This window comes from Pseudomonas sp. LS1212 (assembly GCF_024741815.1).
GTDB lineage: Bacteria > Pseudomonadota > Gammaproteobacteria > Pseudomonadales > Pseudomonadaceae > Aquipseudomonas.
Genome location: NZ_CP102951.1, coordinates 1,358,442 through 1,412,599 on the forward strand (window position 1 = coordinate 1,358,442; position 54,158 = coordinate 1,412,599).

The window sequence follows — 54,158 nt, forward strand, 5'->3', positions numbered from 1 at the left end:
GGCATCGCGAATACCGTCCGACCCCAGGCACAGGTTGACCCCGGCGTCGCGCAAGGCGAGGAAGGGCGGCACTGCGCAGTCGGCTGGAGCTGAACTCATCAGCGATATACCAAGGGCTGCAAGTCGTTCGGCCAGCAGCTGGACCTGGGCCCAGGGCGCCATGCCCAGGCAGTAGGCGTGGCTGATCATGACCTTGCCCTGACGCTGGAAGCGTTCCGTGTAGTCGGCGATCAGGGCGATCTGCCAGAGGCCGAGTTCACCTTTGTCATGCAGGTGGATATCGATGCCGCGATCGAATTCGCAAGCCAGGTTGAAGACGAAGTCGAGCTGGGCGATGGGGTCATTGTCGATGCCACAAGGGTCCAGTCCGCCGACATTCTCCACGCCAAGATCCATAGCCTCGCGCATTAGTTGGGCGGTACCTGGGCGGCTGATAAGGCCGGTTTGTGGAAACACGACCAGCTGCAGGTCGATCAGATCACGGTAGCGCTCGCGCAACTGCAGCATGGCCTCGACGTGGCGCAGGCCGAACTCGGGGTCGATATCCACGTGACAGCGCATGCGCAGCGAGCCGCGAGCGATGCAGTTCTCCAGCAGTGCGCCGGCCCGTGCGGCGATCGGTGCGTCGATTTCGCGCAGCACGCGGCGCTCATTGGCGATGTAGTCCTTGAGCGTCGGCCCGGCGCTGTTGCCGCGCCAAGGCTGGCCCCACAGGGTCTTGTCCAGATGGACGTGGCTTTCGACCAGCGCCGGTGTCAGCAGCTGGTTGCGGCCATCGATATCACCCGCAGCCAATGGTGCCGCAATGGCAGGCCTGCGCTCGGCAATTCGACCGGCCTGGATGCGTAAATCCTCGGCTGCGCCGCCATAAGGGCGAACATTGCGCAGCCAGCGTGAGTCATTCATGGCAAACCTCGAAGTCATGGAAGCGGCCGCCCGCAGCGGCCGTGAGTCGAATCAGCCCTTGAGCCGTGACCAGATGCGGTCCTGCAGTTCACGCGCCTTGTTGCTGCATTCCTTTTCCGGACGCAGGCGCGAGGCAAACTCTTCAGGCATGTTGATGGCGTCCATGACCTTCCATTTGGCGTCGAGCAGGTTGTCGCTCTCGATGCCGTTGGCATAGGCAATGGCGTTGGAGACGGCGGCGGCGTTTTCCGGTTTCATCATCCAGTCGATAAAGACCTTGGCATTGTCTGGATGCGGCGCGCTTTTCGGTACGGCGAAGTTATCCTGGAACATGGCCAGCCCTTCGCGCGGGTAGACGTACTTGATGGTGCTCTTCTGCAGCGTGGCGCGAGCGGTAGAGCCGTTCCAGTTCTGCATCATGATGACTTCGCCGCTGGCCATGCGGTCCACGGTGTTGTCCGAGCTGTACATCTTCAGGTGCGGCTTCTGTTTCTGCAGCAGCTCGAGGATACGCTTGGCGTCCTGCGGGTTCTCGCTGCACTCGTCGACGCCCAGGTAATGGCTGGCGGCATTGATCACGCTGCTCGAGGTGTCGAGGGCGGCAAGCTGCCCGCTGACTTCTGGACGTGGTTCGAAGAACTCTTTCCAGGAGTCGTCCAGCTTGCCACCGGGTACGCGTGCGCTGTCATAGGAAAAACCCGTCGAACCCCAGAGGTAGGGCGCAGAGAATTTGCGACCGGGGTCGAAGGACGGATCGCGGAAAGCCGGTTTGACGTTCTGGAAATTAGCGAGTTTTGATGCGTCGATTTGCAGCAGCAGGTTTTGCTCGATAAGGGTCCGCATGATCGACTGCGACGGCACGATTACATCGTAGGCCGCGCCACCGGCCTGCAACTTGGCCAGCAGGGTTTCGTTGCTGTCATAGCCGTCCATGGTGACCTTGATCCCGGTCTCCTTTTCGAACTTGCCGAGCAGCTCGACCGGGTAATAGTCGGTCCAGTTGTAGAAGAACAATTCCTTGGGCTCCTGCGCCTGGGCGCAGAAGGTGGTCAGACAGCTCAGGGTGAGGCCAGCGATACCGTAACGCAGGGCTTTCAACATCATGGTCTTGCACTCCACAGCAATTGAAGGACGAACATTCAGCGGGTCGGCGCCTTGCCGCGCTGTCCCAGCCAGAAGGACAACACGACCAGCACGATGGAAATCACCAGCATCAGGGTCGAGATAGCGTTGATCTCGGGCGTTACTCCGGACTTGATCGCCGAGAAGATGTAGACCGGCAGGGTGGTCGAGCCGGGCCCGGCGACGAAGAAGGTCATGATGAAATCGTCCAGGCTGACCACGAACGCCAGCACGGCACCGGACAGCACCGCCGGCCACAACAGCGGCAAGGTCACCCGGCGAAAGCATTGCCAGGGGTTGGCATACAGGTCGTTGGCAGCTTCCAGCAGGCTCTTGTCCAGATCATTCAACCGCGCGCGGATTGGCAAATAGGCGAACGGAATGCAGAAGCCGATATGGGCAACGATCACTGTCAGCAAGCCAAGCTTGATCCCCAGGGCCATGAACAACAGCAGAGTGGCCACGGCCGTGACGATTTCCGGCAGGATCAGCGGCAGGTTGATACCGCCTTCGACCATTTTCTGCCCGTAGAATGGCCTGTAGGTCGCCAGTGCCGCGAGCAGGGCAATAACGGTGGCGCAGACGGTGGCGATCCCGGCGACGATGATCGAGTTCAGCGCTGCGGTCTGGATCGACGGGTTGGCCAGGATGCGCCCGTACCAGGCGAAGGAGAACTCGGTCCACACCGTAGCCGAACGGTTGGCGTTGAAGCTGTAGGCGATCAGCACGAAGATCGGCAGGTACAGGTAGGCCAGGATCAGCAGGCTGGCTTCGCGAGTCAGCGGTAGTTTTTTCAGGTGCAGGGCAATCATGCGGCAGCTCCCCGGCGGGTGGTCGTGGCAGCCTTGCGGCTATAGAGGGCATACAGCACCAGGGCCAGCATCAGAATGCCGAGCAGCAGGAACGACAACGAACTGCCCAATGGCCAGTTGCGCGCCGTGCCGAACTGCTGCTGGATCAGGTTGCCGATCATCAGCGTCTTGCCCCCGCCGAGGATTGCCGGGGTAATGAAGGCGCCCAGGCTGGGGACGAAGACCAGCAAGGCGCCGGCGATCACGCCTGGCATCGACAGCGGCAGGATGACCCGGCGCAGGGCCTTCCAGCGGTTGGCACCCAGATCGTAAGCGGCCTCGACCAAGCGCCAGTCGAGCTTCTCCAGGGTCGAGTAAATGGGCAGGATCATGAACGGCAGGAAGCTATAGACAAGGCCGACGCTCACCGCGAAATCGTTGTACAGCAGGGTGATGCCGCCTGCCTGGGGCAGCAGGGCGTTGAGGCTTTGGGCGATCCAGCCGTGCTCGCGCAGGATGATCAACCAGGCGTAATTGCGAATCAGCAGATTGGTCCAGAACGGAATAGTGATAAGCAAGACCATCAGGCTGCGTTGGCGCGGTGCCAGGCTGGTCATCCACAGCGCCACCGGGAAGCCGAACAGAAAGCACAGCACCGTGGTGCCGCCGGCCTGGGCGACCGAGCGCAGCAGTGCCTGGGCATAGACCCAGTTGAGTTCGAGTTCACCGTCGAAACCCTCCTGGAAGAACAGCTGCACATAGCTTTGCAACTGCCAGTCGGCCTGCCAGTCGACACCGCCGTACAGGTTGCGGGGCAACAGGCTGATATAGCCCATGATCCCGAGGGGGATAGCGATCAATGCCAGCAGGGTAAGTACGACCGGGCTGAGTAACAGCAAGCGGCTCGTGGCCGCAGACGTGGTACTGACGCTCATCTCAGGCCTCCATCAACAGGCAGGCATGGGGCGGCAGGTGCACGGCAACCGTCTCGCCGACGGCGCGGGCGCCATTGAGGCCCTCGTTGCTCTCGCGCAGCATGACCTTCGCGTCGTTGCCCAGGCGGCACTGGTACAGAGTCGCCGTACCCACGTACAGGACCGCCTCGATCACGCCGCGCAGATGGTGGGGTTGCGTAGGATCGACCAGCTTCGAGCGCTCCGGGCGGAAAGCCAGTTGCACCGGGCCGCGATCGAATCGTGGGGCAGGGTTGCAGGGGATTTCCACGGCAAGGCCGGTAGGCTGGAACAGCCCCTGATTGTCCCGGTCGCGCTTGAGGTTGCCGGGAAGGAAGTTGATATCGCCGATGAAGTGGGCAACGAACTGATGCTGTGGGCGCTCGTAGATGTCGTTCGGGCCGCCGATCTGCAGGATCTTGCCGGCGGACATCACGGCGATGCGGTCGGAGAGGGTCAACGCCTCTTCCTGGTCGTGGGTGACGAAGATGAAGGTGATACCGGCCTCTTTCTGCACGCGCTTGAGTTCGACCTGCATTTCCTTGCGCAGCTTGAGGTCCAGCGCCGACAATGGCTCGTCGAGTAGCAGCACGTCGGGCTTGGGCGCCAGTGCGCGGGCCAGGGCCACGCGTTGTTGCTGGCCGCCGGAGAGCTCGGTGGGTTTGCGCCGCGCCAGGTGTTCCATCTGTACCAGGGCGAGCATTTCCTTGACCCGTGCTGGAATGGCCTTGCGTTCAAGGCCCTGCATCTCCAGGCCGAAGGCTATATTCTCGGCGACAGTCATATGCGGAAACAGCGCATAGCTCTGGAACACAGTGTTGACCCGGCGCTTGAAGGGCGGCAGGTCGTTTACCCGTTGCCCACCGATGCGGATCTCGCCGCTGCTGACATGCTCGAAGCCGGCGATGGTGCGCAGCAAGGTGGTTTTGCCGCAACCGGAGGGGCCCAACAGAGTGAAGAATTCGTTGTGCGCGATATTGACCGACACCTCGTCGAGAGCGGGTGCCACATCAGGGTCGTCGGTATAGCGTTTTGAAACGCATTGCACTTCGACAGAAGCTCTGTGTTCCATAATGGTGCATTCCTCTTATTTTTGTATGCATATTCTGGATGCAATCTAGAAATACCCGGATTATTCTGGCCGCGCAACCTGCTTTTTCGATGGCTGCACGGTAAGCAAGGAGTTTTGAATGACTGAGAAAAAGCTGGAAACCACAGTCGACCGCGTCTACCAAGGGGTTTACGAGGCGATCAGCAAGCGCACCCTGCGCCCTGGCATGAAGTTGGGCGAGACGTCGCTGGCGGAGCTTTTCAACGTCAGCCGCACGTCCGTGCGTGCCGCGCTCAAGCAATTGGAAGCGGACGGGCTGGTTTCGACCGAGCCCAACAAGGGGGCCTGGGTGTCGCTGCCCAGCGATGAAGAGATTCGTTTGTTGTTCGAAACCCGGCGCCTGGTCGAGATCGGCGTCGTCAGTGAATTGTGTCGCCGCCGCGATACGGCAGCTACCCGCGACCTGCGTGACCACTTGTTGCTCGAAGTCGAGGCGGCGAAAAATGGCGACCACGAGCGGCTGATCCACCTGCTCGGGGAATTCCATATCAAACTGGCCGAAACCCTGAACAACCCGATCTTGCTCGACTGGTTCCGCAAGCTGATTTCAAGGGCCTCGCTCTATGCGGCAGCTTTCGATGACGGCCGCCATGATGCTTGCCGCGATAACGAGCACCTGCGCCTGATCGAGTACATCGAAGCCGGTAACCAGGGCGCGGCGATTGAACTGACCTGCCTGCACCTCAATGGTATCGAAAAGGCCATTCTCGACGTCGCTGCCACGCTCAAGGCGACTTACCACCCACTCAAGCACCTGATCGAGGTCTAGGATGCCTGGTTGCAAGCCGGCTCGCCTCGTGTACGGTAGGCAACCAGAACCTGTCTCTGGAGCGCTCATGGACCCCATCACCCAGCTAGCCACTACCCTCGGCGAACGTCTGCTTACCCTCAACGCCCACGTCACCACCGCCGAATCCTGCACCGGCGGCGGCATCGCCGAGGCCATCACGCGCATACCCGGTAGCTCGGGCTGGTTCGAAGCCGGTTACATTACCTATTCCAATACCCAGAAGACTGCTCAGCTGCGCGTGCCGGGCGAGTTGTTCGGCCAGGTTGGCGCGGTCAGCCGCGAGGTGGTCGAAGCCATGGTGCGCGGCGCCCAGGCCAACAGCGGGGCGCACTTCGCCGTGGCCGTCAGTGGCGTCGCCGGGCCCGACGGCGGCTCGCCGGAAAAACCGGTGGGTACTGTCTGGCTGGCGTTTGGCGCAGGCGACAAGGTCACCAGCGAGCGGCGGTTGTTCCCCGGAGGGCGCGACGAGGTGCGCCGACAAACGGTCAGGGCCGCGCTAGAGGGGCTGTTACACCTTGCAGCAGGAGAAATCACGAATCGGGGGTAGGCGTGCGTCAAACCCTGTGGAATAATACTGGCTACTTATACAGGTGTTCAGGCCGTCAGGCCTTATTGATTACGTGAGGACTTCAATGGACGACAACAAGAAGCGTGCCTTGGCTGCGGCCCTGGGTCAGATCGAACGTCAATTCGGTAAAGGCGCGGTCATGCGCATGGGCGATCACGATCGCCAGGCCATTCCGGCCATTTCTACCGGTTCCCTCGGTCTGGACATCGCGCTGGGCATCGGCGGCTTGCCAAAAGGTCGTATCGTCGAGATCTACGGCCCGGAATCCTCGGGTAAAACCACGCTGACCCTGTCCGTGATCGCCCAGGCCCAGAAGGCCGGCGCGACCTGCGCCTTCGTCGATGCCGAGCACGCACTGGATCCTGAATACGCCAGCAAGCTGGGCGTGAACGTCGACGACCTGCTGGTTTCCCAGCCGGATACCGGCGAGCAGGCGCTGGAAATCACCGACATGCTGGTGCGTTCCAATGCTGTTGACGTCATCATCATCGACTCCGTTGCCGCACTCGTGCCCAAGGCCGAGATCGAAGGCGAAATGGGTGACATGCACGTGGGCCTGCAAGCCCGCCTGATGTCCCAGGCGCTGCGTAAAATCACCGGTAACATCAAGAACGCCAACTGCCTGGTGATCTTCATCAACCAGATCCGCATGAAGATCGGCGTGATGTTCGGCAGCCCGGAAACCACCACCGGTGGTAACGCACTGAAGTTCTACGCCTCGGTCCGTCTGGACATCCGCCGCACTGGCGCGGTGAAAGAGGGTGATGAGGTCGTGGGCAGCGAAACCCGCGTCAAGATCGTCAAGAACAAGGTGGCACCACCGTTCCGTCAGGCCGAGTTCCAGATCCTGTACGGCAAGGGCATCTACCTGAACGGTGAAATCATCGACCTGGGCGTTCAACATGGCCTGCTGGAGAAATCCGGTGCCTGGTACAGCTACCAGGGCAGCAAGATCGGTCAGGGCAAGGCCAACTCCGCCAAGTTCCTGCAGGATAATCCGGAAATCGCTGCGACCCTCGAGAAGCAGATCCGTGAAAAACTGCTGACAGGTGGTGCTGAAGCCAATAAGGCTGCCGTAGCCGAAGTGGCTCACGAAGACGACCTGGTCGACGCTGACGCCAACTTCTGATCCTGCCTATGTCCGCCGTGCTCGATACCCCTGTCGCCGTACGGCGCACTGCCATGGACCTGCTCGCGCGTCGCGAGCATGGTCGAGTCGAGCTGACGCGAAAGCTGCGTCAGCGCGGCGCCCCGCCTGAATTGATCGACGAAGCGCTCGACCGGTTGACGGACGAGGGGCTTCTGAGTGAATCCCGTTACCTGGAAAGCTTTATCAGCTATCGCGCCCGCTCGGGTTACGGCCCCATGCGGATCCGTGAAGAGCTGGGGCAACGTGGCTTGCAGCGTAGCGATATCGAACAGGCCCTGCGCGAAAGTGGGCTCAACTGGCAGGCGCAACTCACTGAAACCTGGCAACGCAAGTTTGCCGGGCATTTGCCCGCTGATCAGCGCGAGCGTGCCCAGCAGACGCGCTTCTTGAGTTACCGGGGTTACCCGCTGGAAATGATCGGCCGCTTGTTGAGCGGCCGGGGCGTGGACGATTGATGCTGGTTGGCCTGTCGATTCCAGTCATGTGGAAGGGCAGGCCGGGCAGTGACGCAGGCTTCAGGTTACCTTGAGTGGTTCGCGGGACCGTTGTGCAGTTTGTGTTTGCGACGGAGCCTGAGGTTTTGCCCAGTTTTCCGACAGGTTGATGTAGTCGACCAGTTCGCGCAGCCGGCCCTGGTCGCGGGCATTGAAGGTGAAGGCCAGGCGAGCCAGGTGGCTGAATTGTGGCTCGTCATGTTCTTCGCCGTTGTAGGCGTGCTGGTGGAAGCTGCCGCTCAGGCACAGGTCCTTGAAGGCTTCCTGTATATGCGCCAGTGCCGCCTCGTTAAGCGAATTATGCATGCGGATTACAAACAGGCTCTTCAGCCAGCGGCTCGAATGGTAGTTGCTGTAGAACTGGTTGATCTCCTCCACGGCCGCATCGGCGCCATAGACCAGTTTCAATAATTTCATATCGCTCGGAAGTATGTAGCGGTTGCCTTCCAGTTGTTTGCGAATGAAGTCCAGGGCGTCCTGCCAGAAGCTGCCACCGGGGGCGTCGAGCAGTATCACGGGAACCAGGGGGCTTTTGCCGGTCTGGATCAGCGTCAGTACTTCCAGGCCCTCGTCCAGCGTGCCGAAACCGCCAGGGCAGAGCACCAGGGCGTCGGCTTCCTTGACGAAGAACAGCTTGCGCGTGAAGAAAAAGTGGAACGGCAACAGCTTGTCGGTCCCTTCGACAGTGGCGTTGGCATGTTGCTCGAACGGCAAGGTGATGTTGAACCCCAGGCTGTGATCGAGCCCGGCACCCTCATGGGCTGCCGCCATGATGCCGCCGCCGGCACCGGTAATTACCATCAGGTCCGAGCGCGCCAGCGTTGCACCCAGCTCGCTGGCCAGGGCGTACATGGGATGTTCGACCGGGGTTCGGGCCGAGCCGAAGACGGTGACCTTGCGACGGCCCTTGTACTGCTCCAGTACGCGGAAGGCATGATCGAGTTCGCGCAGCGTCTGCAGGGTTATCTTGGCGTTCCAGCGGTTGCGGTCATCCTGCGCCATGCGCAGGACGGTCAATACCATGTCCCGGTACAGCGGAAGATTGGGGCTGTTGGGGGCGACCAGATTAAGTTGTTCTTCGACCTTGCTGGTGAGGTCGATACCAATGTTCTTGAAGTGGCTGGTCAGGAATTCATTCGGTTCGTAAGGCATTCAACTTCTCCTTCTGCATCAGAACCTTTGGCCCGGTCGAAATATTCGCCAAGGCCGCGACACTGCATGTGTCGCTGACTGCCCCGGCCGCTGCCCGGGCACTGCAGTTGACCCGCAAGGGTCGTAGTGATTCATCCATACAGATACCTGCGTTCATGTCCGAGATGTCATGGCAATCACATCACACAGCATGTTGGGGCAACCCCCCTCACTTGCCCAGGAAGATGAAAGTCAGTTTCTGTAAATCTAGACCCTGCGCAATGATTATGCTGACTTGATCATGTACTCATAACGTTATGACGGCCAATAACTTTTACGAGAGCACACGCGCTTGCGCCACTCGTCAGGCGGGATCGTGTTTTGGCTGGTGTCCGGTTAACCGGGGGGCAGGGCAGAAATGGCCCGCTGCAGGGAGGCAGGCTTAAGAAAGGAATGAGTCTTGAGCCACGCCATGTGCATGCGCGGGTCGCTGAGCTGCGCGCCGATGAAGGGCAGCGGCGCGCCAACGAGCGAGGGGGATTACTTTTTCTTCTTGTTCGCCATGCAATCGGCAGCTTTGAAACGGTGAGTAACGACCGGGCGATTTGTCTTGTACTCGGTGAACTCATAGGCCATCACTGCGCCACGATCCATCAACTGACGGAAGGCCGTATTGCGGCACACACTCGCACCCAGCTGGTAGTACACCGCTTCGGGATTGGAGCGCATTTTCTGTGCGTGGCTCTCGCGCACGCTCAAGTGGTCGATCAATTGATTGCCTTCAACGGTATAACCCTGGTCAAGGATGTCTTCGTTGATTGCTCGTGGCGTGCCCACGCTGCTTTCCTTGGCCACTTTGTCGAGCATCTTGCTGAGTTCGAAGTCTTTCTTGGACGCTGCCTGTGCGCCCAAAGGCAGTGCTAACAGCAAGGTGATGGACGGGACGATAAAGCGCAGCATGAAACTCTCCTGGTTCGGTGACTGGCGATTGGACCTGCGACCTGGCGCTGCGTTCATTCGTGGCGAAATTCGCCAGGCAACAGTACCTGCATGGCTGGCAGCCAGGGCGCTGATTATAGGGGACGGGGAGGCGGGGTTCTATCTGAAAACTGCATCGGGCGGTTGTAGCGGGCGGGGCTCTGGTAAACTGGCAGGTCTTCAGCCTTGCCGAGTCCACGCAGTGACGATTCCTTCTTGCCCTGGTCGGGTCTACCCATGAGCCATGCCGTTTCCCGTTTGCGCGACCAGCGTCTGGCCCGCAGCATCAAGCCCTTCACTGCCCGGGGCGCCAGGGCGCCGCGTTGTCCCGGTTGCCGGGTGATTTTCAGCTATTGCCTGTGTGCGTGGCGGCCGACCGTCCCGGCGCGCTCGGCCATATGCCTGCTGATGTATGACGTCGAACCCCTCAAGCCGAGCAATACTGGCTGGTTGATCGCTGACGTGATCAGCGATACCACGGCATTCGCCTGGTCGCGGACCGAGGTCGACGAGGGGCTGCTTCAATTGCTGGAACAGGGTCATTGGCAACCCTATATCGTCTTCCCCGGTGAGTTCGTCGAGCCCCGGCGAGTGGTGACCAAAGTCGCAGTCCAGGACGGTAAACGGCCGTTGTTCATTTTGCTGGATGCGACCTGGAACGAAGCCCGCAAAATGTTTCGCAAGAGCCCCTACCTTGAGCGGTTCCCGGTACTGAGCCTTGAGCCTGAACAATTGTCGCGCTACAAATTGCGACGCTCCAAGCGCGACGATCACTTCTGTACCGCGGAAGTCGCTGCGCTGTGCCTGGAGTTGGCTGACGACCAGCCTGCCGCCCAGGCGCTGGATGCCTACCTGGATGTCTTCAGCAGCCATTATCTGGGGGCAAAGTTCCAGCTCCCGATCGACGAACAGGACGAAGTGCACACCCGCCTCAAGGCTTTTCTGTGAGGCCTGGGGAGGCCAATGGCCGCCGCGGGGCAGGCTCGAACTTGACCACCCCGTTGCGGGTCGGCATGCTTGGCGCCGATTCGGGCACGAAGAAGGCTTGAACGCTGCTTTTTCAGGGATTTTTTAGTGCCCTATTAGCGCTCGGCACTGCCGCTGACGCCTTGAGTTGCCTCGGCAAGCGCCTACCTCCTTGCGTGCTTGCACAGAACAGGATCATTTGATCGATGGCCACATACGAAATCCTGATAGCTGATGACCACCCCCTCTTTCGCAGTGCGCTGCACCAGGCCGTGACCCTGGGGCTGGGCCCCGACGTACGCCTCGTCGAAGTGGCAAGCATTGCCGAACTCGAAGCCCGCCTGACCGAGAAGGCCGATTGGGACCTGGTCCTGCTGGACCTGAACATGCCGGGTGCTTACGGCTTCTCCGGCCTGGTGCTGTTGCGCGGGCAATACCCGCAGATTCCGGTGGTCATGGTTTCGGCGCAGGAAGAAGCGTCGGTGGTGGTGAAGTCGCGAGAGTTCGGCGCCAGTGGCTTCATTCCCAAATCCAGTTCCCTGGACGTTATTCAGGACGCGGTTCGCAAGGTGCTCGACGGCGATGTCTGGTGGCCGGCGCAAGCCTTTGAAGCCGTCAGTGTCTCGGCGCAAGCCAGAGCTGCCAGCGAAGGCCTGGCCAGCTTGACGCCGCAACAGTTCCGCGTGTTGACCATGGTCTGCGAGGGGTTGCTGAACAAGCAGATCGCTTACGAGCTGAATGTCTCGGAAGCGACCATCAAGGCCCATGTGACGGCGATTTTTCGCAAGCTTGGCGTGCGTACCCGAACCCAGGCGGCATTGCTGCTGCAACAACTCGAATCGATTGCAAGCAGTTAAGGCACTTTGACTTCACGCTTTTTTGACTCGTTTTGAACTAGCTTTCAATTTCCCAATGGTTGCAGTTGCCTATCTATGTCTCCTTTCAAGGGCCAGACCGGCCTAAAACGTGTTCTCAATGCCACCGGCTATTCGATTGACGGGTTGCGCGCCGCTTTTACCGGCGAAGCGGCATTCCGCCAGCTGGTGCTGCTCAGCGTCGTACTGATCCCGGTGACATTCATGCTGAACGTCAGTCGCGCCGAGCGCGCGATTCTGATCGCCGTGTGCCTGTTGTCCTTGATCGTGGAGCTGCTCAATTCGGCGATAGAAGCGGCAATCGACCGGATTTCCCTGGACCGCCATCCGCTCTCGAAAAATGCCAAGGACATGGGCAGCGCCGCACAAGCCGTGGCCATGACGATGATCGCGCTGGTCTGGGCAGTCATATTGCTCTAGAGCGTGTCAGGCAATATTCGGCAGGACGATGTCGTAACTGCGTGAAACGCCGGCGGTAAAGGTGCGGCACAGTTCAAGAAACTCGCGCATGGCAGAGGTTTGGTACTTCTGCTTGTGCCAGATGAAGTAGAACTGGCGAACCAGGTCCAGCTCCGGTGTTTCCAGCGCCACCAGGCTGCCGCGGCGAAACGCGTCGCGCAGGGCCAGGCGTGAGATACAGCCGATGCCAAGGCCAGACTCGACCGCACGCTTGATGGCTTCGGTGTGTTCCAGTTCCAGGCGGATATTCAGGGCATTGCGGTGATGACGCATGGCCTGGTCGAAGGTCAGGCGGGTTCCGGACCCCTGTTCACGCAGGATCCACGCCTCTCGGGTCAACTCCTCCAGGTTGGCATGACCCCGTTGAGCCAGTGGGTGCCGAGGGGCGCAAAACACCACCAGTTCGTCTTCGACCCAAGGCTGGACTTCAAGATCGGGGTGGTTGCAGTCGCCTTCGATCAGACCCAGGTCAATTTCGTAATGGGCGACCTGTTGTACGATATTCGAGGTGTTCTGCACATGGAGTTTGACCTGGCTCTCCGGGTGCAGCTGCATGAAACTGCCGATCAGCAGGGTTGCCAGGTAATTGCCGATGGTCAAGGTCGCGCCAACGGCCAGCGAGCCAAACCCGGACTTGCCATTGAGCAGGTCTTCGATCTCCTTGGCCTGATCGAGCAGGGCCACCGCCTGGGGCAATAGCTGGTGGCCCAGGGCATTGAGGCTCAGGCGCTTGCCGGCGCGGTCGAACAATTGGCAGCTGCATTGCCGCTCGAGTTCGGTGATTGAGGTGCTGGCGGCCGATTGCGAGAGCGCCAGCATTCCAGCCGCCCGGGAGACGCTTTCCTGCTGGGCGACGGCGACGAATACCTGTAGCTGACGTAAAGTAAATCGCATATCTATATAACCGATAACCTATATCTTGATAATTCATTTAACAGATATTGTCGCTGCCTCTAAACTACGGCGCAATCGCGCTCTCGGTTAGCGCTGCGTTTTTCTTCAGGAGCCCCGTACATGAGCAACATGAACCACGAACGTGTACTCAGTGTCCATCACTGGAACGACACCCTGTTCAGCTTCAAGTGCACCCGCGACCCGGGCCTGCGCTTCGAGAACGGTCAGTTCGTGATGATCGGCCTGCAACAGCCCAACGGCCGGCCGCTTATGCGTGCTTATTCGATCGCCAGCCCGAACTGGGAAGAACATCTCGAGTTCTTCAGCATCAAGGTGCCGGATGGTCCCCTGACTTCGCAGTTGCAGTACTTGAAGGAAGGCGACGAGATCATCATCAGCAAGAAACCGACCGGCACCCTGGTGCTGGACGACCTCAAGCCGGGCAAGCACCTGTACCTGCTCAGCACCGGTACGGGGCTTGCGCCATTCATGAGCGTCATCCAGGACCCGGAAACCTACGAGCGCTTTGAAAAAATCATCCTCTGCCACGGTGTCCGTTACGTGAACGAAGTCGCCTATCGCGAGTTCATCACCGAGCACCTGCCACAGAACGAGTTCTTCGGTGAAGCACTGCGTGACAAGCTGATCTACTACCCGACCGTGACCCGCGAGCCATTCGAGAACGAAGGTCGCCTGACCGATCTGATGCGCAGCGGCAAGCTGTTCAGCGATATCGGCCTGCCGCCGATCAATCCGCAGGACGACCGTGCGATGCTGTGCGGTAGCCCGAGCATGCTCGATGAGACCAGCGAAGTATTGAACAGCTTCGGTTTGAAGGTTTCTCCACGCATGCGTGAGCCGGGTGACTACCTGATCGAACGTGCTTTCGTCGAAAAATAAATCGACGACATAAAAAAACCGCCCCTCCAGTTTCTGGTCGGGCGGTTTTTTTTGCCTTCGGCGTCAGTCGCGGGCGGCTACCACTTCCAGCACCCTGATCGTGTCCGGCTGCGGGTAATGCCAGCGTACGTCCACGTCCCAGAACTGCGCGCCATAGTGGCGCTCGGGCGTCGGGGTCTGGTAGGCCGGGCGCGGGTCTTGCGCCAGGCATTGCTCGATCAACTGCACCAGAGGCTCTGCAAGGCGTATGGCGTGCTCGTAAGCCTGTATCCGGGCGGTATCACTCCATTGCACGGGGATCAGCTCTGGCGCCGCGCTGGCGATGTCGTTGCGGGCATCATCGACCCGGTCGGCGTAGGGCACGTACGGTTTTATATCCAGAATCGGCGTTCCGTCCAGCAGGTCGATGCCCGATAGCAGCAACCGGCTGGCCTCGACCTTCTCCAGTTTCACCACGGACTGGCCTATGCCGTTGGGCCTGTGCGTGGCGCGCGTAGCGAATACGCCCATGGACTTGTTGCCACCGAGCCGCGGTGGGCGCACCTTGAGCCGGGGCTTGTCTTCCAGTGCCTGATGGAACAGAAACAGCAACCAGACATGGCTGACCTGTTCGAGCCCTTGCACCGCATCGCCCTGATCGAACGGCGGGACCAGCTCCAGAATGCCGCGCGCAGCCGGCGCCAGCTGTGGCTGGCGCGGAATGGCGAACTTCTCCTTGAAGCAGGAGCGGACAAAGCCGATCGGCGAGACGCTATAGCTCATGGTCGACTCAACCGCGCACCCGCAGGGTCAGGCCCTTGAGAAAGTTGCGCAGCAGCTGGTCGCCGCACGGGCGGTAATTGGTGTGGCCAAACTTGCGAAACAGTGCGCTCAGTTCAGGCTTGGACACCGGGAACTCGGCGGCCTTGAGAATGGCGTGCATATCGTCTTCCTTCAGTTCGAAGGCGACGCGCAGCTTCTTCAAAATGATGTTGTTGGTGACCGGCAGTTCGATCGGCAGCGGCGGACGGCTTTCGTCCTTGCCGCGCTTGAAGACCACCAGGCCATCGAGAAAGTGCGCCATGACTTCGTCCGGGCAGTGCACGAAGCCTTCTTCTTCATCCTTCTTCAGGTAGTTGATGACATCGGCCTTGCTGACTTCCATACCGCCAAGCTTGATGAGGTCGACGACTTTGGCGTCATTGATATCGAGCATGTAGCGCACGCTGCGCAGAACATCGTTGTGAATCATGGTGAATATCCTGATCGATGAGCGCCGCAGTAGGGCGACGCTGAAAATGGGGCAGTACGGCCTAGAACTTTTCCTTGCTCGACAGATAACGCCACTGACCCGACGCAACCTTGCCTATCGAGACGCCACCGACGCGGATGCGGCGCATCGACACCACCGTCAGGCCAACGCTGGCGCACAGCTGTGCCAACAGGCCGGGTGGAGGGTTTTTCAGGGCGAAGCGCAGGCGTGTTTCGTTCTGCCAGCTGGCCTTGACCGCGGGCAGTTCGCGACCCTTCCACTTGACGCCGTGGTTGAGTCGATTGAGGCCATGTTCGACCATGTCACCGCTGACTTCGACCACGTATTCCTGCTCGAGCTTGGCGATATCGTCGGTGAGCTTGCGGATGATCCGCCAGTCCTGGCTGAACACCTGCAGGCCGCTGGCGCCCTGTTGCAGCTCGGCTGCGCAGGATAGCCGCAGGAAATGCCCCTTGAGCGGGCGCTTGCCGTAGCGGTGCTCTTCGGACAGGGTCGCTGCCGTGATGGTTGGCAGCGCACTTTCGCTGTTCAGTTCGGCGGGCTGGTTGAGCAGCAGCGTAATGGGCTCCGGCGGTATCGCCTTGGCCTCGGGGTCGAGTTCGACCTTCTGGGTGCTGACCTTGAACTGCGGTTCGTCGACGATCTCGCCATCTACCGAGACCCAGCCGCCCTCGATGAACAGTTCAGCCTCCCGCCGGGAGCAGCCGACCAGTTCGATAAGGCGTTTTGAGAGACGAATGGGATCAGACATGGGGAAGCCATTGCAAAAGGATGAGCGCCATTGTAACCGCCCGAGGCCGGTTTATCCCGGCAACATTCCGCGAAAAGGCTGGGCACGCGCGTGTTGCGTGAAATCTCGGAGCCGGCCGACCTTTTCCTCGGACCGAACTGTCAGCCCAGCTGAGCCGATTGTGTGCGTCTCAAGCGCAGGTGCAGCAGGGGATAGGGTTGTCCCATGCCGTCATGTTCCGAACGACCGATCACTTCGAAACCTTGTTTGAAGTAGAAGCCCACCGCCTGGTCGTTTTGCTCGTTGACGTCCAGTTCATCGGCGTTCAGGTGTTCCATGGCATAGCGCAGCAGTTGTTTGCCGATGCCCCGGCCGCGATTTCGCGGGTCGACGAAGAGCATTTCGACCTTGCCGGCAGCCACCCCGGCAAACCCGGTGATGCGCTGGTGCTGGTCCTTGCAGCAGATCAGCATCAAGGCGTCCAGGTACTGGTTCTGCACCAGTTCTCTGAGCAGGGTGATATAGCTGTCGGGCAGGAAGCCATGGGTGGCGCGCACCGAGGCTTCCCACACGCGAGTCAATTCGGGGTAATCACTCTGCTTCGGGGTACGAATGACCGAGTGAGTGCGCATGCAACCAGCCTCCTTGTGGGTGATGTTGCCTACTATCGTTCAGTGGCCGCCAAGGTAAAAGATAGTTGCAAAAAAAAGCCCCGCCATAGTGGGCGGGGCTTTCTTCAAGGGTGGACTCAGATGGTCTCGGCCCAAAGGTCGTACTCGTCGGCGTCCGTCACACGGCACCAGACTTTATCGCCTGGCTTGAGGTCCTTGTCGCTTTCGATATAGACGTTGCCATCGATTTCCGGGGCATCGAAGAAGCAGCGACCTACCGCGCCCTGTTCATCGACCTCGTCGATCAGGACTTCGATTTCCTTGCCGATCTTCAGTTGCAGGCGCTGGGCGCTGATTTCCTGCTGGTGAGCCATGAAGCGGTCCCAACGGTCCTGCTTGACCTCGTCCGGTACCACTTCAGCGTCCAGGTCATTGGCCGGCGCGCCTTCCACTGGGGAGTACTGGAAGCAGCCGACGCGATCGAGCTGGGCTTCGGTCAGCCAGTCGAGCAGGTACTGGAAGTCTTCCTCGGTTTCGCCAGGGAAGCCGACGATGAAGGTCGAACGGATGATCAGGTCCGGGCACTGCTCGCGCCACTTCTTGATTCGCGCCAGGGTCTTGTCTTCAAAGGCCGGGCGTTTCATGGCCTTGAGGACTTTCGGGCTGGCGTGCTGGAAAGGAATATCCAGGTACGGGAGGATTTTCCCGGCGGCCATCAATGGGATCACGTCGTCGACGTTCGGGTACGGGTAGACGTAGTGCAGACGCACCCAGACGCCGAGCGTGCTGAGGGCTTCACAGAGTTCCAGCATGCGGGTTTTCACCGGCTGGCCGTTCCAGAAGTCGGTCTTGTACTTGACGTCTACGCCATAGGCGCTGGTGTCCTGGGAGATGACCAGGATCTCTTTGACGCCGGCCTTGACCAGGCGCTCGGCCTCACTGAGTACGTCGCCGACCGGACGGCTGACCAGCTTGCCGCGCATGGACGGGATGATGCAGAAGCTGCAGCTGTGGTTGCAGCCTTCGGAAATCTTCAGGTATGCATAGTGGCGCGGGGTCAGCTTGATCCCTTGTGGCGGAACCAGGTCGATCAGGGGGTTGTGATCGAGCTTGGGTGGCACCACTTCGTGGACGGCATTGACCACCTGCTCGTACTGCTGTGGGCCGGTGACGGCCAGTACGCTGGGGTGCACGTTGCGGATGGCGCTTTCTTCGACGCCCATGCAGCCGGTCACGATGACCTTGCCGTTTTCGGCGATGGCTTCGCCGATCACTTCCAGGGACTCGGCCTTGGCAGTGTCGATAAAGCCGCAGGTATTGACCACCACGACATCGGCGTCCTGGTAGGTGGACACGACTTCATAGCCTTCCATGCGCAGCTGGGTCAGGATGCGCTCGGAGTCGACCAGGGCTTTGGGGCAACCCAGAGAGACGAAGCCAACCTTTGGAGCGGACGGCACAGGAGTGGTGGACATGGCAAACCTCGGTGTAATTGGGCCAGTGTCGCCAGGTTGCGCCACTGTCCTGTTGGGCGCTTGCAGCGCCTCTGATCAAAAAGTGCGCAATTCTAGCGGCGCACGGCGCAGTTGACCAGCCTTATGCAGGGAAATACGACGAGTGCTGCGCTATGCTTCGCGGCATTGAGCTACGCATTGTCTTGTCGTCTGGCGATGAATCCTCGCGTGCGCAGCAGGCGCAAGATCTTGAAATCGCTGGGGAGCCCCTGCGGGACTCCAGCTGGTGCGCCACTGCGACAGCCTGGCGGCAGCGGCTACGCCCAGTCGTTGCAGGGCTTGGTACTTCTGGGGAGTCGGGACGCGCAGACGCAAAAAAGGCCACTTTTTCAAGTGGCCTTTTCTGTTGTTTGGTTGCGGGAGCCGGATTTGAACCGACGACCTTCGGGTTATGAGCCCGACGAGCTACCAGACTGCTCCATCCCGCGTCTGTGGGGGCGGATTCTACAGGCAGGCGCGCTGGTGTCAACCGTTAATCGCACAATCTGCCAAATAAATGTCAGCGTGGCAGAAAATCGACACAAACAAAAAAGGCCACTTTTTCAAGTGGCCTTCTTTGATGTTTGGTTGCGGGAGCCGGATTTGAACCGACGACCTTCGGGTTATGAGCCCGACGAGCTACCAGACTGCTCCATCCCGCGTCTGTGGAGTGAATTCTACAGAAATTCCCGGGCATGTCAACCGCTGATTTACAGAAAACCTTTTTTGTTCAAGCGCTTAGGCGTGGGGAAAAAGGCTGCAGGGCAGGTGGCGTAAGGGTTTTGGCTCTATTGGTGAGGTGTTTTTGATTGATAAAATAAATGCAGATTCATTGATTGGGTGTTCGACATTGAGAAAATAACGCTGCCGGGTGAGATACTGCCGCTTCACTTCGTACGAACTTTCCCACTTCAAGACGCCATGACCCAGCGCAAAATCATCCACGTTGATTGCGATTGCTTTTACGCAGCCATCGAGATGCGTGACGACCCCCGTTTGGCCGGCAAGCCGCTGGCTGTGGGTGGGTCGGCCGATCGGCGCGGGGTCATTGCCACCTGCAACTATGAAGCGCGGGCCTATGGCGTTCGTTCGGCGATGTCTTCGCGGCATGCGTTGAACCTCTGCCCCGACCTGATCATCGTCAAGCCGCGGATGGAGGCTTATAAGGAAGCCTCGCGAGAAATCCATGGGATCCTGCGCGACTACACCGAGCTGATCGAGCCTCTGTCGCTGGATGAGGCCTATCTGGACGTTTCCGACAGCATTCGGTTTTCCGGTAGCGCCACCCGCATTGCCCAGGACATCCGGCGCCGGGTCTCGAACCAATTGCATATCACCGTCTCGGCCGGCGTGGCGCCGAACAAGTTCCTGGCCAAGATTGCCAGCGACTGGCGCAAACCCAATGGGTTGTTCGTGATCACCCCGGCCGAGGTCGAAGACTTTGTCGCCATGCTCCCGGTCGCCAAGTTACATGGCGTCGGCAAAGTGACCGCCGACAAGCTGGGGCGGCTGGGAATTGTTGACTGCCTGACGTTGCGTGACTGGAGCAAGCTGGCATTGGTGCGCGAATTCGGCAGCTTCGGCGAGCGTCTCTGGAACCTGGCACGGGGTATTGATGACCGCGCAGTACAAAACGACAGTCGTCGCCAATCAATCAGTGTCGAGAATACCTACGACACCGATTTGCCTGACCTGGAAAGCTGCCTGGGTAAGCTGCCTGAGTTGCTGGAGACTCTGGCAGGGCGTATGGCGCGCATCGACAGCAGTTACCGGCCCGGCAAGCCGTTCGTCAAAGTGAAGTTTCATGATTTCAGCCAGACGACGCTCGAGCAGACGGGCGCGGGCCGTGATCTGGACAGCTACCAGCAACTATTGACGCAAGCCTTCGCGCGAGGCGGCAAACCGGTGCGGCTACTGGGTATCGGTGTGCGCTTGCTGGACCTGCGCGGGAAGCATGAGCAACTGGAGTTGTTTGCGTTGTAGCGAGGAGGGGATGTGCCAGCGGGCTGGCACATCGGGGGGCAACGGGTTGAGATCAGGATGAGCCCGGGTCGGCTACCAGACGGCCGGCGTCCTTGGTCAGCGACTTGAGAAACTCCTGTTGCAGTTCCGGGTCGTTGCGGGTCAGTTCGATCAGGCTTTGCTCCAGTTCGCTGGCTTCTTCCTCCAGGCCCAGTTCCGACAGGCGCTTGACGCGATGCACCCACTGGTTGACTTCGTCGTCTTCCAGGTCGTCGAAGATCAAGGCGTGGGCTTCCAGCAGTTTGCCGCGCAAGGTGCCGCTGACCAGCAGGCTGGCATCGGCCTTCACATTGTCGTCTTCATCTTCGACGGCCAATCGCAGGGTACCGATGTGATTGAGGTTCTGTTCGGAGAAAGGGCTGTCGAGCAGGTTCAGGCGCAACACCCCATTGCGATCAGTGCTCAGGTCATGGGTCTGCTTGCCGGCCGTGACCAGCACCGGACGCTCGCTCCAGGGCAGGCTGGTGTACTCGCGGCGCTTGTCCTGTTGAACCTCGGTAATACCGGCCAGGTTCTGTTGGGCCCGGCCGTTGGACTGTACGTTCATGGCCGGGTTGAGCCCGGCAAAACCATAACTGATCCAGTCCTTGGTCGCGGAATCGGGAAGGCGCCCGAGCATGATCACGTTGAGCGCGTTCGCGCCAACGCCGGCCACCACTGCTACAGCGCCCAGGGGGATTTCATAGACCTCCCGCCAGGCCTGGTACGGTGTGTAGCGATCATAGCGACGGGTAACTTCGAATTCAGTGACTTCGAACGTCTTCTGTTCATGGATCCGCACGCGACGTTGCGGAAGCTCAAGTACCTTGGGCTCACCGACATCGATCTGCAGGCTGTGATCGAGCAGCTTGCGCTCGATGCGCTCCTCGTGCTCGCTGCGCTGGGACATATGGTTGGCGCAGCCGCTGAGGAACAGGGCGCCGCATACGGCGGCGCCCCCGAGGGTTAAGGTACTTCGCTTGAACATGGTTACTCTTGATTTGGCTATCAGCGACGGATGCGAGCTTGGAGGAAAGACAGCACGTCGGCGACAGGAATGGCCTGGGCCTCACCGATGGTGCGGTTCTTGTATTCAAGGTTGCCTTCGGCCAGGCCGCGATCGCTGACCACGATACGGTGCGGAATGCCGATCAGTTCCATGTCGGCGAACTTGATCCCCGGGCTGGTTTTCTTGTCGCGATCATCGAGCAAGACTTCGAAGCCGGCGGCCGTCAGCTCTTTATAGAGCTTGTCGGTGGCTTCGCGAACCAGCTCGGTCTCATAGCGCAGCGGTACCAGGGCGATCTGGAAGGGCGCCAGGGCGTCGCTCCAGATGATGCCGCCGTCGTCGTAGTTCTGCTCGATCGCAGCGGCCACTACCCGGGAAACACCGATACCGTAGCAACCCATGGTCAGGGTGACGGGCTTGCCGTTCTCGCCCAGGACCTGGCACTTCATGGCTTCGCTGTATTTGGTACCCAGCTGGAAGATATGGCCCACTTCAATGCCGCGCTTGATAACCAGCGTACCTTGGCCGTCCGGGCTAGGGTCGCCTTCGACTACGTTGCGCAGGTCTGCGACGGTCGGGACCGGCAGATCGCGTTCCCAGTTCACGCCGAAGTAGTGCTTGTCGTCGATATTGGCGCCGATGCCAAAGTCGCTCATCAGTTCTACCGAGCGGTCAATGATGCAGGGCAGGGGCAGGTTCAACGGGCCAAGCGAGCCGGCACCGGCGCCAATGGCTGCGCGCAGCTCGGCTTCGGTCGCCATGACCAATGGGTTGGCAACCTGTTCCAGATTGGCCGCCTTGATTTCGTTGAGCTCGTGATCGCCACGGATGATCAGTGCAATCAGCTTGCCTTCTTCGGCCGCGTGCACCACCAGGGTCTTGATGGTTTTCTCGATCGGCAGGTTGAAGCCTTCGACCAGCTGCGCGATGGTCTTGGCGTCTGGCGTATCGACCAGGCGCAGTTCTTCGGTAGGCGCCGGGCGCGAAGTTTCGCGTGGCAGGGCCTCGGCCTTCTCGATGTTGGCGGCGTAGTCGGACGTGTCGCTGAAGGCGATATCGTCTTCACCGGAATCGGCCAGTACATGGAACTCGTGCGAACCGGTGCCACCGATCGAACCCGTGTCGGCTTGTACCGGACGGAAGTTCAGGCCCAGGCGAGTGAATACATTGCAGTATGCCTGGTGCATGCGATCGTAGGTTTCCTGCAGGGAAGCCTGGTCGACGTGGAAGGAGTAGGCGTCCTTCATGATGAACTCGCGGCCGCGCATCAAGCCGAAGCGCGGGCGGATCTCGTCACGGAATTTGGTCTGGATCTGGTACATGTTGATCGGCAACTGCTTGTAGCTGTTGAGCTCGTTGCGGGCCAGATCCGTGATGACTTCTTCATGGGTAGGGCCTGCACAGAAGTCGCGGTCGTGGCGATCCTTCATGCGCAGCAATTCCGGGCCGTATTGTTCCCAGCGACCCGATTCCCGCCACAGTTCGGCTGGCTGAATGCCCGGCATCAGGACTTCCAGGGCACCGGCCGCGTTCATTTCCTCGCGCACGATGGCTTCGACCTTGCGCATCACACGAAGGCCCATCGGCAGCCAGGTGTAAAGACCGGAAGCGAGCTTGCGGATCATGCCGGCCCGCAGCATGAGCTGGTGGCTGATGACGACCGCGTCGGAAGGGGTTTCTTTCTGAGTGGCGAGCAAATATTGACTGGTGCGCATGGTTGGCCGTTGTCGGTTGCTATGACTGAAAATGACCTGGCATTGTACGGTGGTGATCCGGTTGCGTACAGGATTGAGGTCGATTGAGCCGCGATACTGGTTCCCGGCGGTAGGCTGCTTGTGTGTCGTTTGCCTGCCTGTAAATAGAAAAAGCCCGGCAGTGCCGGGCTTTTCAGGGTGTAGCTACCTGCGAGATTCTGAATTACAGAATGTTCAGCGGGTAGTTGACGATCAGACGCAGTTCGTCGATCGATGGCGAACCGTAGTAAACGCCGTCGCCCGAACGGTAGGTTGCTTGACGAAGACGCAGGCTCAGGTCTTTTGCAGGACCTTCCTGGACTACGTACTTGGCTTCGATGTCGCGTTCCCACTCTTTGCCGTCGTCGGTGCCGGCCACGTTGGCATCGGTACCTTTGACGTAGCGGGTCATGAAGCTCAGGCCTGGAACACCGTAGGAAGCCATGTTCAGGTCGTAGCGAGCCTGGTAGGACTTCTCGTCTTCGGCGTTGAAGTCCGAACGAGCAACGGAGTTGGCCAGGAAGATGGTGCCGCCACCGTCTACGCCGTAACCGTAGTCGCCGTCACCGGAAACTTTCTGGTAAGCCAGGGTAACGGTGTGGGCGGTCAGGAAGGTGTAGGCGCCGGAGAAGCTGTAGGCGTTGTTGTCGAGCTTGTCACCGTCGAAAGCGGTGTACAGAGCTGCGCCTTCGCTCTTGGTGTTATAGATGTTGAAGTCGAACACCAGGCCTTGATCGTCAGCCAGCGGCACGCTGAAGTTCACGTTGCCGTACCACTTGCGCCAGAAGTCTTCTGTTTCTGCATAGTACACAGAGGTAGACAGACCGTCGGTGATTGCGTAGGAGCCACCAATGAAGTCAGTAGTGGTCAGGTTCAGGCTGTCGTGGTGGGTCTGGTCCTGAGCGTTGAGCGCGGTGAAGTGACCGGCGTTCAGGTCCAGGCCGTTGATTTCCTTGCTGTTCAAGGAGAAGCCTTCGGCAACTTCAGGCAGCAGGCGGCTGTCGTCGGTCGCGAAAACTGGAACTGCAGTGTACTGGCCGCCCCACTTCAGCACGGTATCGGAGACGCGCATCTTGACCGCGCCAGTGGCTTCGGAGAAGTCGTCTGCCGAGCGACCATCGGAACCGGTAGGGAACATGCCGGTACCGGAGCGGCTCTTGCCGCTGTCGAGCTTGACGCCCAGCAGGCCGATAGCGTCAACACCGAAACCAACTGGACCTTGAGTGAAGCCAGACTCGAACAGAGCGTGGAAGCCCAGGCCGGTTTCTTCCCGGCGGCTTTGCGTGCCAGCCGGGTTGTTACGGAAATCGCGGCTGAAATAGAGCGCACGAGTATTAATGCCGAAGTTGCTGTCTTCAACGAAGCCCTTCGACTCGGACTGGCTGGAAGCTGCTGCCATTTGGGTACTGCCCGCTGCGGCTACTGCCAGGGCGATCATGCTCCACTTCATCACGCGCATCGTGATTTGCTCCTTTGGTTTTTAGGAAGAGTACTGCCGTCCCACCTGTTTTTTTATCTGGGCGGCTCTTTCTTTTTGTGTCGGCGCAAACTTATATCACGCAGACCATGTTGGCGATACTTGCAAAACAAACCTTTCAGCTTCTTTGCGACAATGTCGCAAAATGTGGTGTCCATGTCGCAAATCACAACTTTTGGTTAAAAGTTGTACAACTACAGCGCAGTTTCCAATGGCTTGAGCATAGAAAGGAATGCTCTATGCCCCCCAACACCGAAAACTCCATGGTTACACCGTGCAGCTGTTGTTATTTGTCGCAGAGCTCAACAAGCGTCTTGCCGACCATGTGAGCACTAATGCAACAAGCGTGCACAAAAACGCCGCCGCTTCACAAAATTTTCACTTTTGCCTTCTCGTGGGCTCAATCCCTCATAAAACCGGGGGTCTAAGAACTTTTGGTTTGGTCTTGACGCGGACGTTCGGATCAGGCTGGCGCAGGTTTTCAGGCGCAAACGTTACCGTCCTGGCGCCTGGGTTGGGTAATTGGCGGATATTGAGCGCTCTGAGTTTAGCTGGCGAGCTTCATTTTGGTGCGAAAAGTAGCGCTTGGGTGGTCGTTCGAAGGTTTCGGAGGTGCAAAAGAGTGGCACGCCGCAGGGCCGGTAACGCGTCAAGCGCGGTCATGGCAGCTGAAAGGCAGGTGGGTGGAGCGATGACCGTTAGTGCTTTTCCGGTCACAATGTGGGTGCATGGGTTGTGTTGTTCCATTTTGGGGCGTTGTAAGTAAAAACCGGCTTGCAGCGAGTGCATTCCTGAAAGCGATGTCTGTAGGAAATAACATCGCGCTTGGCCTTTCTTCTTTATTAGATCCTACAACGCAGTGAACGGATTGCCGTTCACGGGTATCCTGCAGGTGACAGTCCGCAGGTATGCCTTCAGGCGCTTTTGCGGCGCGTTTAATTTGTTACCCCGGGAGATTTCTAGGTGTTTGCTCTGGATTCGCGTCTTCAACAAGATACCCTGCCGATCGGCGACTTCCCGCTGTGCCGTTTGCTGCTGTCCAACGATGCAAACTATCCGTGGTTTATCCTGGTTCCTCGCCGAGTGGATATCACTGAACTATTCGAGCTCGATGCCGCCGACCAACTAGCGTTGTGGCAGGAAACTACCGCCCTGGCGGGCAAGCTGAAGCGAATTTTTGCAGCGGACAAGTTGAATGTGGCCACATTGGGTAATGTGGTCAGTCAGCTGCATATGCATGTCATTGTTCGCCATCGTAATGATGTGGCCTGGCCGGGGCCTGTATGGGGTCGGCACCCGGCCAAACCCTACACGCCTGAACAGGTTGCTGCCATTCGCGCGCAACTTCAGGGCCAATTGGGTAATGACTTTCGTTTTGTGGAGGCTTGAATCATGACTCTGGAAGCGCGCGTTACCGAGTTGGAAAGTCGTCTGGCCTTTCAGGATGACACGATCCAGGCGCTCAACGATGTGCTGGTTGAGCAGCAGCGTGTGGTCGAGCGTCTGCAGCTTCAGATGGCGGCATTGCTCAAGCGTCACGAGGAGATGATGGGGCAGTTTGAAAGCGCTGAAGAGGAGGCGCCGCCGCCTCATTATTAATAGCCGGTTTGGCCGGGCAAAAAAAACCGCGAGCAGCAGGCTGCATCGCGGTTTTTTTATGCGCGCAGGTCAGCGCCGGGCGGGTGCGGCGATCACGTCTTCGGCTTGCAGGCCTTTGTCGCGGTTCATCACCGAAAACTCGACGCGTTGGCCTTCGACCAGTACGCGGTGGCCTTCACCACGGATTGCACGAAAGTGCACGAAGATGTCGTCGCCCGAATCGCGTGAAATGAAGCCGAATCCTTTCGAGGTGTTAAACCATTTGACCGTACCGGTATCGCGGTTGCTCATGTCGTAGCTGGGAGCGGCGCTGCTGGTGCGGTGGGATGGGTAAAAGCTGATGGCCAGATGGAGAATCACGGCGGCCACTGCGCTCAGCAGGCTGAACAGGGTGGCAGGTTGGCCGGCCATTTCCAGTTGAGCAAGCAGAGTCAGCGTTTGCAGTACGACCGCGAGGACCAAAAGCGCGCTGACAAGGTTTTGCAGCTGGTGGCGCGGGCCTTTGTTTCTGTGCGGGATGACTGGAGCGAGGATCAGATTGAGCAGGCCGAACAGGGCCAGGTACAGAGCGTCGGGTTGTTGCAGGTAGGGAGCGGCGTCAACGGTTTGCAGGCTGGGGACAAAGGACAGCAGCAAAGCGGCGGCGCCCGTCAGGAGGTGGACGATTTTCAACATTTTATTTGACTCACGTTAAGGCAGATCACAGGAAGAGCTGAGCTCACGATGCAAGCCCCTGGATAAAAATGAGGGGTGGCAGGCGTGGGTAAAGTCAGCCTATGCGTCACCATCAGGATGATCGGTGGCGACGGCACGATGTCTATTTAACAGCAAAGCCTTGGCCTACTCAAATCAGGCGCCTGGCCGGCTGTCCTGGGGAAGGGCGGAGCCCGGCTTTGCGGGGCGAAATCTGACCGGCGTCAAGTGAGAAATGGATTAACCGGGTGTCGGCCCCCGACAAAGGCTGCGCGCTTCCCGGACTCTTGCTAGAGTGGGTCCGCACCTGCTTGGTGAAGACCATCATATGAAGGGGAATTATATGGCAATCGATATCGGTATCAGTGAAGAAGATCGCAAATCGATCGTGGAAGGTTTGTCTCGTCTGTTGTCGGATACTTATGTGCTGTATCTTAAAACGCACAACTTCCACTGGAATGTCAGTGGCCCAATGTTTCGCACCTTGCACTTGATGTTCGAAGAGCAATACAACGAATTGGCCCTGGCGGTCGATTCGATCGCCGAGCGTATCCGTGCGCTGGGCTTCCCTGCGCCGGGAACTTATTCCACCTATGCTCGACTTTCCTCGATCAAGGAAGAAGAGGGTGTGCCTGCCGCCGAAGATATGATCAAGCAATTGGTGCAGGGGCAGGAAGCTGTTGTGCGTACAGCGCGTGGTATCTTTCCGTTGCTCGATAAGGTCAGTGATGAGCCTACCGCGGATTTGTTGACTCAGCGCATGCAAGTGCACGAGAAAACAGCGTGGATGTTGCGCGCTCTGCTTGAGGGTAACTAAGTCGTCAATAGTATGCTCGTGCCGTCGACCCAGCCCTGAGGGTTTGAGGTCCGGCAAGGGTGGCTGGCAAGGGTTCAAGCCTGTTTTCGGGGTTTGGGCCCTTTTTTTGGCCTTTGGAGGCCGGGATTCGCGCGCAAGGCTTGAATCGCCAGCGATAGGTATCGCACCCCTCTGCCCGACTGTCAGTGTGTGCTGTAACACTATTCAGTGTTGTTGGTAGTCCCTTTGTTAGTCGCATGGCCTGTTGCGGTCGTGACGACTTTATTTTCGTGTGTGTGGTAAAAAATTATCGCCATTACTTTTTTTGATAATTTTATATTTTTTTGTTTGAAGGTTTTGTTGGGTGGTTTTAGATGGCGTGGCGGGTGCTGAAGTCTTGGTGTTTTTATGGATGCGTCCTACGTTCATAGTTATTTGTTCTGCTGGATGTAAATATTTCGTTAATGTTTTATAGCGGTGTGTCGATGCGAGATCGTCGTTTAACTAATTTTTTTTGACTGTGGTATCAAGTGAATGGTGTATATATGTCTCAAGTATTTGAACGCGTTGGCAGAGGAGCGGGCAAGCTGGTCAAGGTTGGTATCGATCCTTTTGTCGAGGATTTTAACATGGGGCTGGCCGAGCCCCATTCCAGGTCGGTGCGGCTTAATGGTTTTGCGACCTGTTTGCGCCTCGAGGAAGTGTATTGGAAAATTCTGGAAAGGATTGCCAAGGCCAATGATTGTTCCGTCAATGCGATTCTGTCCTACGTTGACAGGGAAGTGCACCTGCGTTACGGCGGGGTCAAGAATTTCAGCGGGCTCATTCGGGTGGTGTGTGTGGTGCACCTGTTGAATCCTTAGCTTGGCTACGGTCCAGAGCGCTGGAGAGGGGGTTCGGCAAGGCGGGCGGGATGAATGGGCAGGGTCTGTTATGCTCGGCGGCTGCACAGGTCCCGTTAACCATATATAATCTCGCCCTTTGCCGCCCTGCGCGGTCAGCGCTGTGGTTAATAGGTTGCCGAGACATCCCCATGCCCATGTATGACTATCAATGTGCTTCCTGCGGTCACCAGATGGAAGTCATTCAAAAAATCAGCGATTCGCCGAAGACCGACTGCCCTGCCTGCCAGGCACCGGCACTCAAGAAAATGCTCTCCATGCCGGGCTTTCGCCTGAGCGGTACCGGCTGGTACGAAACCGATTTCAAGACCGGCGCGAAAAAGAACCTTGCGGGCGGCGACAAGTCCGATTGAGTTGAACTGCACCAGCAGGGTCTTGCACTATAACGCCCGCCGGGCGTGCCAGGCCTCCACCGAATTCTGAATTACGAGAAGTGAAACCACTATCATGATGCGCAGCCATTATTGCGGCCAACTGAACGAAAGCCTGGACGGCCAGGAAATTACCCTTTGCGGATGGGTCCATCGCCGTCGCGATCATGGCGGGGTGATTTTCCTCGATATCCGCGATCGTGAAGGTCTGGCCCAGGTGGTGTTCGACCCGGATCGCGCCGATACCTTCGCTGCCGCCGACCGTGTGCGCAGCGAGTATGTGGTCAAGGTCACCGGCAAGGTCCGCCTGCGTCCGGCCGGAGCCGTCAACGCCAACATGGCGTCCGGTGCCATCGAGGTACTGGGTTATGAGCTGGAAGTACTGAACGAAGCGGAAACGCCGCCGTTCCCGCTCAACGAATACTCCGAAATCGGTGAAGAGACGCGCCTGCGCTATCGCTTCATCGACCTGCGTCGCCCGGAAATGGCTGAAAAGCTGCGCCTGCGCTCGCGCATGACGACGAGCATCCGTCGTTACCTGGACGAGAACGGTTTCCTCGACGTCGAGACGCCGATCCTGACCCGCGCCACCCCGGAAGGCGCACGTGACTACCTGGTGCCGAGCCGGACCCACGCCGGCAGCTTCTTCGCCCTGCCGCAATCGCCGCAACTGTTCAAGCAGTTGCTGATGGTCGCCGGCTTCGATCGTTACTACCAGATCGCCAAGTGCTTCCGCGACGAAGACCTGCGTGCCGACCGCCAGCCGGAATTCACCCAGATCGACATCGAAACCAGCTTCCTCAACGAAGCCGACATCATTGGCCTCACCGAAGGCATGATCCGCAACCTGTTCAAGGAAGTGCTGGGTCTGGAGTTCGGCGAGTTCCCGCACATGACCTTCGAAGAAGCCATGCGTCGTTACGGTTCCGACAAGCCGGACCTGCGTATCCCGCTGGAACTGGTCGACGTCGCCGACCAGCTCAAGGCAGTGGACTTCAAGGTCTTCAGTGGCCCGGCCAACGATCCGAAATGCCGCGTTGCAGCACTGCGCGTACCGGGCGGGGCAAGCATGCCGCGCAGCCGTATCGACGACTACACCAAGTTCGTCGGCATCTATGGTGCCAAGGGCCTGGCGTACATCAAGGTCAACGAGCGTGCCAAGGGCGTCGAAGGCTTGCAGTCGCCGATCGTCAAGAACATCCCGGAAGAAAACCTGAACGTGATCCTCGATCGCGTCGGTGCGGTCGATGGCGATATCGTCTTCTTCGGTGCCGACAAGGCCAAGATCGTCAGCGAAGCCTTGGGTGCACTGCGGATCAAGGTCGGTAACGATTTCAACCTGCATACCTGCGAATGGGCGCCGATGTGGGTCGTCGACTTCCCGATGTTCGAAGAGAACGACGACGGCAGCTTCACCGCGCTGCACCACCCGTTCACTGCACCGAAGTGCTCGCCGGAGGAGCTGGAAGCCAACCCGCTTACCGCTCTGTCCCGTGCCTACGACATGGTGCTCAACGGCACTGAGCTGGGTGGCGGTTCGATTCGTATCCACCACAAGGAAATGCAGCAGGCTGTATTCCGTCTGCTGGGTATCGGCGAGGAAGAGCAGGAAGAGAAGTTCGGCTTCCTGCTCGACGCGCTGAAGTACGGTGCACCACCCCACGGTGGCCTGGCCTTCGGCCTGGACCGCCTGGTGATGCTGATGACCGGCGCCCAGTCGATTCGTGAAGTGATCGCATTCCCGAAAACCCAGAGCGCGGCCTGCGTCATGACCCAGGCCCCGGGGCACGTGGATGCCAAGGCGTTGCGCGAGCTGCACATCCGCCTGCGCGAACAGCCGAAGGCTGAGTAAGCCTGAGCGCAAGGCGCATCGAGAGGTGCGCCTTGCCTTCGGCTCGAGATTTTTTGTTGCAGGCCTGCGCCATGGTGCGAGGCGGGCAATGTTTCAAAGAGAATTTGGAGCGAGTTTATGGCAGGTCATTCCAAGTGGGCGAACATCAAGCACCGCAAAGAGCGCCAGGATGCCAAGAGGGGCAAGATCTTCACCAAGTGGATTCGTGAACTGACAGTCGCAGCCCGTCAGGGCGGCGGTGATCCAGGCTCCAACCCACGTCTGCGCCTGGCTCTGGACAAGGCGCTGGGCGCCAACATGAGCCGCGACATCATCGATCGCGCCATTGCTCGTGGCACCGGTGCCGCTGGCAGTGATGACGTTGTCGAGCTCACCTACGAAGGTTACGGCCCCCATGGCGTGGCAGTGATGGTCGAATGCATGACCGACAACCGCAACCGGACTGCCGCTGCCGTGCGTCATGCGTTCAGCAAGTGCGGGGGCAACCTCGGTACCGATGGTTCGGTGGCCTATCTGTTCGAGCGCAAGGGGCAGATCTCCTTCGCGTCGGGCGTTGACGAAGACGCCATCATGGAAGCGGCCATGGAAGCCGACGCCGATGATGTCGTGGCCAACGAAGATGGCTCGATCGACGTGTTCACCTCGTTTTCCGGGTTCTACGCTGTGCGCCATGCGCTGGAAGCAGCGGGTTTCAAGGCTTGCGATGCCGAGATCGTCATGCTTCCGACCACCAGCGCCGAACTGGATCTGGAGGGCGCCGAGAAGGTGCTCAAGCTGATCGATATGCTCGAAGACCTGGATGACGTGCAGAATGTCTACTCCAATGCGGACATTCCCGAGTCGGTGGCAGCGCAGCTCGGCTGATCCACTTGCGATACTCTTGAAGCCGGATGTGCAGGGCGGTGATGAACTCACGGCCGTGCACCTCCGGCTTCTGCCTTCAAGCTGTTCCGGCTGTTGCCGGCAGGCGTCATCTCTTAAGCTGCAGGCGTTATGACTCTTATTCTTGGTATCGACCCCGGCTCGCGAATTACCGGTTATGGCGTGGTCCGCGACAGCGGGCGTGGCTGCGAGTATGTTGCCTCCGGGTGCATCCGCACGGGCAGCGGCTTGCTGCATGAGCGTTTGCAGATCGTTTATCGTGGCGTGCGTGAAGTGATCCAGACATACGGCCCGGTGACAATGGGTATCGAAAAGGTATTCATGGCGCGCAACGCCGACTCGGCGCTCAAGCTGGGCCAGGCCCGTGGTGCCGCGATTGTCGCTGCGGCAGAAGAGGCGCTGGAAATCGCCGAGTACACGGCAACTCAGGTAAAGCAGGCAGTGGTCGGTACCGGTGGTGCCAATAAAGAGCAGGTGCAGATGATGGTCATGCATATGCTGAAATTGACGCAAAAGCCGCAGATCGATGCCTCCGATGCGCTGGCCATCGCCTTGTGCCATGCCCATACGCGCTCAAGCCTCATACCCCATGGCTTGAGCGGCGCACGAAGCCGCGGTGGGCGCCTGAGGCTCTGATAGATTGCCTTAAACATTTTTGCTTGCAGGTCTGCCCAGGCCTGCAATGATGGCGAGCGAGCTTGCCGCAATTGATTGGCCCGCCGTTGCGCGTGGCCATGAGAAAGGACCTGAACGTGATTGGACGCTTGCGCGGTACCCTGGCTGAGAAGCAGCCGCCGCACCTGATTCTTGATGTCAACGGCCTGGGCTATGAGCTTGAAGTGCCCATGACCACGCTCTATCGGCTGCCGTCGGTCGGGGAGCCGGTGACCTTGCATACGCATCTGGTCGTGCGTGAAGACGCTCAGTTGCTCTACGGCTTCTATGAAAAGCGTGAGCGCGAGCTGTTTCGCGAGCTGATCCGTCTCAATGGCGTGGGGCCGAAGTTGGCGCTGGCCTTGATGTCCGGCCTCGACGTCGATGAACTGGTACGCTGCGTCCAGGCGCAGGATACCTCGGCGCTGGTAAAGGTCCCGGGCGTGGGCAAGAAAACCGCCGAACGCCTGTTGGTAGAGCTCAAGGACCGCTTCAAGGCCTGGGAAACCGTGCCGAGCATGTTTGCGCTCGTACCGAACGGCCCGCAGCCGGTGGCGCAGGTTTCCAGTGCCGAGAGCGATGCGGTGAGCGCCCTGATTTCCCTGGGCTACAAGCCGCAGGAAGCCAGTCGCGCCGTCGCGGCTATCGATGGCAAGGGCTTGAGCAGCGAGGAATTGATTCGCCGCTCCCTTAAGGGAATGATTTAAGTGATCGACGCCGACCGACTGATAACCGCCACCGGGCGTGACCGCGAAGAGGTCCAGGATCGGGCGATTCGCCCATTGAGCCTGGCCGAATACATCGGTCAGCCGACCGTGCGCGAGCAGATGGAGCTGTTCATCCAGGCTGCCCGGGGGCGCAATGAGTCGCTTGACCATACCTTGATCTTCGGCCCGCCGGGGTTGGGCAAGACGACGCTGGCCAACATCATTGCCCAGGAAATGGGCGTGTCGATCAAGAGTACGTCGGGGCCGGTGTTGGAGCGGCCAGGCGATCTGGCGGCATTACTCACCAACCTCGAGCCGCACGATGTGCTGTTCATCGACGAGATCCACCGGCTTTCGCCCATTGTCGAAGAAGTGTTGTACCCGGCGATGGAAGATTTTCAGCTGGATATCATGATCGGTGAGGGGCCGGCTGCACGCTCCATCAAGCTCGACCTGCCGCCGTTCACCCTGGTCGGTGCGACTACTCGCGCCGGGATGCTGACCAACCCGTTGCGCGACCGCTTCGGTATCGTCCAGCGCCTGGAGTTCTACAGCACGGCGGATCTGGCAACCATCGTCAGTCGCTCGGGTGGGATCCTGGGCCTGCCGATCGAGGATGAGGGCGCTTTCGAGATCGCTCGTCGTGCCCGTGGCACGCCGCGCATCGCCAACCGGTTGCTGCGCCGGGTGCGTGACTTTGCCGAAGTGCGTGCACAGGGCCATATCACCAAGCCGATCGCCGACCTGGCCTTGAACCTGCTGGATGTCGATGAGCGCGGGTTCGATCACCAGGACCGGCGGCTGCTGCTGACCATGATCGAGAAGTTCGACGGCGGGCCGGTCGGGGTCGACAGCCTGGCGGCGGCGATCAGCGAAGAGCGTCACACCATCGAGGATGTCCTGGAGCCCTATCTGATCCAGCAGGGCTATATCATGCGCACGCCTCGCGGGCGCGTGGTGACGCGTCATGCGTACCTGCATTTTGGCTTGAACATACCCAATCGGATGGGAGAAATGCCGGCAAGCGATCCATTTATCGATACCACCGATGAATAAATCGATGTGCGGCACCGATTTTTTCGGCGTTTTCGTGGTCCTAAAGGTTGGGTGTAAGCGCGGCCTCGGGAACAAGTCAGCCATTACGCATGAAAAACAGTTGCTTGAGCGGATTGGCAACCTGAGGAGTAAGCACTAGAGTATGCGCGCGCAAAATGGGGTTCAGTCGTTCGCACATCGTTGTCGCGTTTATTACGAAGACACCGATGCCGGCGGCATCGTGTATTACGTCAACTACCTGAAGTTCATGGAGCGTGCCCGTACCGAACGGCTGCGCGACCTGGGCTTTGCCCAATCGGGGCTGGTGGGTGAGAACATGTTGTTCGTCGTGCACTCCAGCGAAGCGCGTTATCACGTGCCGGCACGCCTGGACGACGAGTTGCTGGTAAGCGCCGAAGTAATTGAATTGAACCGTGCCAGCCTGCGCTTCAAGCAGCAGGTCAGGCGGGCCGCGGATGCAACGCTGCTCTGTGAAGGGCAGTTCCTGGTGGCCTGCGTGCGCGCCGATAATTTCAAACCCCGGGCCATTCCCCCAGCCTTGCGAGCGGCCTTTGCCGACGTGAGCGGTCCGGGTACACACTCAAAAGCAGGAGATTAAGCGTGGAAGCTACAGTCGTCGACCATACCTCCATGTGGAGCCTGGTCAGCAATGCCAGCGTCATTGTGCAGTTGGTAATGCTGATCCTGGTAGCCGCATCGGTCACCTCATGGATCATGATCTTTCAGCGCAGCACCATGCTGCGTGCAGGTCGGCGCGCACTGGAAGGCTTCGAAGAGCGTTTCTGGTCGGGTATCGATCTGTCCAAGCTGTACCGCCAGGCCGGCAGCAACCCGGATCCGGATTCCGGCGTCGAGCAGGTCTTCCGTGCCGGCTTCAAGGAGTTTTCCCGCCTGCGCCAGCAATCGGGTGTCGATCCTGACGCGGTCATGGAAGGTGTAGGGCGTGCCATGCGCGTTGCCATCTCCCGTGAAGAAGAAAAGCTCGAGCAGAGCCTGCCGTTCCTGGCGACCGTCGGCTCGACCAGCCCGTACATCGGCCTGTTCGGTACCGTATGGGGGATCATGAACTCCTTCCGCGGCCTGGCTTCGGCCCAGCAGGCAACCCTGGCGACCGTAGCCCCCGGCATCGCCGAGGCGCTGATTGCAACTGCCATCGGCCTGTTCGCGGCAATTCCGGCGGTTATCGCCTACAACCGTTTCGCTGCCCGCAGTGAAGTCTTGATCGGCCGTTACTACACGTTCGCCGACGAGTTCCAGGCCATCCTGCACCGTAAAGTGCACACCAGCGAAGAGTGAGCAGGTAAATCCTAATGGCTCGAGTTCGCCACAAACGCAAGCCGGTCGCCGAGATGAACGTGGTGCCCTACATCGACGTGATGTTGGTACTGCTGGTCATCTTCATGGTTACCGCACCGATGCTCAACCAGGGTGTGAAAGTCGACTTGCCCAAGGTTTCCAGCGAAGCCTTGCCGCAAGACAACAACACCCAGGTCCTGACCATTTCGATCAAGGCTGACAAGACCTACTACTGGAACCTTGGCAGCGAAGTCGATACCGAGAAGCAGATGGACAAGGCCATGACCTTGCCGCAGATGACCGACGCGGTGACCAAGATCATCAGCGCCAGTCGCGGGCAGGGCAAGCAGACCCAGGTCTTCATCCGCGGTGACAAGACCGTTGATTACGGTGCCGTCATGGGCGCCATGGGTGGGTTGCAGAAGGCGGGTGTCGGCAATGTTGGCTTGATTACCGAGGCGCCCTGATGCAACAGCGAGAGCCCACCGCCTCGGAAAGCTACTTCTGGCCCAGTGTCTGGGCCATAGCGCTGCACGTCCTGGTTTTCGGCATGCTCTTCGTCAGCTTTGCCATGACCCCGGAACTGCCGCCGTCCAAACCGATCGTGCAAGCGACCCTTTACCAGCTCAAGTCGAAAAGCCAGGCCACCACCCAGACCAATCAGAAGATTGCGGGTGAAGCGAAGAAAACCGCCTCGCGCCAGACCGAAGAAGAGCAGATGGAGCAGAAGAAGGTCGAGCAGCAAGCGGTAAAAGCTGCGGAACAAAAGAAAGAGGAAGCGGCTCAAAAGGCCGAAGAAGCCAAGAAGGCCGATGAGGCGAAAAAGGAAGAAACGGCCAAGAAGGCCGAAGACGCCAAAAAAGCCGATGACGCCAAGAAGGCCGCCGAAGCCAAGAAGGCCGAGGAGAAGCAGCTGGCCGACATCGCCAAGAAAAAGGCAGAGCAAGAGGCCAAGAAAACGGCTGAAGCAGAGGCCAAGAAAAAGGCTGCTGAAGAAGCCAAGAAGCAAGCTGCCGAAGACGCCAAGAAAAAAGCGGCCGAGGACGCGAAGAAACTGACGGCTGCCGAAGAGGCGAAAAAGAAAGCCGCCGAGGATGCGAAGAAGAAAGCTGCGGCCGATGCTGCCAAGAAAAAGGCAGTGGAAGCAGCGCGCAAGGCCGCGGAAGACAAGAAGGCTCAGGCACTGGCCGAGCTGCTCTCCGACAGCACCGAGCGGCAACAGGCGCTGGCTGATGAGCAGGGCGATGAGGTCGCGGGCGACTTCGATGATCTGATCCGGGCGCGTGCCGCCGAAGGCTGGGCTCGTCCACCTTCTGCGCGCAAGAACATGACAGTGGTCCTGCAGATCGGCATGTTGCCGGACGGCACTATCACCAGTGTCAACGTTGCGCGCTCCAGTGGCGATGGGCCTTTTGACAGTTCGGCAGTGGCTGCGGTCAAGAACATTGGTCGCTTAACAGAAATGCAGGGTTTGAAACCGAGTGACTTCAACCCCTATCGTTCATTCAAGATGACATTCACACCTGAGGATCTAGCCTTGTGATTAACATTCTTCGAGGACTGCTGGTCGTTCTCTGCTGTGCAGCGGGAATGGTTGCTGCAGAGGAAAAGAACATCCTGGTCACCAGTGGCAGTGACCGTGCCACCCCGATCGCCGTCGTGCCTTTCGGCTGGCAGGGCGGCAGTGTGCTGCCCGAGGACATGTCGGAAATCATCGGTAATGACCTGCGCAACTCGGGTTACTACTCGCCGATTCCAAAACAGAACATGATCAGCCTGCCAACCCAGGCCAGCGAAGTGATCTACCGCGACTGGAAGGCCCTGGGCGCCCAGTACATCATGGTCGGCAGCATTGTCCCGGCGGGCGGTCGCCTGCAGGTGCAATACGCACTGTTCAACGTCGCGACCGAGCAGCAAGTTCTGACCGGCAGCGTATCGGGCAGTGCCGAGCAGCTGCGCGACATGTCCCACTTCATCGCGGACCAGTCGTTCGAGAAACTGACCGGCATCAAGGGCGCATTCTCCACGCGCATGCTCTACGTGACTGCCGAGCGCTTCTCTGCCAACAACACCCGCTACACCCTGCAGCGTTCGGACTACGATGGCTCGCGCGCGGTGACCCTGCTGCAATCGCGTGAGCCGATCCTGTCGCCACGTTTCGCTCCGGACGGCAAGCGTATCGCTTACGTGTCCTTCGAGCAGAAGCGTCCGCGCATCTTCGTTCAGCACATCGACACCGGTCGCCGTGAGCAGATCACCAACTTCGAAGGCCTGAACGGCGCGCCGGCATTCTCGCCCGATGGCAGTCGCCTGGCGTTCGTGCTGTCCAAGGACGGTAACCCGGATATCTACGTCATGAACCTGGGTTCGCGTCAGATCAGCCGTGTAACCAATGGCCCTGGCATCAACACCGAACCGTTCTGGGGCAAGGATGGTTCGACCATCTACTTCACCTCGGACCGCGGCGGCAAGCCACAGATCTACAAGACCGGCGTGGGCGGCGGCGGTGCCGAGCGCGTGACCTTTGTCGGCAACTACAACGCCAACCCTAAATTGTCGGCCGATGAAAAGACGCTGGTGATGATTCACCGTCAGCAAGGCTTCACCAATTTCAAGGTGGCCGCACAGGATTTGCAGCGCGGAAGCGTAAAGATCCTCTCGGAGACCAGTCTTGATGAGTCGCCTACTGTCGCGCCCAACGGCACCATGCTAATCTACGCCACCCGCCAGCAGGGCCGGGGAGTCTTGATGCTCGTGTCTCTCAACGGACGCGTAAGGCTCCCGCTTCCTACCGCTCAAGGCGAAGTCAGAGAACCTTCCTGGTCCCCTTACCTGAACTGACGCGGCGCTGTACGTTTTACTTAACACATTGGGGTTCATTAGGAGTTTCACGATGGAAATGCTGAAGTTTGGTAAGTTTGCTGCGCTGGCTCTGGCCTTGGCCGTAGCTGTAGGTTGCTCCTCGAAAGGCGGCGACAACGCTGGTGAAGGCGCTGTTGATCCGAACGCTGGTTACGGCGCCAACACTGGTGCTGTAGATGGCAGCCTGAGCGAAGAAGCAGCTCTGCGCGCAATCACCACCTTCTACTTCGAATACGACAGCTCGGACCTGAAGCCAGAAGCCATGCGCGCTCTGGACGTTCACTCCAAGGACCTGAAAGGCAATGGCGCTCGCGTCGTCCTGGAAGGCAACACCGACGAGCGTGGTACTCGCGAATACAACATGGCTCTGGGCGAGCGTCGTGCGAAAGCCGTTCAACGCTACCTGGTTCTGCAAGGCGTATCTCCAGCCCAGTTGGAACTGGTTGCCTACGGCGAAGAGCGTCCAATTGCCACCGGCAACGACGAGCAGTCCTGGGCTCAAAACCGTCGCGTAGAACTGCGTAAGTAATTCGTCATGCGAACGTGCCGTCGTGCTGTAACTATTCTGGCTCTCACCCTCCCTCTCGTGGCTTGGGCTGAGGTTCCTGTGGTCGATAACAACCAAGGCTACGACAGTAGCGGTAGCAGTTATCCGCCTGCGGGTTACGGTACGAACGGCGCCTATGCCGGGGGAGGGGTTACGGCCCCTGTCTCGGCACAGGGCGAGCTGTTCAACCAACTGCAACAAATTCAGGACCAGCTCGCGCGGCAACAGGGCGTGATCGAAATCCTGCAAAACGATATTGCGCGCATGAAGCAGGAAAACCTGGAGCGATACCAGGAACTTGATCGGCGTATTGGAACCGGCGGTGCACCCGCAGCGGCTCCTGATAATTCTTCTGCTGGCGGTGACAATAGCGCCGCCGGCATACCCCCCGCAGCGCCTGCAGGCCAGGCAGCTGCCAGCAGCGAACCGGGTGATCCGGCGAAGGAAAAGCTCTACTACGATGCTGCCTTCGATCTGATCAAGGCCAAGGACTTTGACAAGGCCAGCCAGGCCTTCGCGGCGTTCTTGCGTAAATACCCGAACAGCCAGTATGCGGGCAACGCCCAGTACTGGTTGGGTGAAGTGAACCTCGCCAAGGGCGATCTACAAGCTGCAGGCCAGGCATTTGCCAAGGTCAGCCAGCAGTACCCCAAGCATCCCAAGGTGCCAGACTCGCTGTACAAGCTGGCTGACGTCGAGCGTCGCCTGGGGCGCATGGACAGGGTCAAGGTTATCCTTCAGCAGGTCGTGACCCAATATCCGGGCACTTCCGCCGCCCAACTGGCGCAGCGAGACTTGCAGAAGCTCTGAGTTGCACGCAGTACTTCAAGAAACCCGCGCTAGTCGCGGGTTTTTTGTTAGAATTGATGTCCTTTTATTGAAAAACGCTCCTCTGGGCTGCGCGTTGGCGAGTTCTTTGGAGTGCCTGACGGAGGCGGACGGCCTGTTTAGCTGTTACGCCCGTGGCGGATATGCAAGACACATTACGAATTACCGAAGTCTTTTACTCGTTGCAGGGTGAAACGCGTACTGCTGGCCTGCCCACTGTATTCGTGCGTCTCACCGGCTGCCCCTTGCGTTGCGATTACTGTGACAGCGCCTATGCCTTCAGCGGCGGCACCATCCGCAGCCTTGACTCGATTCTCGAGCAGGTAGCCAGTTACCGTCCGCGCTATGTCTGCGTCACCGGCGGTGAGCCGCTGGCACAGCCCAATGCGATCCCTCTGCTCCAGCGGTTGTGCGATGCCGGCTATGAAGTGTCGCTGGAAACCAGCGGTGCCCTGGATATCTCGGAAGTCGATCCGCGCGTGAGTCGGGTCCTCGATCTGAAGACCCCGGGCTCCAAGGAGGTCGCGCGCAATCGTTACGAAAACATCGAGCTGCTGACGGCCAATGATCAGGTCAAGTTTGTCATCTGTTCGCGTGAAGACTATGACTGGGCGGTATCCAAGCTGATTCAGTTCGGGCTGGAAAAACGTGCCGGTGAAGTGTTGTTCTCGCCGAGCCATCACCAGTTGCGTGCCACTGATCTCGCCGACTGGATCGTGGCTGACAACCTGCCTGTGCGCCTGCAGATGCAGCTGCACAAACTTCTCTGGAATGATGAGCCGGGGCGCTGATATGAGTGAGCAAGCAATGACTGAGAAACGCGCGGTAATTTTGCTGTCCGGTGGCCTGGATTCGGCCACTGTCGTGGCCATGGCTCAGGCCGAGGGCTATCAGTGCTACACCATGAGCTTCGATTATGGCCAGCGTCACCGTGCCGAGCTCGATGCAGCCGCCCGAGTGGCTCGCGACCTGGGCGTGGTGGAGCATAAAGTCATCGGGCTGAACCTGAACGGCATCGGCGGCTCGGCCTTGACCGACACTTCGATCGATGTGCCTGAAGCGCCCGGTGAAGGCATTCCTGTGACCTACGTGCCGGCGCGCAACACGGTATTCCTCTCCCTGGCATTGGGCTGGGCAGAAGTGCTGGGAGCCCGCGACATTTTCATCGGTGTCAACGCGGTGGATTATTCCGGCTACCCGGATTGCCGTCCCGAGTTCGTCGAGGCCTTCGAGCGCATGGCCAACCTGGCGACCAAGGCCGGTGTGGAAGGGCAGGGCTTCAGGATCCAGGCGCCGCTGCAGAACCTGAGCAAGGCGCAGATCGTCCAGGCCGGCATGGCCCGGGGCGTCGACTACAGCCTGACGGTTTCCTGCTATCAGGCCGATGATCAGGGCCGTGCCTGTGGCAAATGCGACAGCTGCCGGCTGCGTGCGGACGGCTTCGCGGCGGCCGGCGTTCAGGACCCAACACGTTATTTTTGAATTATTTTTAAATGGGTGTTGAATTCCCGTTAAAAATCAGTATTATACGCACCACATCGGGTCGTTAGCTCAGTTGGTAGAGCAGTTGGCTTTTAACCAATTGGTCGTAGGTTCGAGTCCCACACGACCCACCATTACGATGTACTGAAAAGCTGGAAGGCCCATGAAAATGCGGATTTCCAGCTTTTTTTTGCCTGTCGTTTTTGTTCGGGAGCGCTTGCCCGGCGGCGACGGGGCATTGGCAAAGGGGCCCTGCGGCCTCGTGAATCAAGGGCCCGGCTCGTGTCAGCCCGGGTGGTATACTCGACTTACGCGCAGTAGCGCTTTCAGGTCTTGCTCACATGACGCATATTTCCGAACGCCTTTTGGTTCAAGCCCACCTCGATGCCAAGCAGCCCAAGCCGCTGAGCCCCGAGGAAGAGGCTCATTATCGTTCCGCCATCGCCGCCGAGCTCAAGGCGCAGGATGCGGTGCTGGTTGCCCATTATTATTGTGATCCGGTCATCCAGGCCCTGGCCGAGGAAACCGGTGGTTGTGTATCCGATTCCCTGGAAATGGCCCGCTTCGGCAACAAGCACCCGGCCAGGACCGTGCTGGTCGCCGGTGTTCGCTTCATGGGCGAGACCGCCAAAATTCTCAATCCCGAAAAACGCGTGCTGATGCCGACCCTCGAAGCGACCTGCTCGCTCGACCTGGGTTGCCCGGTCGATGAGTTCTCTGCGTTCTGCGACCAGCATCCCGATCGCACAGTGGTGGTCTATGCCAACACGTCGGCGGCGGTCAAGGCGCGTGCCGACTGGGTGGTGACCTCCAGCTGTGCATTGGAAATCGTCGAAAGCCTGATGGATAACGGCGAGAAGATCATCTGGGCGCCGGACAAGCATCTGGGGCGCTATGTCCAGAAGCAGACTGGCGCAGACATGCTGCTCTGGGACGGTGCCTGCATCGTTCACGAAGAGTTCAAGTCGCGTCAGCTCGAAGACATGAAAGCGCTGTACCCGGATGCGGCGATTCTGGTTCACCCTGAATCGCCGGAAGCGGTGATCGACCTGGCCGATGCCGTCGGTTCCACCAGCCAGTTGATTGCAGCAGCCCAGTCACTGCCGAACAAGACCTTCATCGTGGCCACCGACCGCGGCATCTTTTACAAGATGCAGCAATTGTGCCCGGACAAGGAGTTCATCGAGGCGCCAACGGCCGGTAACGGCGCGTCGTGCCGCAGTTGCGCACACTGCCCGTGGATGGCGATGAACACGCTGGAGCGCACCTTGCAGTGCCTGCGTGAGGGCAGTAACGAGATCTTCGTCGACCCGGCGCTGATTCCCCGTGCAATCCAGCCGCTCAAGCGCATGCTCGACTTCACCCATGCGGCGCGGATGAAGTTGTCGGGTAACGCCTGACTTTTCGACCTGCGGCCGATCGCCTTGTGGGAGCGGGCTTGCCCGCGATGCAGGCGCCGCGGTTTGACCAATTACCGCGGTGAAGCAATCGCGGGCAAGCCCGCTCCCACAGAAGAGCCAAAGGCCGGAACAGTGTTCCGGCCTTTTTGTTTATCAATTCATCATATCCTTGACCATCTGCTCCTGAGCCATCAACTCCCGCTGCCGCGCATCCAGGCGCGATGCCAGCTGGAAGTTGTTGCCGGCGCGTGCCTTGGCGAAGCTCAGTTGCTGAATGGCCTGGGTGAAGTCGCCGACCAGGGCGAAGTATTCGGCGCGAGCCTGGTGCAGGCCAATGGTGTTGCCGGACAGGCCGCGGGTTTCGGCGACCAGGTACCAGACATCCGGGTCGTCCGAGCGGGTTTTCAGCAAGCCTGCCAATGCTTTTTCCGCGTCGGCAGGGCGGTTCTGCTTGAGCAGCAGATCGACGCGCATCTGGTTGAGCGGATAGTTGCGCGGATAAAGCGTCAGCATCCGGTCTATGCGCTGCTGGGCATCGGGCAGGCGATTGTTGGTGATGTCCAGGTCGATCTGCGCCAGGTTGTAGGTGACGTCGTTCGGTGCCTTGGCCAGCAAGGGCTGTAGATTTTCCCGGGCTTCGTTCAGCCGGCCGCCCTTGACCAGGGCGATTGCCAGGCCATAGCGGGCGGCGTCCAGCTTGGGGTTCTCCTCGAGCTGGGCGCGAAAACGCTTGGCGGCAAGGCCTGGGGTGTCCTCGTAGGCCAGTTGTACCCGGGCGCGTACCAATTGATAGCGCAGGCTGTCCTCGGTGCCGCCCTGGGGCGCCTGTTCGGCGCGGTTGCGGGTGTCGGCGATCCGCGATTCGGTGACCGGGTGAGTCAGCAGAAACTCCGGCGGCTTGGCGTCGAAGCGATACTGGCGCATCAGCCGTTCAAACATGGTCGGCATGTTGCGCGGGTCATACCCGGCTTTTTCCAGGTTGATGATGCCGATGCGGTCGGCCTCCTGCTCGTTCTGCCTGGAGAAGCGCCGTTGTTCCTGGATGGCGGCGGCCTGGGTGCCGGCGATGGTGGCAATCCCGGCATCGCCGGCACCGGAAGCGGCAATGATGATGCCGGCCAGCAACGCGGCCATCATCGGCACCTGCATGCGCTGTTGCGCTTCCACCCCACGGGCAAAGTGGCGTTGCGACAAGTGCGCCAGTTCGTGCGCCAGCACCGAGGCGAATTCGCCTTCGGTCTGGGCGTTGAGGAACAGCCCGCCATTGACCCCGACGATTCCGCCCGGGGCGGCGAAGGCGTTCAGCTCGGGGCTGTCGATCAGGATGAATTCCAGGCGGCGGTCTTGCAGCTGGCTGGTCTCGGCCAGGCGGTAGACACTGGTCTCGACGTAATCCTTGAGCTGGGGGTCGGACAGTTGACGCACCTGTCCACGCAACAAACTCAACCAGGCGCGGCCCAGTTGATGTTCCTGCTGCGGGGAGACGATGGCAGAACTGGCGTCGCCGAGTGACGGCAGGTCATCGGCCATGCTCGGAACAGCGAGCAGGCAGGCCAGCGTCAGCAGGGTAGGGCGCAATAAATTCATGCACAGAGCTCTCGTCGACAAAAACCTTACTGTAGCTGGGTCAAACGCCTGCGACCAGAGTTGTGCCGGCTTGGGGTATTCTAGTTGGCTTAGCCTAAGCGCCCGAATATTCGCCGTGCCTGCCTGGAGAGATGTAATGACCGACGTTGTAGAGTGTGACGCCGAACTCGATGCCACTGGCCTGAACTGCCCGCTGCCCTTGCTCAAGGCCAAGATGGAGCTCAATCGGCTGGCCAGTGGCGCGGTGCTGAAAGTGACCGCCACCGATGCGGGATCGCAGCGCGATTTTCGCACCTTTGCCAAGTTGGCCGGTCATACCTTGTTGCAAGAGCAGGTCGAGGCGGGTGTCTACACCTACTGGTTGAAAAAAGCCTGACGGCCGATCACTTTTCTTGTTTAAGGATGCTTGATGTTCAAGGTGCTTCGCGACTGGATTCAGCGCTACTTCTCCGATGAGGAGGCCGTGGTACTGGCGGTTTTGCTGACGCTGGCATTTGCAGTGGTGCTGACCCTGGGCGGGATGCTCGCGCCCGTGCTGGCGGGCATGGTCCTGGCGTACCTGATGCAAGGGCTGGTCAGTGCGCTGGAGCGCCTGCGCGTGCCGCCTGGCGTGGCCGTGGGTATTGTGTTCGCCCTGTTCATGGGGGCGTTGGCGGTATTCATGCTGGTGTTGATGCCCTTGCTTTGGCATCAGTTCATCACGCTGTTCAATGAGCTGCCCGGTATGTTGGGCAAGTGGCAATCACTGCTACTGCTGCTGCCCGAGCGCTACCCGCATCTGGTGTCAGATGAGCAGGTGCTGCAGGCGATCGAAGCGATGCGTGGCGAGATCGGCAAGTTTGGTCAATGGGCGCTGACGCTGTCCTTGTCGAGCTTGCCGCTGTTGGTCAACATCATGATCTACGTGGTGCTGGTGCCGATCCTGGTGTTCTTCTTCCTCAAGGATCGCGCAATGATCGGGCACTGGGTGCGCGGCTACCTGCCGCGCGAGCGTGCGCTGATCACGCGGGTTGCCCAGGACATGAACCGGCAGATTGCCAATTACATTCGCGGCAAGGTGATCGAGATCTTCATCTGCGGCATCGCCACCTACATCGCCTTCGTCGCCCTGGGGCTCAATTATTCTGCGCTGCTGGCCCTGCTGGTAGGGCTTTCGGTGGTGGTGCCCTACGTCGGCACGGTGGTGGTGACCGTTCCAGTGGCCCTGATAGCGCTGTTTCAGTGGGGGTGGGGCGATCAGTTCATTTATCTGATGGCGGTCTACGGGATCATCCAGGCGCTGGACGGCAACGTGCTGGTGCCGCTGCTGTTCTCCGAGGCGGTCAACATGCACCCGGTGGCGATCATTTGCGCGGTCTTGCTGTTTGGTGGGCTGTGGGGGTTCTGGGGCGTGTTCTTCGCGATTCCGCTGGCGACCCTGTTCAAGGCGGTGCTCGATGCCTGGCCCAAGCAGGAGCCGGCGGTGGCGCCGCTTATTTGAAAGCCCTTCGGGCTTTATCGCTGGCAAGCCAGCTCCCACAGGGAATGTACGACACCTGATTCTGTGGGAGCTGGCTTGCCAGCGATCGACCGCGCAAGCGGTCGCCAATCAGGCTAAGTAGGTTGGTCCAGCAAGGCGCCGATCAAGGCCTGTGCTGCGTCGAGCTGTTGAATCAGGCCCAGCACCAGCGACTTGTCATTCAGGTGCAAGTGGTCGATCACATCCCAGGCCGCGGCTTCGGCGCATTCGATCAGGGTCGAGGCATGGAGCAAGGCGTCTTCGGCCGGGATGCCTGCGCGCACGGCAAAGAGTGGCTGGCCGTTGCTGTCGAGGGTGCCGAAGGGTTTTTCGCTGGTGGTGAGTGAGGGGGTGGAAGTTGGTGGATCGGGGACGATTTTTATCATTTTCAATCTCTTGTCAGTGAGGCTGCCTTCCGATCGCTGCGAAACGAATAGGTGGCAGCTATACGCGGGTTCGCAGACCGAGGACAAGAGACCCGGCGCACCCGAAAGTGCCCCACGTACAGCCGCCATAACAAAGCCTCGGCAAGTGAAAATGCCGAATCTCGGTAATGAACGCTGTTGGTTCTTGTCAGGGCTGCGAAACCCGGTCGTTGAATTGGCAACGACCGGGCAACACTAACTACCCGGAAACCCAGGCGCAACAGCGTTCAAGGCGGGTTGATTATGATTGGGAAATGCCGCTCACGAAATAAGGAATTTGCCTACAGGTAGACCGCTATCGCTGGCAAGCCAGCTCCCACAGGGTTTGGTGTCATTCACAAAAATTGTGAACCTGCAAAGATCCATGTGGGAGCGGGCTTGCCCGCGATAAAGCCCGAAGGGCTTTCAGGCGTTATTCAAAGCCCGAGCCTGTTCCAAAACAGCATCCACATGCCCCGGCACCTTCACCCCACGCCATTGCTGGCGCAGCACACCGTTCTTGTCGATCAGGAACGTGCTGCGGTCCACGCCCATGTATTCCTTGCCGTAGAGCTTCTTCAGCTTGATCACGTCGAACAGCTGGCAGAGCGCCTCCTCCTTGTCGCTGATCAGCTCGAAGGAGAAGGCCTGCTTGGCCTTGAAGTTCTCATGGGACTTCAAACCGTCGCGCGAAACCCCGAAGATTTCGGTATTCGCCGCCTTGAACGCCTCGTGCTGGTCGCGAAAGCCCTGGCCTTCGGTGGTGCAGCCGGGGGTGCTGTCCTTGGGGTAGAAATAGATCACCACCTGACGGCCCTTGAGGTCGCTCAGGCTGACGGTCTGCCCGCTGGTGGCCTGGGCCTGGAAGTCGGCAACCGGTTGGTCGAGTTCAACAGCCATGCAACCGCTCCTTACATAGGGTTCTGTGGGCGCCAGGGTTCGATCAGTGCGTCCAGGTTCAGGGCATCGGCGAAGTCCAGGAACTGGTCGCGCAACCAGCTGATCTGCACGCCGGCCGGCAGGGTCACGGTAAAGGTGGCATTGAGCATGGTGCCGCCGGTCTGCGGTGCCAGGTAGGTGTCGCAGGTCAGGTTCTCCAGTTCGACGTTGTGGTCGATGAAGAACTGGCACAACTCGTTGACGATATCCGAACGGTAGGCGGCGCTGACGTAGGCCACGTAAGGCAGCGACTGCGGACGGCTTTCCAGCGTGGCACTGCGCACCACGCTGACGATAAAGGCGTGTTTCTTGGCCAGGCTCGGCAGGCCGGCTTCCAGGCGCGCAAGGGCGTCCCAGCTGCCCGAGACCTGCAGCACCAGCGCGCTGTATTCGCCGTGACGGGTCAGGCGCGAGGTAACCACCGAGCAGCGGTTGTCGTGGCTGGCCCGGCAGAGGACGTTGGTCAGCTCCATCGGGTTGGGGCCAAGGGCACTGATGACAAGGAATTGTTCGCGAACTGTGGGGGTGGACATGCAGCATTCCTAAAGCGATGAGCGGTCGGTACGCTCAAGGGGGTGATTGGCTGGGTCGTGCGTCTCTCGTCGGATCGCCTCATGCCTGCGCCGGGAACTCGTTGTCTGCCCGCAGGACCGGGCGTTGCGAGGTCGGGGGCTCAGGATCAGGGCTTGCGACGTCAAAAAAGAGCGTAGCAGGTAGTCAAACAGGTCAATGCGTACCGATCAAAGTCTGAAGGGTAGCGAAAAGCGTCGCTCAGGGGAATGCTCAAGCACTGTACTTCGCTTGTGCAAGCCTGATAGCGCCAGTACCATTACCGCTCTCTTTTTCCGGCAGGAGCGGTTGGCATGATTGCGGGCAGTATGGTGGCACTGGTCACACCCATGGATGCACAGGGTCGTCTGGACTGGGACAGCCTCAGCAAACTCGTGGACTTCCACCTGCAAAACGGCACCCATGCCATTGTTGCGGTCGGCACCACGGGCGAGTCGGCGACCCTCGACGTCAACGAGCACATCGAAGTTATCCGTGCCGTGGTCAAGCAGGTCAATGGTCGTATTCCGGTCATCGCCGGCACCGGCGCCAACTCTACCCGCGAAGCGGTCGAGCTGACCCGCAACGCCAAGGAGGCCGGTGCCGATGCCTGCCTGCTGGTAACCCCGTATTACAACAAGCCGACCCAGGAAGGCTTGTACCAGCACTTCAAGCACATCGCCGAAGCCGTCGACATCCCGCAGATCCTGTACAACGTGCCAGGCCGCACCGCGTGCGACATGCTGGCCGATACGGTCATCCGCCTGTCGACGGTTCCGAACATCATCGGCATCAAGGAAGCCACCGGCGACCTGCAGCGCGCCAAGGCCATCCTCGACGGCGTGAGCAAGGATTTCCTGGTGATTTCCGGGGACGACCCGACCGCGGTCGAACTGATCCTGATGGGCGGCAAGGGCAACATTTCCGTGACCGCCAACGTCGCCCCGCGTGAAATGGCCGACCTCTGCGAAGCCGCCCTGAAGGGTGACGCCGCCACTGCACGGGCCATCAACGAAAAACTGATGCCGCTGCACAAGAACCTGTTCATCGAAGCCAACCCGATTCCCGTGAAATGGGCGCTGCACGAAATGGGCCTGATGCCTGAAGGCATCCGCCTGCCGCTCACCTGGTTGAGCGCTCCTTGTCACGAAACGCTACGGCAGGCCATGCGCCAGTCCGGCGTCCTGGTTTAATTGAGGAAGTACACCGCATGAAGCGATTGGCTGGTCTTTCTGCCCTTGCCTTGGTTATCTCGAGCACCAGCGGTTGTGGTTGGCTCTGGGGCGAAGAAGGTTACTTCCGCGATCGTGGCAGTGATTACCTGGAAGCGAATCAAACCGCGCCCATGCAGTTGCCACCGGACGTCGCTACCGCCAAGCGTTTGGACCCGCTGTTGCCGATCCCTCGCAACGTAGCCGATGACAACGTCAAGGGCGAGTTCGAAGTACCGCGCCCATTGCCGTTGGCAGCCACTGCCCAGGACAGCGATTTCAGCCTGCAGAAGAGCGGTGAGTCGCGCTGGGTCCTGGCCCGGCGTGCACCGGCCGAAGTCTGGCCTGCGGCGCGTCAGTTCTTTGAAGACAATGGTTTCCGGATCGCCGAAGAGCGTCCGCAGACCGGCGAGTTCAGCACCACCTGGCAGCGTTTCGACGAGCTGTCCGGCTCCATGGCCAAGCGCCTGGGCTCGGCTGCGAGCAGCGCCGACAGCGAGACCCGGGTTCGCGTGCGAATCGAGCCCGGCGTGCAGCGCAACACCAGTGAAGTCTACGTGGTCAGCGCCGAGCGGCCTGCCGGCAGCACTTCGAATGTCGAGTTCCCGGAGCGTTCGGTCAACACCGGCGTCGATTCCGTGCTGGTCGACGAAATGCTCGCCAGCATGACCCGCAGCGCCGAGAAAGGTGGTTCGGTGTCGTTGCTCGCCGCGCGTGATTTCGATACCCCCAGCCGCGTCAGCCTGAGCGAAGACGGCAGCGGCAACCCGGTCCTGAACCTGGGGGCCGATCTCGATCGCGCCTGGTCCAGCGTCGGCCGTGCCCTGGAGCAGGGCGACTGGCGTATCGAAGACATCAACCGCAGCCTGGGCCTGTACTACATCAACCTGGCCGAAAAGGCCGAGAAGAAAGACGACGAGCCCGGTTTCTTCGGCAAGCTGCTCGGCAGCGCGCCAAGCGAGGAAGAGCGTGAAGCCCGTGCCGAGCGTTATCAGGTTCGCCTGAGCAAGGTCGGCGACAGCGTGCAAGTGACTGTCGAGAAGAACATCAACACCGTGGCACCGGCCGATGTGGCCCGTCGCGTGCTGACCGTGATTCAGGACAACCTGGGCTAAGTGCGCTTTGCCGTACTCGGCAGCGGCAGCCAGGGCAATGGCACGCTGATCGCAAGCCAGGACACCTGCGTGCTGGTCGACTGCGGTTTCTCCCTGCGGGAAACCGAAAGGCGACTGGCGCGACTGGGGGTCAGCCCCGCACAATTGAGCGCTATCATGGTGACCCACGAACATGCCGACCACGTGCATGGCGTGGGTTTGCTGTCTCGGCGCTACAATCTACCGGTCTACCTCAGTCGCGGTACGTTGCGCGGGATGCGCAAACCTGTCGAGGCGACCGGTCATGTGGCGGGCGGTGACGTCCTGCAGATCGGCGCCTTGAGCATCAGTGCGGTGGCCGTGGCGCATGACGCGCTGGAGCCGACCCAATACGTCTTCAGCGACGGGCGGCGCCGCTTCGGCCTGCTGACCGACCTGGGCTCGTATGACGGCAAGGTGCTCGACAGCTATGAAGGTCTCGATGCGCTGATGATCGAGGCCAACCACTGTCGCGACCGGCTGGCCAGAGGTCACTACCCGGTTTTTCTGAAACAGCGGGTGGGTGGCGAACTGGGACATTTGAACAACCATCAGGCTGCTGGCCTGGTGGCCGAGTTGGGCTGGAAAAACCTGCAGCACCTGGTGCTGGCCCACCTCAGCAGCAAGAACAACCTGCCGCAGCTGGCCCGGCAATGTTTCGTCGATACCCTTGGGTGCGACCCGGACTGGCTGCAACTGGCCGATCAAGATTCAGGGCTGGATTGGCGCGAAATCGCCTAGCCCACCTACTTAGCAAGCGGAGCCCATCATGGAAAAACGTGAAGAACTCTACCGCGGCAAAGCCAAATCGGTTTACAAGACCGACGACGCTGACCGCTTGATCCTGCTGTTTCGTAACGACACTTCGGCGTTCGACGGCAAGCGCATCGAACAACTCGACCGCAAGGGCATGGTGAACAATAAGTTCAACGCCTTCATCATGCAGAAGCTCGAAGAGGCCGGTATCCCGACTCAATTCGACAAGCTGCTGGGCGACAACGAGTGCCTGGTCAAAAAGCTCGACATGATTCCGGTCGAATGCGTAGTGCGTAACTACGCCGCCGGCAGCCTGGTCAAGCGCCTGGGCGTGGAAGAGGGCCTGAAGCTCGAGCCTTCGACCTTCGAACTGTTCCTCAAGGACGACGCCAAGGGCGACCCGTTCATCAACGAATCCCACGTCGTGGCATTCGGTTGGGGTACCGCCGAGCAACTGGCCAAGATGAAAGAGCTGTCGCTGAAGGTCAACCAGGTGCTCAACAAGCTGTTTGACGACGCTGGCCTGCTGCTGGTCGACTTCAAGCTCGAATTCGGCGTATTCCACGGCCAAATCGTCCTGGGCGACGAGTTCAGCCCGGACGGCTGCCGCCTGTGGGACAAGGAAACCCGCAAGAAAATGGACAAGGACCGCTTCCGTCAGGGCCTCGGTGACGTCATCGAAGCCTACGAAGAAGTGGCCAAGCGCCTGGGCGTGCCACTGTAAATCGGCAAAACGGCGCAAGCTCCTGATTGATCGCGATTTTTTTTCGTTTGGGGGCTTCGCGTTTGGTTGATCTGCTGGTATGATGCGCGCCACTGGAGAGATGCCGGAGTGGCCGAACGGGACGGATTCGAAATCCGTTGTACTGGCGACAGTACCTAGGGTTCAAATCCCTATCTCTCCGCCATACAAATAAAGCCCCGTAACTGAAAAGTTACGGGGCTTTTTTGTGTTTGTACGTAGAATTTGCACATAAATTATGTGCTTCCTTCCATTCTCAGACGCCCTCCAAGAGGAGAGGCTGACTACCCCTTGGGATGTAGCCAGCAGCTGACTCCTCAGAGCCGAGCACGCGGGCCAGGCAGTGACTCGCTGCCACCTCACTTATCTATCAGCTAAGGATTTGTTCGAAGTGCCTTGGGCATCATTACAGATCTTGACAGGGTGAGTGCATCAATAAAACGAGGAATATATTTGCAGGCGACCAGATTTTCTTGCATTTGGTCTATGGAAAGCTCGATCTCCCCAGCATGGCCAATTAGCCAGACCCAATTCTGCTCACCCATCTCGAAGTAAGTAACATGGTGAAATGTTCTCTTCATAATGTCATATGAATTCTTCAGCGGTTCGCAGCGCCATAAACACGACTTACCAGCTGGCACTACCAGCGCGCCATCGGCTGTCAGCAGTTCTCTTACCTCGTTGTAGAACATCTCTGTGCCAGTCGATTCATCGAAAACAGCCATCACAATGAGGCCATACTTGACGGGTGAGCGGCGGAGTTCTTTTATAATCTTTTCACCATCCTTGATGACTATTTTTATCAAGCTGTCGACATTCTCTCCACTGTAGTGTTGTATCTCGTCAATGTTATAACCATAAGGCAGATACTTTCCACACAGCAGCATGCATTCTTTATCGAAATCCACATGCGTTATATTTTCTACGCCTGCCTCCTTCAGCATCTTTACATTCACGCCTTCCGAAGAGCCAATCACCAACGCCGACTTCGGTAAGCTGGGCATACTCAAAAGGGCCGGCATTACTTGGCCTTCATGGTAAGCTACATGGTTTAGTTCGGAGCTGCGCTGTTCACTATTACAAAAAAGTGTCACGCCATGAGCTGTATCTGCTATTAATACGTTCTGGAACCGTGTATTTGTTTGAATGTGTGTTCTGTAAATCTCCCAGGTTCTGCTAATTCCTTCCGAAATCGGTTCATGCCACAGGATAGACTCTGGTATACTGTTCGGTCGCGCTATTCTCCTCATGCCATCGGCTCCTCTTTTACTGAGACTTGTATTAACAACCCTATTGGTGACACCCTCTTTCAAGCATTTTCATCTCGTGCTCTTCATTTTCCAGGCTGGGAGCGATTCAAATACCCAATTTCACCATGGCAACTCCATCTGCTGGCTATCATTTGCTTTCCTTTTTACCTTAATGGACAAACCAATTAATCGCACTGGTCGCCCTTTTCGCTTAGTGTCCCAGAGCGTGCGGCAAAGAGAAATCACAGTATCCTGGCAAATGCGGGTGGCGGGGGCTTCCGCAGAGGAAGTTGAAAAATCTGAAAATTTCAGTTTGACGAGGTTCTTTACAATAAAACTGTTGTCATTGATCTCGGGAAGCCTGTTTTCAAGGTTTTTCAACAAGTCGAAAAGTTCTTTTGAGCATGAGGGAAAGTCATTGCAGTCGATGGGCAAAGTCTTTTCAACACCCAGAGACTTAACATCACTCTCCTTCTCCTCTTTTTCCTCCACCCCCTGGCACCTTTCCCAAACATAAAACCCATGTACCCCAAGATTTCGCATTAGTGAAGGGATTTTATCCTCGGTAACATCGCCACACCGACTGCAACCTAGATTTTCGAGCACTGAATATGTTTTAGGACCAACACCAGGTATTTTACGTATATCCAGCTCAGCTAAAAATTCTTTAACTTCCGGGGGGCGAATAACAAACATTCCGTCCGGTTTATTAACCTCCGAAGCAATTTTTGCAAGATATTTTAGAGGAGCGACCCCGGCAGAAGCTGTCAAGTGCAATTCCTGCTCTATCGCCTTGCGAATATGCGCTGCCATATAGGTTGCAGATCCGTTAAACTGAGTCTGCCCGCTGACGTCCAAAGAGGCTTCATCGAGCGACAGAAATTCGATCTTATCCGTATACCTTCTGAAAATACTGTCAAGCTTTCTCGTTACTGCCTCGTAGGCTTCAAATCTTACAGGCAGCAGAACCAGCTCGGGGCAAAGGCGGTAGGCTGTCGCAGTTGCTATACCGCTTTTAACTCCATATTGTCTGGCGATATAATTGGCCGTACTGATCACGCCTCGCTCTGCTGCTGTTCCCCCGACCGCAACCGGACATGATCGAAGATGAGGTGCATCAAGAAGTTCGACGGACACAAAGAATGAATCCATGTCAATATGAATGAACTTTTTCTGATACCCATCCGGTATTTCTTTTAAGGCTGCGTCTTGCATGGTTATTCACTATTGCGCATATAGAGTCCAGTAAGGAGACCCGTGTAACAACGTATCACTGAAGAACAAGGACGCTAAAAGACAGGGACCCATCTTGATTTCGAACCTCATGCACCCCTTGAATATGAGGAGAGAAGGCTGGATAGTTATTCGCCAGCGTCTCGATGGCAACAAGATAAGCGACTAATGCATGACTCCAACGCTCCCCAGGGGCGATACACATAATCCCAGGAGGGTACGGGATAACGCCTTCTGCTGCGATCATCCCTTCCGCTTCAGAAATCTTAATTAAAATGTTGTCACCACGAACAAATTTCTGGTTTGCGTCAAAGGGAGTGAACACAGCATCCAATGCGCAAACAGAACTGAAAATCACTGACTGTAACCGCTCGATTTCACAGGACGTGTACAGCGAGTTTATTGAATTGCAGAGTTCCTTCAGTGAGATACCCTCATAATTAGACGGTGTTTTCGCGAGTGAAGGCAGAGCTTCCAGAGCAGCCACATCATTAGTTATCAATGATTCAAGCCTTGTGAGGCAATCAACCAACCG

Annotated in this window: 59 protein-coding genes and 4 tRNA genes (2 of these 63 cut by a window edge); 37 read left to right on the forward strand and 26 right to left on the reverse strand. The window is 58.9% G+C overall.

Features of this window, described 5'->3' with window-relative positions:
- The 5 genes in view from NVV94_RS06260 to NVV94_RS06280 are tightly spaced (at most 51 nt apart) and all read right to left on the reverse strand, a layout consistent with a single transcriptional unit that may run on beyond the window.
- On the reverse strand, positions 1–906 hold the 5' portion of the coding sequence (locus NVV94_RS06260; RefSeq protein WP_258446362.1) for an amidohydrolase family protein. 291 nt of this gene lie to the left of the window's left edge; only the first 906 of its 1,197 coding nucleotides appear in the window; the start codon lies at positions 904–906; the stop codon falls past the left edge of the window.
- A gap of 51 nt (positions 907–957) precedes the next feature.
- Entirely contained in the window at positions 958–2,010 is a 1,053-nt protein-coding gene (locus NVV94_RS06265) for an extracellular solute-binding protein (protein ID WP_258446363.1), read from the reverse strand.
- A 35-nt stretch (positions 2,011–2,045) separates the two neighbouring features.
- The gene (locus NVV94_RS06270; RefSeq protein ID WP_258446364.1) at positions 2,046–2,840 is read right to left on the reverse strand and encodes an ABC transporter permease; all 795 of its coding nucleotides are present in this window, start codon (positions 2,838–2,840) and stop codon (positions 2,046–2,048) included.
- The gene (locus NVV94_RS06275; protein ID WP_258446365.1) at positions 2,837–3,754 is read right to left on the reverse strand and encodes an ABC transporter permease; all 918 of its coding nucleotides are present in this window, start codon (positions 3,752–3,754) and stop codon (positions 2,837–2,839) included. Before NVV94_RS06275 ends, NVV94_RS06270 begins: the two co-directional genes overlap by 4 nt.
- A gap of 1 nt (position 3,755) precedes the next feature.
- A complete protein-coding gene (locus tag NVV94_RS06280; protein ID WP_258446366.1) occupies positions 3,756–4,844 on the reverse strand; it encodes an ABC transporter ATP-binding protein in 1,089 nt (362 codons plus the stop codon).
- Between the two features lie 118 nt (positions 4,845–4,962).
- On the opposite strand from NVV94_RS06280, the gene NVV94_RS06285 reads away from it, so the two are divergent.
- The 4 genes from NVV94_RS06285 (at position 4,963) to recX (ending at position 7,846) form a co-directional block, all read left to right on the forward strand.
- Entirely contained in the window at positions 4,963–5,652 is a 690-nt protein-coding gene (locus NVV94_RS06285; protein WP_258446367.1) for a GntR family transcriptional regulator, read from the forward strand.
- Between the two features lie 67 nt (positions 5,653–5,719).
- Positions 5,720–6,220 carry a CinA family protein gene (locus NVV94_RS06290; RefSeq protein WP_258446368.1) on the forward strand — a complete coding sequence of 167 codons (501 nt, stop codon included), beginning with the start codon at positions 5,720–5,722 and terminating at the stop codon, positions 6,218–6,220.
- Between the two features lie 85 nt (positions 6,221–6,305).
- The gene (gene recA, locus NVV94_RS06295; protein ID WP_258446369.1) at positions 6,306–7,370 is read left to right on the forward strand and encodes a recombinase RecA; all 1,065 of its coding nucleotides are present in this window, start codon (positions 6,306–6,308) and stop codon (positions 7,368–7,370) included.
- Between the two features lie 8 nt (positions 7,371–7,378).
- Entirely contained in the window at positions 7,379–7,846 is a 468-nt protein-coding gene (gene recX / locus NVV94_RS06300; RefSeq protein ID WP_258446370.1) for a recombination regulator RecX, read from the forward strand.
- A 60-nt stretch (positions 7,847–7,906) separates the two neighbouring features.
- On the opposite strand, the gene NVV94_RS06305 is transcribed toward recX, so the two are convergent.
- Both NVV94_RS06305 and NVV94_RS06310 read right to left on the reverse strand, forming a co-directional pair.
- On the reverse strand, positions 7,907–9,037 hold the full coding sequence (locus NVV94_RS06305; RefSeq protein WP_258446371.1) for an LOG family protein: 1,131 nt from the start codon (positions 9,035–9,037) through the stop codon (positions 7,907–7,909).
- Between the two features lie 519 nt (positions 9,038–9,556).
- Positions 9,557–9,976 carry a quorum-sensing-regulated virulence factor family protein gene (locus NVV94_RS06310; protein ID WP_258446372.1) on the reverse strand — a complete coding sequence of 140 codons (420 nt, stop codon included), beginning with the start codon at positions 9,974–9,976 and terminating at the stop codon, positions 9,557–9,559.
- Positions 9,977–10,231: 255 nt separating this feature from the next.
- Between NVV94_RS06310 and NVV94_RS06315 the strand changes: the two genes are divergently transcribed.
- The 3 genes from NVV94_RS06315 to NVV94_RS06325 all read left to right on the forward strand — a co-directional run bounded on the left by NVV94_RS06315 (position 10,232) and on the right by NVV94_RS06325 (position 12,255).
- Positions 10,232–10,942 (forward strand): tRNA-uridine aminocarboxypropyltransferase, encoded by a 711-nt coding sequence (locus NVV94_RS06315; protein WP_258446373.1) that lies wholly within the window; start codon positions 10,232–10,234, stop codon positions 10,940–10,942.
- A gap of 224 nt (positions 10,943–11,166) precedes the next feature.
- Complete coding sequence (erdR, locus tag NVV94_RS06320; RefSeq protein WP_258446374.1) at positions 11,167–11,817, forward strand: response regulator transcription factor ErdR; 651 nt, start codon at positions 11,167–11,169, stop codon at positions 11,815–11,817.
- 75 nt (positions 11,818–11,892) lie between these two features.
- Entirely contained in the window at positions 11,893–12,255 is a 363-nt protein-coding gene (locus NVV94_RS06325; protein ID WP_258446375.1) for a diacylglycerol kinase, read from the forward strand.
- A 6-nt stretch (positions 12,256–12,261) separates the two neighbouring features.
- On the opposite strand, the gene NVV94_RS06330 is transcribed toward NVV94_RS06325, so the two are convergent.
- Positions 12,262–13,188, reverse strand: coding sequence for a LysR family transcriptional regulator (locus NVV94_RS06330; protein ID WP_258446376.1), 927 nt, complete (start codon positions 13,186–13,188; stop codon positions 12,262–12,264).
- Positions 13,189–13,308: 120 nt separating this feature from the next.
- Between NVV94_RS06330 and NVV94_RS06335 the strand changes: the two genes are divergently transcribed.
- Complete coding sequence (locus tag NVV94_RS06335; protein ID WP_258446377.1) at positions 13,309–14,088, forward strand: ferredoxin--NADP reductase; 780 nt, start codon at positions 13,309–13,311, stop codon at positions 14,086–14,088.
- Between the two features lie 63 nt (positions 14,089–14,151).
- Here NVV94_RS06335 and tsaA read toward each other — a convergent pair whose 3' ends face one another.
- The 7 genes from tsaA to NVV94_RS06370 form a co-directional block, all read right to left on the reverse strand.
- The gene (gene tsaA, locus NVV94_RS06340; RefSeq protein WP_258446378.1) at positions 14,152–14,850 is read right to left on the reverse strand and encodes a tRNA (N6-threonylcarbamoyladenosine(37)-N6)-methyltransferase TrmO; all 699 of its coding nucleotides are present in this window, start codon (positions 14,848–14,850) and stop codon (positions 14,152–14,154) included.
- 7 nt (positions 14,851–14,857) lie between these two features.
- On the reverse strand, positions 14,858–15,319 hold the full coding sequence (locus NVV94_RS06345) for a DUF1456 family protein (protein WP_258446379.1): 462 nt from the start codon (positions 15,317–15,319) through the stop codon (positions 14,858–14,860).
- Between the two features lie 61 nt (positions 15,320–15,380).
- Entirely contained in the window at positions 15,381–16,091 is a 711-nt protein-coding gene (locus NVV94_RS06350) for an rRNA pseudouridine synthase (protein WP_258446380.1), read from the reverse strand.
- Between the two features lie 140 nt (positions 16,092–16,231).
- Positions 16,232–16,702, reverse strand: coding sequence for a GNAT family N-acetyltransferase (locus NVV94_RS06355; RefSeq protein WP_258446381.1), 471 nt, complete (start codon positions 16,700–16,702; stop codon positions 16,232–16,234).
- A gap of 116 nt (positions 16,703–16,818) precedes the next feature.
- A complete protein-coding gene (gene rimO, locus NVV94_RS06360) occupies positions 16,819–18,156 on the reverse strand; it encodes a 30S ribosomal protein S12 methylthiotransferase RimO (protein WP_258446382.1) in 1,338 nt (445 codons plus the stop codon).
- Positions 18,157–18,546: 390 nt separating this feature from the next.
- A tRNA-Met gene (locus NVV94_RS06365) sits at positions 18,547–18,623 on the reverse strand.
- 136 nt (positions 18,624–18,759) lie between these two features.
- Positions 18,760–18,836, reverse strand: a tRNA-Met gene (locus tag NVV94_RS06370).
- A 259-nt stretch (positions 18,837–19,095) separates the two neighbouring features.
- On the opposite strand from NVV94_RS06370, the gene dinB (NVV94_RS06375) reads away from it, so the two are divergent.
- Positions 19,096–20,157 carry a DNA polymerase IV gene (gene dinB, locus NVV94_RS06375; RefSeq protein WP_258446383.1) on the forward strand — a complete coding sequence of 354 codons (1,062 nt, stop codon included), beginning with the start codon at positions 19,096–19,098 and terminating at the stop codon, positions 20,155–20,157.
- Between the two features lie 52 nt (positions 20,158–20,209).
- On the opposite strand, the gene NVV94_RS06380 is transcribed toward dinB (NVV94_RS06375), so the two are convergent.
- From NVV94_RS06380 to NVV94_RS06390, 3 genes are all read right to left on the reverse strand, one after another.
- Entirely contained in the window at positions 20,210–21,163 is a 954-nt protein-coding gene (locus NVV94_RS06380; RefSeq protein WP_258446384.1) for a hypothetical protein, read from the reverse strand.
- A 20-nt stretch (positions 21,164–21,183) separates the two neighbouring features.
- Complete coding sequence (locus NVV94_RS06385; RefSeq protein WP_258446385.1) at positions 21,184–22,899, reverse strand: proline--tRNA ligase; 1,716 nt, start codon at positions 22,897–22,899, stop codon at positions 21,184–21,186.
- A 202-nt stretch (positions 22,900–23,101) separates the two neighbouring features.
- Positions 23,102–24,376, reverse strand: a complete 1,275-nt coding sequence (locus NVV94_RS06390) for an OprD family porin (protein ID WP_258446386.1) — start codon at positions 24,374–24,376, stop codon at positions 23,102–23,104.
- A gap of 981 nt (positions 24,377–25,357) precedes the next feature.
- On the opposite strand from NVV94_RS06390, the gene NVV94_RS06395 reads away from it, so the two are divergent.
- On the forward strand, positions 25,358–25,783 hold the full coding sequence (locus NVV94_RS06395) for an HIT domain-containing protein (protein WP_258446387.1): 426 nt from the start codon (positions 25,358–25,360) through the stop codon (positions 25,781–25,783).
- A gap of 3 nt (positions 25,784–25,786) precedes the next feature.
- Positions 25,787–25,993, forward strand: a complete 207-nt coding sequence (locus tag NVV94_RS06400) for a SlyX family protein (protein WP_258446388.1) — start codon at positions 25,787–25,789, stop codon at positions 25,991–25,993.
- 69 nt (positions 25,994–26,062) lie between these two features.
- Here the strand turns inward: NVV94_RS06400 and NVV94_RS26685 are convergent, their stop codons facing one another.
- Entirely contained in the window at positions 26,063–26,668 is a 606-nt protein-coding gene (locus NVV94_RS26685; protein WP_309304280.1) for a cold-shock protein, read from the reverse strand.
- A gap of 361 nt (positions 26,669–27,029) precedes the next feature.
- Here NVV94_RS26685 and NVV94_RS06410 point away from each other — a divergent pair, with 361 nt between their 5' ends.
- The 19 genes from NVV94_RS06410 (at position 27,030) to nadA (ending at position 42,321) form a co-directional block, all read left to right on the forward strand.
- Positions 27,030–27,503: a Dps family protein gene (locus tag NVV94_RS06410; RefSeq protein ID WP_258446389.1), complete on the forward strand. Its 474-nt coding sequence runs from the start codon at positions 27,030–27,032 to the stop codon at positions 27,501–27,503.
- 524 nt (positions 27,504–28,027) lie between these two features.
- Positions 28,028–28,345 carry a ribbon-helix-helix domain-containing protein gene (locus NVV94_RS06415; RefSeq protein ID WP_258446390.1) on the forward strand — a complete coding sequence of 106 codons (318 nt, stop codon included), beginning with the start codon at positions 28,028–28,030 and terminating at the stop codon, positions 28,343–28,345.
- A gap of 170 nt (positions 28,346–28,515) precedes the next feature.
- Entirely contained in the window at positions 28,516–28,737 is a 222-nt protein-coding gene (locus NVV94_RS06420; protein WP_258446391.1) for a zinc ribbon domain-containing protein, read from the forward strand.
- A 94-nt stretch (positions 28,738–28,831) separates the two neighbouring features.
- Positions 28,832–30,607 (forward strand): aspartate--tRNA ligase, encoded by a 1,776-nt coding sequence (gene aspS, locus NVV94_RS06425; RefSeq protein WP_258446392.1) that lies wholly within the window; start codon positions 28,832–28,834, stop codon positions 30,605–30,607.
- Positions 30,608–30,724: 117 nt separating this feature from the next.
- The gene (locus NVV94_RS06430; protein ID WP_258446393.1) at positions 30,725–31,471 is read left to right on the forward strand and encodes a YebC/PmpR family DNA-binding transcriptional regulator; all 747 of its coding nucleotides are present in this window, start codon (positions 30,725–30,727) and stop codon (positions 31,469–31,471) included.
- Between the two features lie 129 nt (positions 31,472–31,600).
- Positions 31,601–32,125 carry a crossover junction endodeoxyribonuclease RuvC gene (ruvC, locus tag NVV94_RS06435; protein WP_258446394.1) on the forward strand — a complete coding sequence of 175 codons (525 nt, stop codon included), beginning with the start codon at positions 31,601–31,603 and terminating at the stop codon, positions 32,123–32,125.
- Between the two features lie 116 nt (positions 32,126–32,241).
- Positions 32,242–32,850, forward strand: coding sequence for a Holliday junction branch migration protein RuvA (gene ruvA, locus NVV94_RS06440; protein WP_258447633.1), 609 nt, complete (start codon positions 32,242–32,244; stop codon positions 32,848–32,850).
- Positions 32,851–33,906 carry a Holliday junction branch migration DNA helicase RuvB gene (ruvB, locus tag NVV94_RS06445; RefSeq protein ID WP_258446395.1) on the forward strand — a complete coding sequence of 352 codons (1,056 nt, stop codon included), beginning with the start codon at positions 32,851–32,853 and terminating at the stop codon, positions 33,904–33,906.
- Between the two features lie 142 nt (positions 33,907–34,048).
- Complete coding sequence (gene ybgC / locus NVV94_RS06450) at positions 34,049–34,504, forward strand: tol-pal system-associated acyl-CoA thioesterase (protein ID WP_408733451.1); 456 nt, start codon at positions 34,049–34,051, stop codon at positions 34,502–34,504.
- 2 nt (positions 34,505–34,506) lie between these two features.
- A complete protein-coding gene (tolQ, locus tag NVV94_RS06455) occupies positions 34,507–35,202 on the forward strand; it encodes a protein TolQ (protein WP_258446396.1) in 696 nt (231 codons plus the stop codon).
- Between the two features lie 14 nt (positions 35,203–35,216).
- Positions 35,217–35,669 carry a protein TolR gene (gene tolR, locus NVV94_RS06460; protein ID WP_258446397.1) on the forward strand — a complete coding sequence of 151 codons (453 nt, stop codon included), beginning with the start codon at positions 35,217–35,219 and terminating at the stop codon, positions 35,667–35,669.
- The gene (tolA, locus tag NVV94_RS06465; protein ID WP_258447634.1) at positions 35,666–36,745 is read left to right on the forward strand and encodes a cell envelope integrity protein TolA; all 1,080 of its coding nucleotides are present in this window, start codon (positions 35,666–35,668) and stop codon (positions 36,743–36,745) included. The genes tolR and tolA overlap by 4 nt, the downstream gene beginning before the upstream one ends.
- 47 nt (positions 36,746–36,792) lie before the next feature.
- Positions 36,793–38,043: a Tol-Pal system beta propeller repeat protein TolB gene (tolB, locus tag NVV94_RS06470; RefSeq protein ID WP_258447635.1), complete on the forward strand. Its 1,251-nt coding sequence runs from the start codon at positions 36,793–36,795 to the stop codon at positions 38,041–38,043.
- 52 nt (positions 38,044–38,095) lie between these two features.
- Positions 38,096–38,593: a peptidoglycan-associated lipoprotein Pal gene (gene pal / locus NVV94_RS06475; RefSeq protein WP_258446398.1), complete on the forward strand. Its 498-nt coding sequence runs from the start codon at positions 38,096–38,098 to the stop codon at positions 38,591–38,593.
- A 6-nt stretch (positions 38,594–38,599) separates the two neighbouring features.
- Entirely contained in the window at positions 38,600–39,421 is an 822-nt protein-coding gene (gene ybgF, locus NVV94_RS06480) for a tol-pal system protein YbgF (RefSeq protein ID WP_258446399.1), read from the forward strand.
- A gap of 161 nt (positions 39,422–39,582) precedes the next feature.
- Positions 39,583–40,230, forward strand: coding sequence for a 7-carboxy-7-deazaguanine synthase QueE (gene queE / locus NVV94_RS06485; protein ID WP_258446400.1), 648 nt, complete (start codon positions 39,583–39,585; stop codon positions 40,228–40,230).
- A gap of 16 nt (positions 40,231–40,246) precedes the next feature.
- Positions 40,247–40,921, forward strand: coding sequence for a 7-cyano-7-deazaguanine synthase QueC (gene queC, locus NVV94_RS06490; protein WP_258446401.1), 675 nt, complete (start codon positions 40,247–40,249; stop codon positions 40,919–40,921).
- Positions 40,922–40,979: 58 nt separating this feature from the next.
- Positions 40,980–41,055: transfer RNA gene (locus NVV94_RS06495), tRNA-Lys, on the forward strand.
- A 207-nt stretch (positions 41,056–41,262) separates the two neighbouring features.
- Entirely contained in the window at positions 41,263–42,321 is a 1,059-nt protein-coding gene (gene nadA / locus NVV94_RS06500) for a quinolinate synthase NadA (RefSeq protein ID WP_258446402.1), read from the forward strand.
- Positions 42,322–42,474: 153 nt separating this feature from the next.
- Here nadA and NVV94_RS06505 read toward each other — a convergent pair whose 3' ends face one another.
- Positions 42,475–43,908: a M48 family metalloprotease gene (locus NVV94_RS06505; protein ID WP_258446403.1), complete on the reverse strand. Its 1,434-nt coding sequence runs from the start codon at positions 43,906–43,908 to the stop codon at positions 42,475–42,477.
- Between the two features lie 136 nt (positions 43,909–44,044).
- Between NVV94_RS06505 and NVV94_RS06510 the strand changes: the two genes are divergently transcribed.
- Together NVV94_RS06510 and NVV94_RS06515 are read left to right on the forward strand one after the other, a co-directional pair.
- Positions 44,045–44,284, forward strand: a complete 240-nt coding sequence (locus NVV94_RS06510; protein WP_258446404.1) for a sulfurtransferase TusA family protein — start codon at positions 44,045–44,047, stop codon at positions 44,282–44,284.
- Between the two features lie 33 nt (positions 44,285–44,317).
- On the forward strand, positions 44,318–45,388 hold the full coding sequence (locus NVV94_RS06515; protein WP_258446405.1) for an AI-2E family transporter: 1,071 nt from the start codon (positions 44,318–44,320) through the stop codon (positions 45,386–45,388).
- A gap of 113 nt (positions 45,389–45,501) precedes the next feature.
- Here NVV94_RS06515 and NVV94_RS06520 read toward each other — a convergent pair whose 3' ends face one another.
- The 3 genes from NVV94_RS06520 to NVV94_RS06530 form a co-directional block, all read right to left on the reverse strand.
- Entirely contained in the window at positions 45,502–45,792 is a 291-nt protein-coding gene (locus NVV94_RS06520; protein WP_258446406.1) for a DUF3077 domain-containing protein, read from the reverse strand.
- Positions 45,793–46,236: 444 nt separating this feature from the next.
- Positions 46,237–46,710 (reverse strand): peroxiredoxin, encoded by a 474-nt coding sequence (locus tag NVV94_RS06525; protein ID WP_258446407.1) that lies wholly within the window; start codon positions 46,708–46,710, stop codon positions 46,237–46,239.
- A gap of 11 nt (positions 46,711–46,721) precedes the next feature.
- Entirely contained in the window at positions 46,722–47,282 is a 561-nt protein-coding gene (locus tag NVV94_RS06530; protein ID WP_258446408.1) for a glycine cleavage system protein R, read from the reverse strand.
- 330 nt (positions 47,283–47,612) lie between these two features.
- Here NVV94_RS06530 and dapA point away from each other — a divergent pair, with 330 nt between their 5' ends.
- The 5 genes from dapA to NVV94_RS06555 all read left to right on the forward strand — a co-directional run bounded on the left by dapA (position 47,613) and on the right by NVV94_RS06555 (position 51,306).
- Positions 47,613–48,491: a 4-hydroxy-tetrahydrodipicolinate synthase gene (gene dapA / locus NVV94_RS06535; RefSeq protein WP_258446409.1), complete on the forward strand. Its 879-nt coding sequence runs from the start codon at positions 47,613–47,615 to the stop codon at positions 48,489–48,491.
- Between the two features lie 17 nt (positions 48,492–48,508).
- Complete coding sequence (bamC, locus tag NVV94_RS06540) at positions 48,509–49,624, forward strand: outer membrane protein assembly factor BamC (protein ID WP_258446410.1); 1,116 nt, start codon at positions 48,509–48,511, stop codon at positions 49,622–49,624.
- A complete protein-coding gene (locus tag NVV94_RS06545) occupies positions 49,625–50,383 on the forward strand; it encodes an MBL fold metallo-hydrolase (RefSeq protein WP_258446411.1) in 759 nt (252 codons plus the stop codon).
- 28 nt (positions 50,384–50,411) lie between these two features.
- Positions 50,412–51,122: a phosphoribosylaminoimidazolesuccinocarboxamide synthase gene (purC, locus tag NVV94_RS06550; protein WP_166359900.1), complete on the forward strand. Its 711-nt coding sequence runs from the start codon at positions 50,412–50,414 to the stop codon at positions 51,120–51,122.
- 94 nt (positions 51,123–51,216) lie between these two features.
- Positions 51,217–51,306, forward strand: a tRNA-Ser gene (locus NVV94_RS06555).
- Between the two features lie 208 nt (positions 51,307–51,514).
- Here the strand turns inward: NVV94_RS06555 and NVV94_RS06560 are convergent.
- From NVV94_RS06560 to NVV94_RS06570, 3 genes are all read right to left on the reverse strand, one after another.
- Positions 51,515–52,390, reverse strand: a complete 876-nt coding sequence (locus NVV94_RS06560) for a hypothetical protein (protein WP_258446412.1) — start codon at positions 52,388–52,390, stop codon at positions 51,515–51,517.
- Positions 52,391–52,510: 120 nt separating this feature from the next.
- The gene (dinB, locus tag NVV94_RS06565; protein WP_258446413.1) at positions 52,511–53,605 is read right to left on the reverse strand and encodes a DNA polymerase IV; all 1,095 of its coding nucleotides are present in this window, start codon (positions 53,603–53,605) and stop codon (positions 52,511–52,513) included.
- 55 nt (positions 53,606–53,660) lie between these two features.
- On the reverse strand, positions 53,661–54,158 hold the 3' end of the coding sequence (locus NVV94_RS06570; protein ID WP_258446414.1) for an ornithine decarboxylase. It continues 1,638 nt past the right edge of the window; only the last 498 of its 2,136 coding nucleotides appear in the window; the start codon falls outside the window, past its right edge; its stop codon occupies positions 53,661–53,663.

What these genes read in the sequence shown, in the direction of transcription:
- queC (WP_258446401.1), top strand. Translation starts at nt 40,247, where the DNA reads ATGACTGAGAAACGCGCGGTAATTTTGCTGTCCGGTGGCCTGGATTCG.
- nadA (WP_258446402.1), top strand. Translation starts at nt 41,263, where the DNA reads ATGACGCATATTTCCGAACGCCTTTTGGTTCAAGCCCACCTCGATGCC.
- NVV94_RS06400 (WP_258446388.1), top strand. Translation starts at nt 25,787, where the DNA reads ATGACTCTGGAAGCGCGCGTTACCGAGTTGGAAAGTCGTCTGGCCTTT.
- NVV94_RS06350 (WP_258446380.1), bottom strand. Translation starts at nt 16,091, where the DNA reads ATGTCTGATCCCATTCGTCTCTCAAAACGCCTTATCGAACTGGTCGGC.
- NVV94_RS06510 (WP_258446404.1), top strand. Translation starts at nt 44,045, where the DNA reads ATGACCGACGTTGTAGAGTGTGACGCCGAACTCGATGCCACTGGCCTG.
- NVV94_RS06530 (WP_258446408.1), bottom strand. Translation starts at nt 47,282, where the DNA reads ATGTCCACCCCCACAGTTCGCGAACAATTCCTTGTCATCAGTGCCCTT.
- NVV94_RS06345 (WP_258446379.1), bottom strand. Translation starts at nt 15,319, where the DNA reads ATGATTCACAACGATGTTCTGCGCAGCGTGCGCTACATGCTCGATATC.
- erdR (WP_258446374.1), top strand. Translation starts at nt 11,167, where the DNA reads ATGGCCACATACGAAATCCTGATAGCTGATGACCACCCCCTCTTTCGC.
- NVV94_RS06430 (WP_258446393.1), top strand. Translation starts at nt 30,725, where the DNA reads ATGGCAGGTCATTCCAAGTGGGCGAACATCAAGCACCGCAAAGAGCGC.
- NVV94_RS06560 (WP_258446412.1), bottom strand. Translation starts at nt 52,390, where the DNA reads ATGAGGAGAATAGCGCGACCGAACAGTATACCAGAGTCTATCCTGTGG.
- NVV94_RS06330 (WP_258446376.1), bottom strand. Translation starts at nt 13,188, where the DNA reads ATGCGATTTACTTTACGTCAGCTACAGGTATTCGTCGCCGTCGCCCAG.
- dinB (WP_258446383.1), top strand. Translation starts at nt 19,096, where the DNA reads ATGACCCAGCGCAAAATCATCCACGTTGATTGCGATTGCTTTTACGCA.
- NVV94_RS06525 (WP_258446407.1), bottom strand. Translation starts at nt 46,710, where the DNA reads ATGGCTGTTGAACTCGACCAACCGGTTGCCGACTTCCAGGCCCAGGCC.
- NVV94_RS06505 (WP_258446403.1), bottom strand. Translation starts at nt 43,908, where the DNA reads ATGAATTTATTGCGCCCTACCCTGCTGACGCTGGCCTGCCTGCTCGCT.
- recX (WP_258446370.1), top strand. Translation starts at nt 7,379, where the DNA reads ATGTCCGCCGTGCTCGATACCCCTGTCGCCGTACGGCGCACTGCCATG.
- NVV94_RS06515 (WP_258446405.1), top strand. Translation starts at nt 44,318, where the DNA reads ATGTTCAAGGTGCTTCGCGACTGGATTCAGCGCTACTTCTCCGATGAG.
- NVV94_RS06290 (WP_258446368.1), top strand. Translation starts at nt 5,720, where the DNA reads ATGGACCCCATCACCCAGCTAGCCACTACCCTCGGCGAACGTCTGCTT.
- NVV94_RS06315 (WP_258446373.1), top strand. Translation starts at nt 10,232, where the DNA reads ATGAGCCATGCCGTTTCCCGTTTGCGCGACCAGCGTCTGGCCCGCAGC.
- tsaA (WP_258446378.1), bottom strand. Translation starts at nt 14,850, where the DNA reads ATGAGCTATAGCGTCTCGCCGATCGGCTTTGTCCGCTCCTGCTTCAAG.
- NVV94_RS06285 (WP_258446367.1), top strand. Translation starts at nt 4,963, where the DNA reads ATGACTGAGAAAAAGCTGGAAACCACAGTCGACCGCGTCTACCAAGGG.
- NVV94_RS06390 (WP_258446386.1), bottom strand. Translation starts at nt 24,376, where the DNA reads ATGCGCGTGATGAAGTGGAGCATGATCGCCCTGGCAGTAGCCGCAGCG.
- bamC (WP_258446410.1), top strand. Translation starts at nt 48,509, where the DNA reads ATGAAGCGATTGGCTGGTCTTTCTGCCCTTGCCTTGGTTATCTCGAGC.
- NVV94_RS06270 (WP_258446364.1), bottom strand. Translation starts at nt 2,840, where the DNA reads ATGATTGCCCTGCACCTGAAAAAACTACCGCTGACTCGCGAAGCCAGC.
- tolR (WP_258446397.1), top strand. Translation starts at nt 35,217, where the DNA reads ATGGCTCGAGTTCGCCACAAACGCAAGCCGGTCGCCGAGATGAACGTG.
- purC (WP_166359900.1), top strand. Translation starts at nt 50,412, where the DNA reads ATGGAAAAACGTGAAGAACTCTACCGCGGCAAAGCCAAATCGGTTTAC.
- NVV94_RS06275 (WP_258446365.1), bottom strand. Translation starts at nt 3,754, where the DNA reads ATGAGCGTCAGTACCACGTCTGCGGCCACGAGCCGCTTGCTGTTACTC.
- NVV94_RS06310 (WP_258446372.1), bottom strand. Translation starts at nt 9,976, where the DNA reads ATGCTGCGCTTTATCGTCCCGTCCATCACCTTGCTGTTAGCACTGCCT.
- NVV94_RS06380 (WP_258446384.1), bottom strand. Translation starts at nt 21,163, where the DNA reads ATGTTCAAGCGAAGTACCTTAACCCTCGGGGGCGCCGCCGTATGCGGC.
- queE (WP_258446400.1), top strand. Translation starts at nt 39,583, where the DNA reads ATGCAAGACACATTACGAATTACCGAAGTCTTTTACTCGTTGCAGGGT.
- dapA (WP_258446409.1), top strand. Translation starts at nt 47,613, where the DNA reads ATGATTGCGGGCAGTATGGTGGCACTGGTCACACCCATGGATGCACAG.
- NVV94_RS06415 (WP_258446390.1), top strand. Translation starts at nt 28,028, where the DNA reads ATGTCTCAAGTATTTGAACGCGTTGGCAGAGGAGCGGGCAAGCTGGTC.
- ybgF (WP_258446399.1), top strand. Translation starts at nt 38,600, where the DNA reads ATGCGAACGTGCCGTCGTGCTGTAACTATTCTGGCTCTCACCCTCCCT.
- dinB (WP_258446413.1), bottom strand. Translation starts at nt 53,605, where the DNA reads ATGCAAGACGCAGCCTTAAAAGAAATACCGGATGGGTATCAGAAAAAG.
- ruvC (WP_258446394.1), top strand. Translation starts at nt 31,601, where the DNA reads ATGACTCTTATTCTTGGTATCGACCCCGGCTCGCGAATTACCGGTTAT.
- ybgC (WP_408733451.1), top strand. Translation starts at nt 34,049, where the DNA reads ATGCGCGCGCAAAATGGGGTTCAGTCGTTCGCACATCGTTGTCGCGTT.
- tolB (WP_258447635.1), top strand. Translation starts at nt 36,793, where the DNA reads ATGGTTGCTGCAGAGGAAAAGAACATCCTGGTCACCAGTGGCAGTGAC.
- NVV94_RS06335 (WP_258446377.1), top strand. Translation starts at nt 13,309, where the DNA reads ATGAGCAACATGAACCACGAACGTGTACTCAGTGTCCATCACTGGAAC.
- NVV94_RS06385 (WP_258446385.1), bottom strand. Translation starts at nt 22,899, where the DNA reads ATGCGCACCAGTCAATATTTGCTCGCCACTCAGAAAGAAACCCCTTCC.
- NVV94_RS26685 (WP_309304280.1), bottom strand. Translation starts at nt 26,668, where the DNA reads ATGTTGAAAATCGTCCACCTCCTGACGGGCGCCGCCGCTTTGCTGCTG.
- NVV94_RS06520 (WP_258446406.1), bottom strand. Translation starts at nt 45,792, where the DNA reads ATGATAAAAATCGTCCCCGATCCACCAACTTCCACCCCCTCACTCACC.
- NVV94_RS06325 (WP_258446375.1), top strand. Translation starts at nt 11,893, where the DNA reads ATGTCTCCTTTCAAGGGCCAGACCGGCCTAAAACGTGTTCTCAATGCC.
- NVV94_RS06280 (WP_258446366.1), bottom strand. Translation starts at nt 4,844, where the DNA reads ATGGAACACAGAGCTTCTGTCGAAGTGCAATGCGTTTCAAAACGCTAT.
- rimO (WP_258446382.1), bottom strand. Translation starts at nt 18,156, where the DNA reads ATGTCCACCACTCCTGTGCCGTCCGCTCCAAAGGTTGGCTTCGTCTCT.
- pal (WP_258446398.1), top strand. Translation starts at nt 38,096, where the DNA reads ATGGAAATGCTGAAGTTTGGTAAGTTTGCTGCGCTGGCTCTGGCCTTG.
- NVV94_RS06305 (WP_258446371.1), bottom strand. Translation starts at nt 9,037, where the DNA reads ATGCCTTACGAACCGAATGAATTCCTGACCAGCCACTTCAAGAACATT.
- recA (WP_258446369.1), top strand. Translation starts at nt 6,306, where the DNA reads ATGGACGACAACAAGAAGCGTGCCTTGGCTGCGGCCCTGGGTCAGATC.
- NVV94_RS06420 (WP_258446391.1), top strand. Translation starts at nt 28,516, where the DNA reads ATGCCCATGTATGACTATCAATGTGCTTCCTGCGGTCACCAGATGGAA.
- NVV94_RS06410 (WP_258446389.1), top strand. Translation starts at nt 27,030, where the DNA reads ATGGCAATCGATATCGGTATCAGTGAAGAAGATCGCAAATCGATCGTG.
- NVV94_RS06355 (WP_258446381.1), bottom strand. Translation starts at nt 16,702, where the DNA reads ATGCGCACTCACTCGGTCATTCGTACCCCGAAGCAGAGTGATTACCCC.
- NVV94_RS06265 (WP_258446363.1), bottom strand. Translation starts at nt 2,010, where the DNA reads ATGATGTTGAAAGCCCTGCGTTACGGTATCGCTGGCCTCACCCTGAGC.
- aspS (WP_258446392.1), top strand. Translation starts at nt 28,832, where the DNA reads ATGATGCGCAGCCATTATTGCGGCCAACTGAACGAAAGCCTGGACGGC.